This window comes from Ruegeria sp. CJ2 (assembly GCF_056536745.1).
Map to the genome: position 1 here is coordinate 1 of NZ_JBQFQF010000002.1, position 57215 is coordinate 57215.

Annotated in this window: 56 protein-coding genes and 1 pseudogene (1 of these 57 running past the window's edge); 23 read left to right on the plus strand and 34 right to left on the minus strand. The window is 57.7% G+C overall.

The window, feature by feature from the left end:
- The 3 genes and pseudogenes from ACR0MS_RS02385 to ACR0MS_RS02395 all read right to left on the minus strand — a co-directional run.
- Positions 1-123: pseudogene (locus ACR0MS_RS02385) on the minus strand ((2Fe-2S)-binding protein); the annotation flags it as partial.
- A 110-nt stretch (positions 124-233) separates the two neighbouring features.
- Complete coding sequence (locus ACR0MS_RS02390) at positions 234-1235, minus strand: molybdopterin-binding protein (protein WP_480569745.1); 1002 nt, start codon at positions 1233-1235, stop codon at positions 234-236.
- Positions 1232-2200 carry an XdhC family protein gene (locus tag ACR0MS_RS02395; protein WP_480569742.1) on the minus strand — a complete coding sequence of 323 codons (969 nt, stop codon included), beginning with the start codon at positions 2198-2200 and terminating at the stop codon, positions 1232-1234. Before ACR0MS_RS02395 ends, ACR0MS_RS02390 begins: the two co-directional genes overlap by 4 nt.
- 247 nt (positions 2201-2447) lie before the next feature.
- On the opposite strand from ACR0MS_RS02395, the gene ACR0MS_RS02400 reads away from it, so the two are divergent.
- A complete protein-coding gene (locus tag ACR0MS_RS02400) occupies positions 2448-2948 on the plus strand; it encodes a hypothetical protein (protein WP_480569739.1) in 501 nt (166 codons plus the stop codon).
- A gap of 3 nt (positions 2949-2951) precedes the next feature.
- Here the strand turns inward: ACR0MS_RS02400 and ACR0MS_RS02405 are convergent, their stop codons facing one another.
- Together ACR0MS_RS02405 and ACR0MS_RS02410 are read right to left on the minus strand one after the other, a co-directional pair.
- Positions 2952-4208 carry a vWA domain-containing protein gene (locus ACR0MS_RS02405; protein ID WP_480569736.1) on the minus strand — a complete coding sequence of 419 codons (1257 nt, stop codon included), beginning with the start codon at positions 4206-4208 and terminating at the stop codon, positions 2952-2954.
- A gap of 58 nt (positions 4209-4266) precedes the next feature.
- Positions 4267-5175: an AAA family ATPase gene (locus ACR0MS_RS02410; protein WP_480569733.1), complete on the minus strand. Its 909-nt coding sequence runs from the start codon at positions 5173-5175 to the stop codon at positions 4267-4269.
- A 152-nt stretch (positions 5176-5327) separates the two neighbouring features.
- Here ACR0MS_RS02410 and pyrC point away from each other — a divergent pair, with 152 nt between their 5' ends.
- Positions 5328-6365, plus strand: coding sequence for a dihydroorotase (gene pyrC, locus ACR0MS_RS02415; protein ID WP_480569731.1), 1038 nt, complete (start codon positions 5328-5330; stop codon positions 6363-6365).
- Here the strand turns inward: pyrC and ACR0MS_RS02420 are convergent.
- The gene (locus tag ACR0MS_RS02420; RefSeq protein ID WP_480569728.1) at positions 6362-7657 is read right to left on the minus strand and encodes an MmgE/PrpD family protein; all 1296 of its coding nucleotides are present in this window, start codon (positions 7655-7657) and stop codon (positions 6362-6364) included. The two genes, pyrC and ACR0MS_RS02420, sit on opposite strands and share 4 nt — an antisense overlap.
- A gap of 38 nt (positions 7658-7695) precedes the next feature.
- Positions 7696-8142 carry a type II toxin-antitoxin system RatA family toxin gene (locus ACR0MS_RS02425; RefSeq protein WP_480569725.1) on the minus strand — a complete coding sequence of 149 codons (447 nt, stop codon included), beginning with the start codon at positions 8140-8142 and terminating at the stop codon, positions 7696-7698.
- A gap of 73 nt (positions 8143-8215) precedes the next feature.
- Here ACR0MS_RS02425 and hpt point away from each other — a divergent pair, with 73 nt between their 5' ends.
- A complete protein-coding gene (hpt, locus tag ACR0MS_RS02430) occupies positions 8216-8758 on the plus strand; it encodes a hypoxanthine phosphoribosyltransferase (RefSeq protein WP_480569722.1) in 543 nt (180 codons plus the stop codon).
- Between the two features lie 107 nt (positions 8759-8865).
- The gene (locus tag ACR0MS_RS02435; protein WP_480569719.1) at positions 8866-9222 is read left to right on the plus strand and encodes a hypothetical protein; all 357 of its coding nucleotides are present in this window, start codon (positions 8866-8868) and stop codon (positions 9220-9222) included.
- A gap of 11 nt (positions 9223-9233) precedes the next feature.
- On the opposite strand, the gene ACR0MS_RS02440 is transcribed toward ACR0MS_RS02435, so the two are convergent.
- Together ACR0MS_RS02440 and lipA are read right to left on the minus strand one after the other, a co-directional pair.
- Positions 9234-10385, minus strand: coding sequence for an amidohydrolase (locus ACR0MS_RS02440; protein ID WP_480569717.1), 1152 nt, complete (start codon positions 10383-10385; stop codon positions 9234-9236).
- Positions 10382-11332 (minus strand): lipoyl synthase, encoded by a 951-nt coding sequence (gene lipA, locus ACR0MS_RS02445; RefSeq protein ID WP_480569714.1) that lies wholly within the window; start codon positions 11330-11332, stop codon positions 10382-10384. Before lipA ends, ACR0MS_RS02440 begins: the two co-directional genes overlap by 4 nt.
- Positions 11333-11593: 261 nt before the next feature.
- Between lipA and ACR0MS_RS02450 the strand changes: the two genes are divergently transcribed.
- The gene (locus ACR0MS_RS02450) at positions 11594-12142 is read left to right on the plus strand and encodes a redoxin family protein (RefSeq protein WP_480569711.1); all 549 of its coding nucleotides are present in this window, start codon (positions 11594-11596) and stop codon (positions 12140-12142) included.
- Between the two features lie 46 nt (positions 12143-12188).
- Here the strand turns inward: ACR0MS_RS02450 and ACR0MS_RS02455 are convergent, their stop codons facing one another.
- Positions 12189-13112, minus strand: a complete 924-nt coding sequence (locus ACR0MS_RS02455) for a hydrogen peroxide-inducible genes activator (protein WP_480569708.1) — start codon at positions 13110-13112, stop codon at positions 12189-12191.
- 52 nt (positions 13113-13164) lie between these two features.
- Positions 13165-14265: a DUF6456 domain-containing protein gene (locus ACR0MS_RS02460; RefSeq protein ID WP_480569705.1), complete on the minus strand. Its 1101-nt coding sequence runs from the start codon at positions 14263-14265 to the stop codon at positions 13165-13167.
- A 241-nt stretch (positions 14266-14506) separates the two neighbouring features.
- Here ACR0MS_RS02460 and ACR0MS_RS02465 point away from each other — a divergent pair, with 241 nt between their 5' ends.
- Positions 14507-14806 carry a DUF6477 family protein gene (locus ACR0MS_RS02465; RefSeq protein ID WP_480569702.1) on the plus strand — a complete coding sequence of 100 codons (300 nt, stop codon included), beginning with the start codon at positions 14507-14509 and terminating at the stop codon, positions 14804-14806.
- A 1-nt stretch (position 14807) separates the two neighbouring features.
- Here the strand turns inward: ACR0MS_RS02465 and ACR0MS_RS02470 are convergent, their stop codons facing one another.
- Together ACR0MS_RS02470 and ACR0MS_RS02475 are read right to left on the minus strand one after the other, a co-directional pair.
- Complete coding sequence (locus ACR0MS_RS02470; RefSeq protein WP_480569699.1) at positions 14808-16352, minus strand: trimethylamine methyltransferase family protein; 1545 nt, start codon at positions 16350-16352, stop codon at positions 14808-14810.
- Between the two features lie 124 nt (positions 16353-16476).
- On the minus strand, positions 16477-16926 hold the full coding sequence (locus tag ACR0MS_RS02475) for a GNAT family N-acetyltransferase (protein ID WP_480569696.1): 450 nt from the start codon (positions 16924-16926) through the stop codon (positions 16477-16479).
- Between the two features lie 91 nt (positions 16927-17017).
- Between ACR0MS_RS02475 and guaA the strand changes: the two genes are divergently transcribed.
- The 9 genes from guaA (at position 17018) to ACR0MS_RS02520 (ending at position 26288) form a co-directional block, all read left to right on the plus strand.
- The gene (gene guaA / locus ACR0MS_RS02480) at positions 17018-18577 is read left to right on the plus strand and encodes a glutamine-hydrolyzing GMP synthase (RefSeq protein WP_480569693.1); all 1560 of its coding nucleotides are present in this window, start codon (positions 17018-17020) and stop codon (positions 18575-18577) included.
- Positions 18578-18673: 96 nt separating this feature from the next.
- On the plus strand, positions 18674-19579 hold the full coding sequence (locus ACR0MS_RS02485; RefSeq protein WP_480569690.1) for a DMT family transporter: 906 nt from the start codon (positions 18674-18676) through the stop codon (positions 19577-19579).
- A 124-nt stretch (positions 19580-19703) separates the two neighbouring features.
- Entirely contained in the window at positions 19704-20834 is a 1131-nt protein-coding gene (locus tag ACR0MS_RS02490; RefSeq protein WP_480569687.1) for an OmpP1/FadL family transporter, read from the plus strand.
- A 98-nt stretch (positions 20835-20932) separates the two neighbouring features.
- Positions 20933-21829: a DMT family transporter gene (locus tag ACR0MS_RS02495; protein ID WP_480569684.1), complete on the plus strand. Its 897-nt coding sequence runs from the start codon at positions 20933-20935 to the stop codon at positions 21827-21829.
- 49 nt (positions 21830-21878) lie between these two features.
- On the plus strand, positions 21879-22751 hold the full coding sequence (locus ACR0MS_RS02500; protein WP_480569681.1) for an ATPase: 873 nt from the start codon (positions 21879-21881) through the stop codon (positions 22749-22751).
- 39 nt (positions 22752-22790) lie between these two features.
- Entirely contained in the window at positions 22791-23708 is a 918-nt protein-coding gene (metA, locus tag ACR0MS_RS02505; protein WP_480569678.1) for a homoserine O-acetyltransferase MetA, read from the plus strand.
- Positions 23698-24651, plus strand: coding sequence for an alpha/beta fold hydrolase (locus tag ACR0MS_RS02510; protein ID WP_480569675.1), 954 nt, complete (start codon positions 23698-23700; stop codon positions 24649-24651). The genes metA and ACR0MS_RS02510 overlap by 11 nt, the downstream gene beginning before the upstream one ends.
- Positions 24652-24700: 49 nt before the next feature.
- Positions 24701-25570: a polyphosphate kinase 2 gene (gene ppk2, locus ACR0MS_RS02515; protein WP_480569672.1), complete on the plus strand. Its 870-nt coding sequence runs from the start codon at positions 24701-24703 to the stop codon at positions 25568-25570.
- 103 nt (positions 25571-25673) lie between these two features.
- A complete protein-coding gene (locus tag ACR0MS_RS02520) occupies positions 25674-26288 on the plus strand; it encodes a TetR/AcrR family transcriptional regulator (protein WP_170384099.1) in 615 nt (204 codons plus the stop codon).
- Here ACR0MS_RS02520 and ACR0MS_RS02525 read toward each other — a convergent pair whose 3' ends face one another.
- From ACR0MS_RS02525 to ACR0MS_RS02535, 3 genes are all read right to left on the minus strand, one after another.
- Positions 26289-27347, minus strand: coding sequence for an adenylate/guanylate cyclase domain-containing protein (locus ACR0MS_RS02525; RefSeq protein WP_480569669.1), 1059 nt, complete (start codon positions 27345-27347; stop codon positions 26289-26291). It lies immediately after the preceding gene.
- A complete protein-coding gene (locus ACR0MS_RS02530; RefSeq protein WP_480569666.1) occupies positions 27344-27712 on the minus strand; it encodes a group I truncated hemoglobin in 369 nt (122 codons plus the stop codon). Before ACR0MS_RS02530 ends, ACR0MS_RS02525 begins: the two co-directional genes overlap by 4 nt.
- Positions 27713-27834: 122 nt before the next feature.
- Positions 27835-28677 (minus strand): glycosyltransferase family 25 protein, encoded by an 843-nt coding sequence (locus ACR0MS_RS02535; protein WP_480569663.1) that lies wholly within the window; start codon positions 28675-28677, stop codon positions 27835-27837.
- Between the two features lie 139 nt (positions 28678-28816).
- Here ACR0MS_RS02535 and speB point away from each other — a divergent pair, with 139 nt between their 5' ends.
- Positions 28817-29791, plus strand: a complete 975-nt coding sequence (speB, locus tag ACR0MS_RS02540) for an agmatinase (protein ID WP_480569660.1) — start codon at positions 28817-28819, stop codon at positions 29789-29791.
- Positions 29792-29812: 21 nt separating this feature from the next.
- Here speB and ACR0MS_RS02545 read toward each other — a convergent pair whose 3' ends face one another.
- The 8 genes from ACR0MS_RS02545 to ACR0MS_RS02580 form a co-directional block, all read right to left on the minus strand.
- Positions 29813-31030 carry an aminopeptidase P family protein gene (locus ACR0MS_RS02545; RefSeq protein ID WP_480569657.1) on the minus strand — a complete coding sequence of 406 codons (1218 nt, stop codon included), beginning with the start codon at positions 31028-31030 and terminating at the stop codon, positions 29813-29815.
- 162 nt (positions 31031-31192) lie between these two features.
- The gene (locus ACR0MS_RS02550) at positions 31193-32404 is read right to left on the minus strand and encodes an ABC transporter permease (protein WP_480569654.1); all 1212 of its coding nucleotides are present in this window, start codon (positions 32402-32404) and stop codon (positions 31193-31195) included.
- A gap of 5 nt (positions 32405-32409) precedes the next feature.
- Positions 32410-33681, minus strand: a complete 1272-nt coding sequence (locus tag ACR0MS_RS02555; protein WP_480569651.1) for an ABC transporter permease — start codon at positions 33679-33681, stop codon at positions 32410-32412.
- 68 nt (positions 33682-33749) lie between these two features.
- Positions 33750-34838 carry an extracellular solute-binding protein gene (locus ACR0MS_RS02560; protein ID WP_480569648.1) on the minus strand — a complete coding sequence of 363 codons (1089 nt, stop codon included), beginning with the start codon at positions 34836-34838 and terminating at the stop codon, positions 33750-33752.
- 98 nt (positions 34839-34936) lie between these two features.
- Positions 34937-36028 (minus strand): ABC transporter ATP-binding protein, encoded by a 1092-nt coding sequence (locus tag ACR0MS_RS02565; protein WP_480569645.1) that lies wholly within the window; start codon positions 36026-36028, stop codon positions 34937-34939.
- 148 nt (positions 36029-36176) lie between these two features.
- Positions 36177-36884: a maleate cis-trans isomerase family protein gene (locus ACR0MS_RS02570; RefSeq protein WP_480569642.1), complete on the minus strand. Its 708-nt coding sequence runs from the start codon at positions 36882-36884 to the stop codon at positions 36177-36179.
- Positions 36881-38026 carry a M24 family metallopeptidase gene (locus ACR0MS_RS02575; protein WP_480569639.1) on the minus strand — a complete coding sequence of 382 codons (1146 nt, stop codon included), beginning with the start codon at positions 38024-38026 and terminating at the stop codon, positions 36881-36883. The genes ACR0MS_RS02570 and ACR0MS_RS02575 overlap by 4 nt, the downstream gene beginning before the upstream one ends.
- Positions 38023-39066, minus strand: a complete 1044-nt coding sequence (locus ACR0MS_RS02580) for a pyridoxal-phosphate dependent enzyme (RefSeq protein ID WP_480569636.1) — start codon at positions 39064-39066, stop codon at positions 38023-38025. Before ACR0MS_RS02580 ends, ACR0MS_RS02575 begins: the two co-directional genes overlap by 4 nt.
- An 86-nt stretch (positions 39067-39152) precedes the next feature.
- Between ACR0MS_RS02580 and doeA the strand changes: the two genes are divergently transcribed.
- Together doeA and argE are read left to right on the plus strand one after the other, a co-directional pair.
- Positions 39153-40337: an ectoine hydrolase DoeA gene (gene doeA, locus ACR0MS_RS02585; RefSeq protein WP_480569633.1), complete on the plus strand. Its 1185-nt coding sequence runs from the start codon at positions 39153-39155 to the stop codon at positions 40335-40337.
- On the plus strand, positions 40334-41491 hold the full coding sequence (argE, locus tag ACR0MS_RS02590) for an acetylornithine deacetylase (RefSeq protein ID WP_480569630.1): 1158 nt from the start codon (positions 40334-40336) through the stop codon (positions 41489-41491). Before doeA ends, argE begins: the two co-directional genes overlap by 4 nt.
- Here the strand turns inward: argE and ACR0MS_RS02595 are convergent.
- The 6 genes from ACR0MS_RS02595 to ACR0MS_RS02620 are packed head-to-tail and all read right to left on the minus strand — an operon-like array spanning position 41488 to position 47175.
- Positions 41488-42360 carry an urea carboxylase-associated family protein gene (locus ACR0MS_RS02595; RefSeq protein WP_480569627.1) on the minus strand — a complete coding sequence of 291 codons (873 nt, stop codon included), beginning with the start codon at positions 42358-42360 and terminating at the stop codon, positions 41488-41490. The genes argE and ACR0MS_RS02595 overlap by 4 nt on opposite strands.
- 26 nt (positions 42361-42386) lie before the next feature.
- Positions 42387-43865: an aldehyde dehydrogenase gene (locus ACR0MS_RS02600; RefSeq protein ID WP_480569624.1), complete on the minus strand. Its 1479-nt coding sequence runs from the start codon at positions 43863-43865 to the stop codon at positions 42387-42389.
- Between the two features lie 8 nt (positions 43866-43873).
- Positions 43874-44908 carry an LLM class flavin-dependent oxidoreductase gene (locus tag ACR0MS_RS02605; protein ID WP_480569621.1) on the minus strand — a complete coding sequence of 345 codons (1035 nt, stop codon included), beginning with the start codon at positions 44906-44908 and terminating at the stop codon, positions 43874-43876.
- Positions 44908-45828 carry a flavin reductase family protein gene (locus ACR0MS_RS02610; protein ID WP_480569618.1) on the minus strand — a complete coding sequence of 307 codons (921 nt, stop codon included), beginning with the start codon at positions 45826-45828 and terminating at the stop codon, positions 44908-44910. The genes ACR0MS_RS02605 and ACR0MS_RS02610 overlap by 1 nt, the downstream gene beginning before the upstream one ends.
- On the minus strand, positions 45825-46604 hold the full coding sequence (locus ACR0MS_RS02615; protein ID WP_480569615.1) for an alpha/beta fold hydrolase: 780 nt from the start codon (positions 46602-46604) through the stop codon (positions 45825-45827). Before ACR0MS_RS02615 ends, ACR0MS_RS02610 begins: the two co-directional genes overlap by 4 nt.
- A complete protein-coding gene (locus tag ACR0MS_RS02620) occupies positions 46576-47175 on the minus strand; it encodes an amino acid synthesis family protein (RefSeq protein WP_480569613.1) in 600 nt (199 codons plus the stop codon). The genes ACR0MS_RS02615 and ACR0MS_RS02620 overlap by 29 nt, the downstream gene beginning before the upstream one ends.
- A gap of 108 nt (positions 47176-47283) precedes the next feature.
- On the opposite strand from ACR0MS_RS02620, the gene ACR0MS_RS02625 reads away from it, so the two are divergent.
- The 5 genes from ACR0MS_RS02625 (at position 47284) to ACR0MS_RS02645 (ending at position 53264) form a co-directional block, all read left to right on the plus strand.
- Positions 47284-48141: a LysR family transcriptional regulator gene (locus tag ACR0MS_RS02625; RefSeq protein WP_480569610.1), complete on the plus strand. Its 858-nt coding sequence runs from the start codon at positions 47284-47286 to the stop codon at positions 48139-48141.
- Between the two features lie 77 nt (positions 48142-48218).
- A complete protein-coding gene (locus tag ACR0MS_RS02630; RefSeq protein ID WP_480569607.1) occupies positions 48219-49469 on the plus strand; it encodes a sarcosine oxidase subunit beta family protein in 1251 nt (416 codons plus the stop codon).
- A gap of 15 nt (positions 49470-49484) precedes the next feature.
- The gene (locus tag ACR0MS_RS02635; RefSeq protein WP_480569604.1) at positions 49485-49772 is read left to right on the plus strand and encodes a sarcosine oxidase subunit delta; all 288 of its coding nucleotides are present in this window, start codon (positions 49485-49487) and stop codon (positions 49770-49772) included.
- Positions 49769-52711: a sarcosine oxidase subunit alpha family protein gene (locus tag ACR0MS_RS02640; RefSeq protein WP_480569601.1), complete on the plus strand. Its 2943-nt coding sequence runs from the start codon at positions 49769-49771 to the stop codon at positions 52709-52711. Before ACR0MS_RS02635 ends, ACR0MS_RS02640 begins: the two co-directional genes overlap by 4 nt.
- Complete coding sequence (locus ACR0MS_RS02645) at positions 52704-53264, plus strand: sarcosine oxidase subunit gamma (protein ID WP_480569598.1); 561 nt, start codon at positions 52704-52706, stop codon at positions 53262-53264. The genes ACR0MS_RS02640 and ACR0MS_RS02645 overlap by 8 nt, the downstream gene beginning before the upstream one ends.
- Before the next feature lie 5 nt (positions 53265-53269).
- Here the strand turns inward: ACR0MS_RS02645 and ACR0MS_RS02650 are convergent, their stop codons facing one another.
- The 4 genes from ACR0MS_RS02650 to ACR0MS_RS02665 all read right to left on the minus strand — a co-directional run.
- Positions 53270-54274 (minus strand): GlxA family transcriptional regulator, encoded by a 1005-nt coding sequence (locus ACR0MS_RS02650; RefSeq protein WP_480569595.1) that lies wholly within the window; start codon positions 54272-54274, stop codon positions 53270-53272.
- A gap of 83 nt (positions 54275-54357) precedes the next feature.
- Entirely contained in the window at positions 54358-54960 is a 603-nt protein-coding gene (locus tag ACR0MS_RS02655) for a YrbL family protein (RefSeq protein WP_480569592.1), read from the minus strand.
- A 178-nt stretch (positions 54961-55138) separates the two neighbouring features.
- Positions 55139-56548 (minus strand): hypothetical protein, encoded by a 1410-nt coding sequence (locus tag ACR0MS_RS02660; protein WP_480569589.1) that lies wholly within the window; start codon positions 56546-56548, stop codon positions 55139-55141.
- A protein-coding gene (locus tag ACR0MS_RS02665) for a methyltransferase domain-containing protein (protein WP_480569587.1) crosses the window boundary here: on the minus strand, positions 56548-57215 show its 3' portion. The gene runs 79 nt beyond the window's last position; only the last 668 of its 747 coding nucleotides appear in the window; its start codon lies beyond the right edge, outside the window; the stop codon is at positions 56548-56550. The genes ACR0MS_RS02660 and ACR0MS_RS02665 overlap by 1 nt, the downstream gene beginning before the upstream one ends.

Consider the following 57215-nt stretch of genomic DNA (forward strand, 5'->3'; position numbering starts at 1 on the left):
GTCACACCCAACATGCGTCCCCGTCAAAGACAAATGCTCCCGCAAAAATCCAGACAATAACGTCCGACCCTCAACCTCACCGCTCACAGATAAACCGTTCACAGTCATCGAGACCTGTGCCATGAAATCCTCCCATTTCGTGTTTTCTATTGGGTCGAGTTAAACACGGGGATTTTCATTTGAGAACAAAAAACTGCGATCGTTCGGATGTCTGGCGAATTGCCTGGAATCAATTATGATTTTCGCGAGGATCTTGGTTGTGGCCGCGTCGGAATTTCCTTGAGCAAACCGCCGACGCCCATCCCGGCAATATCGACACCCGTTGTCTCGACCCCGCATGCCACGCGGGACAGAACCCAATCAGCCCCGTTCAAAGCCGGAGAACGCGCGCATCCCGGTAATCCAATCACGGGCCGGGATTGCAGCGACCCCAAAAACAGCAGATTGCCGGGATCAACAGGCATGCCAAACCGATCAACCTGCCCCCCGGCTGCGCGGACCGCTTGGGGCGCCACATCATAAGCGTCAGAGGTGGCAGAGCCGGTCAGGATCATAACCAGATCGCCGGACATTGCCGCAATTGCATCGGCCAAGGGCTCGGACCTGTGCGGGACAATGCGCACATCCGTCATCTCCATTCCCAGGGCTTCGACCCGGTTTCGGATCGCTGCGATGCCCTTTTCATTGGACGGTCCGCCAGGGATATCGGTCACCACAAGCCCAGCAGTTTTCAGCGACGGCTGAACCAATCGAATGGATGCTTTGGCAAGACGGGCGGCGTGCAGCACATCAGCCCCCGGCACGGCATAGGAAATGATCTTGATGGTCGCCACCATTCCGCCTTCGCTCATCTGCTGGTACTGCGGAACGGTCGCCACCGTGATCATCGGATTGACCCGATTAAAATCCTCAAGCGCATCGACATCCAAAACGACGACCCCCGGCCCATCCGCAAGCAGGTTCACCCGACCCGTGAAAGGCGGCGTCACGCGCAGCCCGGCGACCTCCGGGTCTGGCGCAAGCGAATCCGCCAGCATCCGCGCAGCTTCATCTTCGTGGCAGTCGCCGGGTTCAAGCCGCGCAACGGTTACCGTGCTGTGGCCCGCAGCAGACAACTGATCAAGATGTTCAGGTGCAAGAACAATGCCCTTTCGCAATTTGCTCTCACCGACCTTGACCGAATGGGCCAGAATCGCACCGTTTGCATCGGCTACGGGAATGGGTCCGAACTTCACGCTTTGCCTCTTAGAACTGCGGTCATCTGAGCCAGAATTGCCACCGCGATCTCGGACGGGTCTGCAGCGCCGATGTCCAGACCGATCGGGCCGTGGATTCGGGCGATCTGATCTTCGGTAAACCCTGCCTCGGTCAATCGGGCAACGCGTTTCGCATGTGTCCGCGTGGACCCCAAAGCACCGATGTAGAACACCCCGGCCCGAAGCGCAGATTCAAGAGCTGGATCGTCCAGCTTGGGGTCATGGGTCAGCAAAACGACGGCGGTGCGCACATCCAACCCGAGCTTGGCAACGGCTTCATCCGGCCAGTCGGTTAGAATGGTCTCTCCGGGAAACCGCGCGTCCGAGGCAAATGCATCCCGCGGGTCGATGATCGCGGGGTCGTACCCGGCAATCCGCGCCATCGGGACCAATGCTTGCGCGATATGAACAGCGCCAACGATGATTAACCGTAGCGGAGGGTTATGGACCGCCACAAATGTCTTTCCATCCTCCTCGAAACCCGACCGGTCCATGCGCACACGCTGCGGATAGGCATTTCGCTTCAATGCCCTGTGGCCGGTTTCGACATTGACCTCGTATACGACAGGCTCGCGCCCTGCCCGTGCGTCGACCAGTTCCCGCAGCATGGGTTCGGGCAGAACGCTTCCGATAGGTTCAACCAGAACCCGGATCGTCCCACCGCAGGCAAGACCGACGGCAAAAGCGTCCTCGTCACTCACCCCGAATTCCAGAAGTCGCGCTTCTTTCTCGTCGATCGCTTCCAGCGCTTCGACGATGACGGCACCTTCGACACAACCGCCTGAGACGGACCCTTCGATCCGGCCATCTCCGCCAATAACCAGTTGCGCACCGACACGACGCGGGGCACTGCCCCAGGTTTCGACGACAGTGGCAAGAGCGGCAGACTTACCCTCGTCATACCAACGCAATGCCGTTTCCGGGCTGTTGTCGAATCTGTCCATGGCACCCTCCCGGCGTCGTCTGATCCAACATAGGGAGGTTTGCCGCAATGAAAAGTAAGCCAAAAGGCCAATATGTTCGTGATGATTTCTAACCTTGCGCTTCACGGAGCGTATTCGGCGCAAAAAGGCTCAGTTAGACGCTAATTTCGCGAACCGTTGATTGTCCTGTGCTCTGGTCGTAGCTTGAGCCCACCGCTGGCGGATTCCAGCGTGCACCGGATCTCATTTTTACAACGGAGACAGAGAGTTGAGACGCATTATTACACTGGGAATAGCCATTGGCCTGTTCACTTCGACCGTCGCATCTGCAGACACATTCCTGCGCTATGGTGAGGTTGAGGGCTGGAAAGTGTTCATCGACCAAGACAAGAAATCCTGTCTGATCGAAGCGGTGGATGACTCGGAAAATGTGGTTCAAATGGGCCTGACCGAAGATCGTGGTGTTGGATATGTTGGCGTGTTCACCAAGGCCAAGACCGATATCAAACGCGGTGACACCGAGGCCGTGGCCATTCTGTTGGGAGAAAACCTGTATATTGGCGAAGCGACCGGCATGAAGGGTAACATCACCAAAGGGTACTCGGGCGGCTATGTCCTGTCGGACGATCCGCAGTTTGCCGAGGACATCGCCAAGCAGAAGGTCATGGTCGTATTCCCCGAAAAGGAATTCGCCTTCACCGTCGACCTGACGGGCACTTACAAGGCCATGGAAATGGCCCGCACGTGCACCGAAGAACAGCTAAGCTGACCTTCATTCCGAAAGCGCGGACATGAGCCGCGCTTTCTCACCCACATCGTCGGTTTTCGAGATTACTGCGGCAAGGTCCTCAAGCGAGGCTATGGAATGCCCTGCGCGAAAGCTGTCCACATGCGGCAGCATTGCTGCAACACCTTGCGCCTTAGGCGCAAACCCGTCCCAGCGCAGCAATGGGTTCAACCAGATCAGGCGACGTGCCGACAGGTGCAACCGCTCCATTTCCTTTGCCAGCGCTTCGGGTCCACCACGGTCCAGCCCGTCGGAAATCAACAACACGACTGCACCCTGCCCCATGACACGCCGAGACCAGTCGCGATTGAAGGCGTGCAGGCAGTCGCCGATGCGCGTCCCCCCTTCCCAATCCTGCGCTTCGGCCCCTGCAGCGGCAAGAGCGGCATCCACATCGCGTTGCTGTAAATGCCGGGTAATGTTGGTCAGACGGGTGCCAAAGGTGAACGCGTGCACCCTGGCCCAGCCCGCCCCTTTTGCATTCGAGACCGTATGAAGGAAGTGCAGGATGATCCGGCTATACTGGCTCATTGATCCTGATATATCGCAAAGAACGACCAGATTGGGCCAGCGTGGTTTTGGCTTGAGGTGCGCGATATCCCGAAGCTCTCCGCCTTGTCGCATTGCCGCGCGTAAGGTTCTCGCCCGGTCAATGCGGTTTCCCAAATGGCTGGCTTGTCCTCGTCGCGACTCGATGGGTTTAACAGGCAGGGTCAATCGCGCCAACATACGTTTGGCCAGTGCGATCTCGGATGTGCTCATCTGTTCGAAATCAAGGCTGCGCAGCCGTTCTTCGGATGAGGCTGTTTGCGAGGCGTCGATTTCAAGTTCGGTTTCTTCTTCGGACTCGGTCTTTTCCGGTAGGTCGCGCTCGACACCATCCAAAAGGGCCTCGGCTGCACGTTTTTCACCGGCATCGGCCTGTCGTTCTTCTTGAACGCCACGCACAGCGGGCAACATCATGGCCATCATGTGCTCCATGTAACGCGGATCGCGCCAGTACATGCGAAAGACTTGCGCAAAGACGGTGCGGTGCTCGGGTCGGTTCACGAAACAGGCGTGTAAAGTCCAATAGAAGTCCTGTTTCTCGGAAAATCCCGCCGCCTGAACCGCGCGGATAGCGTCCACCACGCGGCCCGTTCCGATGGGCAGCCCGGCCTTGCGAAGAGCCCGAGCAAAATGCGTGATGTTCTGCGCCAGCTTTGGGTTTTCGGGGATATCCAGCGGGAGTTGTTCGGCCATCAAACGTCATGGGGGCTCTGCCCCCATACCCCCGAAGTATTTTTGAACAGAAGAAGCATCAGGCCGGTTCAAGAGTGGCTTTGGCTTCGTCCAGAATGCGTTTTGCCTCGGACCCTTGCAGTTTCTGGATGTCGTCCTGGTATTTCAGGATTGCGCCCAGCGTGTCCCCGATCACCTCAGGGCTGAGGTTGATGACGTCCAGCGCCAGCAGGCATTTGGCCCAGTCGATCGTTTCGGCCACGCCGGGTTTTTTGAATAAGTCCTCTGTGCGCAGGTGCTGGACAAAGGCCACCACCTCGCGGCTGAGGGCTTCGGCGGCTTCCGGGGCGCGGGCGTGGAGGATTTCGATCTCACGCTCGAAATCGGGGTAGTCGACCCAATGATACAGGCAGCGGCGTTTCAGGGCGTCGTGCACCTCGCGCGTGCGGTTGGAGGTGACGATGACGATAGGTGGCTCGGGCGCTTTGACGGTGCCCAGTTCGGGGATCGTGACTTGAAAGTCGCTGAGGGCTTCGAGCAGGAAGGCCTCAAACGGTTCATCCGTGCGGTCAAGTTCGTCGATTAGCAGGACCGGTGCGCCGTTTGCGTCGGGACGCATGACTTGCAGCAAGGGGCGTTCGATCAGGTAGTCGTCCGAGAAGAGTTCGGTCTGAAGTGCATTCCGGTCGGCACCGCCCGACGCCTCGGCGGTGCGGATCGCCACCATCTGCGCCGGGAAGTTCCATTCGTAAACGGCGGAGGACGCATCCAGCCCTTCGTAGCATTGCAGTCGGATCAGGCGGCGGTTCAGCCCGGCGGCCAGCGCCTTGGCGATCTCGGTCTTGCCGACCCCGGCCTCGCCTTCCAGAAACAGTGGGCGGCCGAGTTTCAGCGACAGGAAGACGACCGTGGCCAAAGCACGTCCGCAGACGTAACCCTGTTCTCCCAGCATGGTTTGAACGGCGTCGATGGAATTTGGCTGCGTCATGGCATTCTCCCCTTCGGCACAACAGGTCACGACGGCGCTTGCGCGTCAAGGCCGAGGCTTCGCAATGCATTACGACGTTCGGGCATGTTGACAGGGGCTGGCGGCGCATTCGGGGCCTTTCGCGGCTGCGCGCGCTGTGCTAGCGGGGGGCCATGACCGATACCCTGACGATCCGCCGCCCCGACGACTGGCACCTGCATCTGCGCGATGGCGCAATGTTGCAGGCCGTCCTGCCCGAAACCGCGCGCCATTTTGCCCGCGCGATCATCATGCCGAACCTCGTGCCGCCCGTGGTGCGCGGTGATCAGGCCGCCGCCTATCGCGACCGTATTCTGGCCGCTCTGCCCGATGGGATGAGTTTCGAGCCGCTGATGACCCTCTATCTGACCGAGGACACGGATGCCGAGGACGTTGCCGCAGCCCATGCAAGCGGGCTGATCAAGGCGTGCAAGCTGTATCCAGCAGGGGCCACGACCAATTCGGCCTCGGGCGTTCGGGATTTCGACAAAGTGCGCCCGGTTTTGGAGAAGATGGCCGAAATCGGCCTGCCCATGTGTGTGCATGGCGAGGTCACGGATGCGGAGATCGACATCTTTGACCGTGAGGCCGTGTTCATCGACCGTGTTCTGGACCCGATCCGCAAGTCAACGCCCGGCCTGCGCGTGGTGATGGAGCATATCACCACCGCAAACGGTGTGGACTATGTCAAAGCCAATGACAGTGATCTGGGCGCGACGATCACGGCGCATCACCTGATCATCAACCGCAACCACATTCTGGTCGGCGGGATAAAGCCGCATTACTACTGTCTGCCTGTCGCCAAGCGCGAGGAACACCGGCTGGCGCTGCTGGCGGCTGCGACCTCGGGCGATGCGCGGTTCTTCCTTGGTACTGACAGTGCGCCGCATACGGATGCAAACAAGGAAATGGCCTGCGGCTGCGCCGGGTGTTTCACGGCGACGAACACCATGTCGCTGGTAGCCGAGATGTTCGACCGCGAGGGCGCGCTGGACAAGCTGGAAAGGTTCACCTCGCTCAATGGCCCAGGTTTTTATGGCCTGCCGGTGAATGAGGACACGATTACGCTGACCAAGGGCGAACCGGTCGTGTATCCCGAAAAGATCGACTCCGGTGACGGGCCTGTCACAGTGTTCGACCCCGGATTTCCGCTGCACTGGCGCGTGGTCTAACCCACCAGCAGCTCTGCCAGATCGCGGGCGCGGCCTCCGGTGCGTAGCATCGACCAGATCGCGTCTGCCTTATCACTGCCGATCAGCTTGGCGGCCTTGCCGCGCACTCGGTCTTCGCGCTCGGACAAGGGCATCGGGGTCAGCAGATCATAACTCGCCTCTTTGCGCGCACCGTCGCGGCGCAGCAGGGTCAGGTGGGCTTGGGTCTCGGACAGCGTCTCATCTGCCTCGACCGTCACGCGATCGCGCAGCGAGATCAGGCGCGGATCGGCGCATGTTTTTTCGGAATAGCTGGCAGGCAGCGCAGTGTCATAGCCCAACGCCTGCATCGCAATCACTGTCCTATAGGAAAACTTGGCACCCAGCCCTGTCGTCGGCGACATCTGATTGCACACACTCATCCAGCGGGGATGAGTCTTGATCTTGATCTCGGCCACTTCCGGTTCCGCTATGTCCAGTTCCAGGGCGGCCTCAAGCGCCGCATGCAGGCCGTGACAACAGGCATGGAATTTGTGGCTGACCGCCTCGAAAAGCCAATCCTCCCCTAACCCGTTCAAGGCAGTTTTGGTCTCGGACTGACCTTTATGCGTTGCGCCAAAGCCAAACGGCCCCTCCAGCGCATCGGAGCTGGGTTCAAACCCCTTGGCGACCAACAGCGCAGCTTCAACGCCTGCCGACGCAGCAAGGCCGGCATTATAGGGTTTTCCCATCGTTCCGAACTGGGCTTTCAATCCTGCCGCCCGGGTGGATGTCAGGCCCAGAACCTTACGCATCTGTTCGACGTTGAAGCCAAGCACGCGACCCGCCGCAACTGCCGCCCCGAACGCGCCAGATGTTGCGGTTTGGTGGAACCCGGCCTGATAATGGTCCCGTCCCAGCCAGAGCCCCATCCGAATGGACAGTTCCATCCCGACCAAAGCGGCTTCGAGAAAGTCTACAAGTATCCGGTCATCCCATTCACATAATGCCAATGCCGAAGGTAGCACCGCGACCGACGGGTGCCCGATGTGGGCGAAATGCGTGTCGTCGTAATCCAGAGCATGGGAAACGGTCCCATTGACCAGTGCCGCCCCGCGCAGGGGTGCTTGACCGCCACCAAAAAGATGCGCCTGTCCTGTGCCGCCCTCGTCCAGAACCAGATCGCGCACTGTCATGGACACGGGTTCGCGGGCACCCGCACGACCAACGGCCATCCAATCAAGCACAGAAAGGGACGTTACGATACGCGTCTGGGACGATGTCGAAATAGGGCCGGATGCAAATTCGGCCAAGGCTGAGGTGAAATCGGTCATGCAGCGCACTTTAGCGTGCGTCCATTCCGGGTAAAGGGTTAGGCGTATAAATCCGCGGCCCGAGCCTCGAACGCCTGAACAATCCGGTGCATGGCTTCGTTGAAAACGACCCCGATGATACCCTGCAGGATCGCGTTCTTGAATTCGAAATCGACATGAAACGAGACATTGCAACCGCCCTCGGGCGCGTCTTCGAAATGCCAGTCGGACTTCATGTATTTGAATGGTCCGTCCAGGTATTCGGTGTCGATTCTCCGCTGTTCAGCGTGCAATGTCACACGGCTGCCGAACCGTTCGCGGAACACTTTGAACGAGATCACCAGATCCGCCTCCAGCACCTGCGCCTCGCCCGCGGCATATGTGCGGCGGATACGGGCGGCGGCGCACCACGGCAGGAATTGAGGATACTTGGCCACATCCGCGACAAGGTCATACATCTGCTGCGCCGTATATGGCAGGTGACGTGTCTCGGAATGTGTCGGCATGGCGTTCCGGTATTTGCAGGTGACAATGGCGCGTCATGTCGTATGTTGCGCGCCAAAGATCAAGGGGGCAGTGATGACCGACCGCGCATATGTGATAGATGAGATGATCTCGGCCAAGGCAATCGCCGCCCGGATCGAAGAACTTTGCCGCGAAATCACGCAGGAATTCGGGAATACCGACAAGCTGATCGTTGTCGGCCTGCTGCGCGGCAGTTTCGTTTTTATCGCTGATCTTGTGCGCGAGCTTGATCTGCCGATCGAGGTGGATTTCCTCGAGGCGTCATCTTACGGCGATTCGATGGAAAGCAGTCGTGAAGTGCGTATTCTCAAAGACTTGCGCGGCGCAATTGAAGGGCGCGACGTGCTGGTTGTTGAAGACATCGTCGATACGGGCCACACGTTGAACCATGTGACCAAGCTGTTGAACAGTCGGAAACCCAGCCGCCTCAAGTCCATTGCCCTTCTGGACAAACCCAGTCGGCGCGAGGTTGACTTTCGCTCGGATTGGATCGGGTTCGAAATACCGGATGAATTTGTTGTCGGCTACGGCATCGACTATGCCCAACGCAATCGCAACCTGCCCTTCATCGGCAAGGTGCGCTTTGTTGAGGAATAGATAACTCGCCGCGTATCGGCACAGCCCCCTAAATTCAAACTTTCGAATACAAATAGACAAAAGCTGTAAAATGCCCTTACTCTTTCCATCAACGAGGGAGGGAATTGATGAAGCGATTTGTTGCAACTGTAGGTGTGGTCATGGCGATCGTTACGCTTGCCGGTGCGTCGTCCGCAAAGGACAACAAGGGCAAAGGGCAAGGAGCTAACAAAAGTAAAGCCGAGAAAGTTATTAACTCAAACGGCAAGGCTGTTCCGCCCGGACAAATCAAAAGATACACACGCGGCCAGAAATTGCCGGATGACCTGAATTTTGACTATATCGACGACCTGGATAACTGGAAGCTGAAGCCGCTGGGCCCCGGTCAGCGCTATATTCGTGTCGATGACGAAATTCTCTCAATTTCGGATGACACGAAAACTGTAATAGAAGCCGTTGGAATTGTCGGTGATTTAGTCAACTGAACTGACTGGCGCTAGAGTTCACCCTCAAGAACGGCGTCAATGGCGCGTAGGAACACACCTGTGCCGATCGGTATCAGATCATCGGGAAAATCGTAGTCCGGGTTGTGCAATTGCGGGTGCGTTCGACCTGCGCCCAACCAGAACATCGCCGTCTTTGCACCTTTAGAAAACTGGCCGAAGTCCTCGGAGAATTTCTGCGGGCTTTGGACAAGTTTGCAAGGCACGCCATGCTTACCGCATGCAGTCTGTAGAAATTCGACCGCTTCAGGATGGTTAGCGCAGGCTTCAAACACATCGTCGTACGTGATCTCACACGACAACCCATCTGACGCCGCGGTCCTCTGCACCAACGCCTCGGCATCCGCGATCATCCGCTGCATTCTGGCATCCGTCACTGTGCGCAAAGTCACCCACACCTCAGCTTGACCCGGCGCAACGCCGAACGTCCGCTCACCCAAGCTGGCATGAGTGACCGTCGCCAACGCAAACTGCCCATCCAGATCGTCACCGTTGCTTAGGTTGGCAAGTATCGGGATCAGAGCAGACAACGCAAAAGCCGGGGATACCCCATCCTGAGGCGCGGCAGCATGCGAGGTTTTTCCGGTCAGAGTCACCTTCATTCCACGAGACGCACAATTTGCAGGCCCCTCACTCAGTTCGACTGCACCAAGATCCAATCCCGGTAGGTTGTGAAGCGAAAACACATAATCCGGGGCGATTTCTGAAAATTCTGGTGACCCTCGGAACGCAGCGGCCCCCTTACCGGTTTCTTCCGCAGGCTGAAAAATCAAAACGACGCGCCCTTTGGAGGGCCTACTACTCTTCAGCGCTTCGGCGACACCCAGCACCATGACCATATGGCCATCATGCCCACATAGATGGCCATGACCTGGGGTCTTCGACGCGTATTCCACGTCGTTTATTTCTTGAATTGGCAATCCGTCCAACTCGCAGCGGATGGCGACCGTCGGGCCGGGCTTGCTGCCTTCAAAGACCGCAGCAACCCCGTAGCCGCCCAGCCCTTGCAGGATACGGTCCGCGCCGAGGTCAGACAACAAACCGACCACGCGCGCCGAAGTTTCTCGTTCCTGCCCGGATAGTTCGGGGTAACGGTGAAAGTCGCGACGCAGGTGCGTGAGCCGTTCGCGTGCGTCCGGGGTCACCCTTGCTCCAGCATTTTTTGACGCGCATCTCGCAGGCGCGCAAAGTCGTCTCCGGCATGGTAGGATGAACGGGTCAGCGGCGTTGCCGACACCATCAGGAACCCTTTGCCATAAGCCGCCTTCTCATAGGATGCGAACTCTTCTGGTGTTACGAACCTGTCGACGCCGTGATGTTTCGGCGTGGGTTGCAGATATTGGCCGATGGTCAAAAAGTCGATATCCGCCGCGCGCATATCGTCCATAACCTGCCGAACCTCTTGTTCCTTTTCACCCAGCCCAACCATGATGCCGGACTTGGTAAAGATAGACGGATCGAGTTCCTTCACACGCTGCAACAAGCGCAAAGAGTGGAAATAGCGCGCGCCGGGCCGAACCTCGGGATAGAGCCCCGGTACGGTTTCAAGGTTGTGGTTGAACACGTCCGGCTTGGCCTCGACCACGACTTCCAAGACATCGGGCGCGCATTTCAGAAAGTCGGGCGTCAGAATCTCGATGGTCGTTTTGGGGGACCGGTGGCGAATGGCGCGAATGGTCTGCGCAAAGTGATCGGCGCCGCCATCCGCAAGATCATCCCGGTCGACCGAGGTGATAACGACGTGGTTCAGCCCAAGCTTCTCGACCGCATGGGCAACACGTCCGGGTTCGAAAACGTCCAGATCGTCAGGGCGCCCGGTCGCGATATTGCAGAAAGTGCAGCCCCGCGTGCAGATCTCACCCATGATCATCATGGTGGCGTGACCTTGGCTCCAGCATTCGCCTACATTCGGACAACCGGCTTCTTCGCAGACGGTGACAAGATTATTGTCCCGCATGATCCGGCGCGTATCCGCGTAGCCCTTGCCGCCCGGTGCTTTCACGCGAATCCAACTGGGCTTCTTGGGTTGCGTGTTATCCGGGCGATGTGCCTTTTCAGGGTGACGTTGTTCGGGGATCTTCAGATCACGCACGGCTGGCTTTCCTGACTTTGGGTCAATTTGCTGTGCTCTAACATAGTACGTCCACCTGTACCATGCCACCGGCACATACCTGCCATGCAGCACCCTATCTGCACTGCAGAAAATGCGGATCTCTTGCCTGATTTAGCGTGAATTATAGGCGTTCTTTCAATGACCTCGGGTAATTCGCTGTTGCAGCAATTCTGACATTGAAGCCAATTTAGAACTATTTTAAAGACGTGCCAAATCATCATGAATCACAGGAGCTTGTTGATGAAAACCGGCACGAAACTACCTGCTGTCACATTCCACACCCGCGTACGCGATGAAGCCGTTGAAGGACCAAATCCGTTCCGTTGGGAAGACAAAACCACAGCGGATTACTTCGCGGGCAAGCGGGTCATCCTGTTTTCTCTGCCGGGTGCGTTTACCCCGACATGCTCAACCTATCAGCTTCCGGGGTTCGAGAACGGTTTTGCCGATTTCGTGGGAAAAGGAATCGACGACATCTATTGCATGTCTGTGAATGACAGCTTTGTCATGAACAAGTGGGCGCAGGACCAAGGCCTGAAGAACGTCAAGGTCATCCCGGACGGCTCGGGCGAATTCACCCGGAAAATGGGCATGTTGGTCGACAAAGACAACCTTGGTTTCGGAATGCGGTCATGGCGCTACGCAGCCATTGTCAATGATGGCGTGGTCGAAGCATGGTTTGAAGAGCCTGGCCTGATGGACAACTGCCCCGAAGATCCTTACGGCGTGTCGTCGCCCGACAACCTGATGAAGCATCTGGATGAGGCCAAAGAGCCCGCCCTCGCTTAATCGCCCCAGATTATTAGGTGTTAAGGCCCGCCCTTGGCGGGTCTTTTTATTTTCTCGTCCCGGCCACGATATCTTCGCCAACCTGACGTATGACATCTGCCAGACTGTCGAACCAATCTTCCGCACTGGTGGACATACGACGCACTAAACCGATTGTTCGGAATGGCTGGGGCGCACCGAAACGCTGCAACTTCAGGCCGGGAACAGCCTCGGTCTCGGCGCGGGCGGCAAGTTCGGGCATCAGCGTCAGACCAAACCCCTCGGCAACCAGCCGGGACAAGGTAGCAAGCGAAGACGCGCCCATGTTGATCAGCCCGCTGCTTCGATCCTGTCCGCACACTTCCAATGCCTGATCCGTAAGGCAGTGACCGTCATCCAACAGCATGAGTTGCGTCGCCTGAAGGTCCAATGGACGCAGCGCCTCGGGGTCGCGTGGCATGGACTGCAACCGACCGGCGCTGCCAGCCAACAGGAAGCGGTCTTCGAACAAGGGCAGCTCAAACAACTCGGGTCCCCCGGCCGGCAAAGCCAGCAAACCGGCGTCTACTTCACCCGTTCGAAGCATCGAGAGTAATCTCTCAGTCCGCGCCTCCCGTATCTGAACTTTCAAAGAAACATCCGCCGAGCGTAGCCCTGCAAGAACCCCCGGCAGCAAATAAGGGGCGATCGTTGGGATAATCCCGATCGACAATGACCTATGGCCACCAGATTGATCTTTAGCAAACTGATCCAGCCGATCCGCAGCCCCCAGAACCTGTCTTGCATAATCCAATACATCCCGCCCCAACGGGGTTAAAAGGATGTCACGAGCCTGTCTTTCAAACAGCGTTCCACCAAGCGTTTCCTCCAACGCCTTGATCTGAACCGACAGAGCGGGTTGCGAGACATGGCATACCTGCGCCGCCCTGCCAAAATTCCGCTGTTCGGCCACGGCGTTGAAGTATTGCAGTTGTCTAAGGGTGAAATTCATAACTTTCGACTATCACACCGGGCCAAACTCGCAAGCCAGAATTATCGCACGTTCACCCAATAAGCCGGTTTTGTTCGGCCCTCTCCTCGTAGTGACGCTTGAGCCGTTGCAATGCAATCCGCAGCACGATTTTTCCCGACCGAGCAGACCACCCCATGCGCTTTTCGGCCAATTCCAAACCTTCAAGATAACAACAGCAACGCAATGCCACGTCGCTTAGTCCGGGACCAAGATCAGATAGTGCACGCTCAACCCGGTCACGGGCATCTGACGATCCGCGATCATGACTCCCATAGGTTCCAAAACTGCCGCGCCCGCCTGCGGTTAGAAAGTGATCCCAGTTCTGTGCAACCTTTGGTCCAATTTGTGCCAACTCAAAATCTTCGCGCAGGCGCTCCCCGGCACTGACCAGCGTTTCGTCTAGGAACGGCTTTCCATCCCGATCCCGTCGGCGCGCAAGACCGATCAAAGGGCTTTCCGCCGCACTGTACCGGAGTCTCCGGGGGCGCTCTGTTGCCCCTGCCTGAGTCTTCCTTGCCATGGGCTGGAACGAGGCTTGCGCCTCGGACATTCCGAACTCATTACGTGCCCGCGCCCGATTTTCCGCCTCTGCCATCAACTGGCTCAGTGCCGTTCGTCCGGCCGAGGAAATACGATACCGGGAAATACGGCCCGGATTGTCGCAAGAAATCCAGTCTTTCAAAGCAAGCGCCTGAGCAACCTTACACTCAACCACAGCCGTTCGTGTACTGCCTTGATCGCCCGTATCACGAACGACTACGGCTTTGTCCATATCTTCGGCCACAGCCAGGACAGACCCGGTCTCGCAAAGCCTTCGCAGAACTCTCAGCGCCTCGCGCTCAAACTCTTCCTCGGCAGCGGCGATTTCATCATCCTGAAGCCCTGACAATGCCATGTCCCTGACTGCGTTGTCCGAGAAATGCTCTTCGGCCAACGACTGCAAGGCAGCATCCACCAATGGATCGTCCCGGCGCGACTCGATGCGCCTGATCTGTCTGAGTATCGTCGACGCATGGCACCCTGCGGATCGCGCAATATCGCGGATCGACTGTCCGGTTTCGGTATGTGCAAGATACCGCAGCGCCCCTTCTGGAACCCAAGCCGGAATGGTGAAAGCCATGTTATTTTCCATAGTTACTTGCCCTCGTCGACAATTCAAATCGGTTCTCTATCGCCCCCGGTAAATTTGTTAACCAATTCTAACTAGAGTCGCTTTCGTTACTCGTTCGTTAACCAGCGAGGACAAGAACCAGATTTGTTTTAAATTCATAAACACTCATGAAGTCAGAGTTCGGCAAGATCGCAGTTAAGGCAACACCCGCTTAGGTTGTGTGACACTCAGGGCAACTGCTACACTGCAATGGAACTTTGAAATGCAAGACCTGATGACCATGATCTCGACCCTACGCCGCCCGCTCCTGTTGGCCCGCGCTGCAAAACACGGCGCACAGGATTACGATCGGGATCGTCATCTACAGCGATTTCTAGGATATGGCTCACTGCCCGGAACTGGGGCGGCCCTCGTTCGCTTGATCGAATTGGAGAAAGAGGTCAACGCGCAAAGAATGGCAGAGGATGCCGCCTATTCCTTGGTTCGGCATCTGGATATTCTGATCGCGCTACTAGGAGAGGCGCAACTGTTCAAAGCCAGCCGCGCCCCTCAATATCAATGACTTAGCTAAAGGCGTCCGGCATGGATGCCTTTTTCTTTTCGATGTACTCGTTCAGAGCAGCATGAACGCCCGGGTCGAGTTGCGGTTGTTGGTAATTAGCCAGCAGATGCTCGACCCGCGACGTCGCCAGTTGACGCGTGTCGCGACCACCCTCGTCTTCCCAGGTTTCGAACGGCTTATAATCCAGCAGGTCGGACTTCCAAAACGCCTCTTTGAAGTTGGCCTGTGTATGCGCGCAGCCCAGATAGTGCCCACCCGGACCAACCTCGCGGATCGCATCCATCGCCTGTGCGTTGTCGTCATAGGCAACTCCTTTGGCCAGACCGTGGAGAACGCCCAACTGGTCGGCATCCATGACGAACTTTTCAAAGTCGGCAACCAAACCGCCTTCCAGCCAGCCACAGGAATGCAGCATGAAGTTCACACCGGCCATCAGACCCATGTTCAACGAGTTTGCGGTCTCATACGCGGCCTGCGCGTCAGGCAGTTTCGAGCCGCAGAACGACCCGGCCGAACGGAACGGCAAACCCAGACGACGCGCCAACTGGCCCGCGCCGTAGGTGACCATTGACGCCTCGGGTGTCCCAAAGGTCGGCGCGCCCGAGTTCATGTCGATGGACGAAACGAATGCACCAAAGATCGCAGGCGCACCCGGACGGATGATCTGGCTATAAGCAACACCAGCCATCACTTCGGCCAGAACCTGCGTCAGCGTGCCCGCAACCGAGACCGGAGCCATCGCGCCACCCACGATGAAGGGCGAGATGATGCAGGCCTGGTTATTCGCCGCGTAGACTTCCAACGAGCCCATCATCACGTCGTCGAAGGTCATCGGCGAGTTGATGTTGGTCAGCGAGGTCATGACCGTGTTTTCCTGAACGAACTCTTTGCCGAACAGGATCTCGCACATCTCGATCGAATCCTGCGCGCGGCTGGGATCGGTAACCGAGCCCATGAACGGCTTGTCCGACAGGGTCATATGCGCCATCAGCATGTCCAGGTGACGCTTGTTCACCGGAATGTCCGTGGGTTCGCAGACCGTCCCGCCCGAGTGGTGCAGCCACTTGGACATATAGGCCAGTTTCACGAACTTGTTGAAATCGTCCATGGTCGCATAGCGACGGCCACCCTGCGCATCACGCACGAAAGGCGGGCCATAGACCGGAGCCAGAACCAGGTTGCGGCCACCGATGACCACCGATTTCTCGGGGTTGCGGGCGTGCTGAGTGAATTCGCTGGGGGCAGTCTTGATCAACTCGCGCGCCAGACCACGAGGGATGCGGACACGTTCGCCATCCACATCGGCACCGGCTTCTTTCCAACGCTCCAAAGCAGCGGGGTTGTCGACAAAGTTGACACCGACCTCGGCCAGAATGGTTTCGGCGTTGGTTTCGATGATCTGCAACGCTTCTTCATTCAGAACTTCGAAGTTCGGAATGTTGCGTTCGATGTACTTTGCAGTTTCGATACGTACCGCGGTGCGCTCGGCGCGGCGGGCGGCGCCACCGCCACCTCTCGCCCTGCGCCGGGTGTTTGCCTCAGCCATGTGAAGATCCCGTGTGTTGGTTGGTTTGATAATTCTGTTACAGGAGCCGACAGGGGCAAAGCATATAGATTACGGCGCTATAGGTGAAAAAGCGACATTTCCGTTGGGCGTATCAGTTGGCTGATCAGGGTGAATTTGATATGGATTTCCCCATCATCACTCTGTTTTCGTTTTGTTTTTCCACATCCCAGCCCAGATGTTGGTACATGGACACCGTTGCATGCATCAAACGGTGAGTCCTTAGCCTGAGGCGCGGTATTTCCCTGACACGCGCAACGCTTTCGGCCTTCTCCAGCAATCGTCCAGCGATCCCTCGGCCTTGAGCGCTAGGTGCTACAGCAAGATTGAATATCATCAGTACATCGTCCACTTGCCCAAAGACGATATATCCCACGATTTCAACATTCATTTCGGCCACAACCGCGTCATGGGACCGGATGTCATCGGCCACACCCCCTGTTACATCCGGCAGATCCGGAATATCGCGCAACGCGGGCGCATATGCGGCGGCGAGACAATTCGTGACTTTGTCGACATCAGCGAGAGTGGCTTTTCGCAGTGTGATCTCTGACATGTAAGATCCTTTTCGCGGTATCCTGAGGCACAATTGCACAAATGATGTCATTGCGCTTGCACATGCAAGGCTTGCGACCTAATAGCCAACCATGACCCAGGACACCCATGACCGCCTTCTGATCATCGACTTCGGCAGCCAGGTAACGCAGCTTATCGCGCGACGCCTGCGTGAGCTGAACGTCTATTGCGAAATCCACCCCTATCAGAAAGTCACGATGGACTTTGTGCGCAAGATGGCGCCAAAAGCCGTGATTTTCTCGGGTGGGCCGGACAGCGTGACCCGCGAGGGATCACCCCGCGCGCCGCAAGAGATTTTCGACTATGGCGTCCCGATCCTTGGCATTTGTTATGGCCAGCAGGTGATGATGCACCAACTGGGCGGCAAGGTCGAAAGCGGCCATGGTACGGCCGAGTTCGGACGTGCTTTCGTCACGCCCGAGAGTCGCCTCGATATCCTTGACGGCTGGTTCGCCGAAGGGGACGAGCAAGTCTGGATGAGCCACGGCGACCATGTCAGCGAAATCGCACCGGGATTCGAGGTGTTCGGCACCTCACCCAACGCGCCGTTTGCGATTACCGCCGATGCCAGCCGTCACTTCTATGCCGTTCAGTTCCACCCCGAGGTGCACCACACCCCGAAAGGCGCGAAACTGTACGAGAATTTCGTCAAACTGGCCGGGTTCAAAGGCGATTGGACCATGGGCGCCTATCGTGACGAGATGATCCGCAAAATCCGCGAGCAAGTGGGCGACAAAAAGGTCATCTGCGGTCTGTCCGGCGGCGTTGACAGCTCGGTTGCGGCGATCCTGATCCATGAGGCGATTGGCGATCAGCTGACTTGTGTGTTCGTCGACCACGGTCTGCTGCGCAAGAACGAGGCGCAGGAAGTCGTCGGCATGTTCCGCGACAATTACAACATCCAACTGATCCACGCGGATGAGAGTGAGTTGTTCTTGGGTGAACTCGAAGGCCAGTCCGACCCTGAAACCAAGCGCAAGATCATCGGCAAGCTGTTCATCGACGTGTTCCAGAAACACGCCGACACCATCGACGGGGCCGAGTTCCTGGCGCAGGGCACTTTGTACCCCGATGTCATTGAATCGGTGTCTTTTTCCGGCGGCCCATCGGTCACGATCAAGTCGCACCATAATGTCGGTGGCCTGCCCGAGAAAATGGGCCTGAAACTGGTCGAACCCCTGCGTGAGCTGTTCAAGGACGAGGTCCGCGCTTTGGGCCGCGAACTGGGCCTGCCCGCCAGCTTCATCGGTCGTCACCCCTTCCCCGGCCCCGGTCTGGCGATCCGCTGCCCCGGCGAAATCACCCGCGAAAAACTGGAGATTCTGCGCGAAGCGGATGCCGTCTATATCGACCAGATTCGCAAGCACGGCCTCTATGATGAGATCTGGCAAGCATTTGTGGCCATCCTGCCCGTGCGCACCGTTGGCGTGATGGGTGACGGGCGTACGTATGATTATGCCTGTGCGTTGCGGGCCGTGACGTCGGTGGACGGCATGACCGCCGACTACTATCCGTTCAGTCACGAGTTTCTAGGTGAAACCGCGACGCGGATTATCAATGAGGTCAAGGGGATCAACCGGTGCACATATGACATCACCTCAAAACCCCCCGGAACGATCGAGTGGGAATGAAACACAAAGCCGGGCTCTGTCCCGGCTTTTTTGTTTAACTCCGCCCAGAAACCCATAGGTTTCATGTCAGAAACCACGATTCCTTCAGGCTGGTGAATGGACAGTAGTAAACCTCAGATCGGTAAGGCGGCACTCTGGATGACGGGGGCTATTGCCTCGTTCTCGTCAATGGCTATTGCCGGCCGTGAGCTGAGCGTGACCCATGACACTTTCGAAATCATGTTTTACCGAAGCCTGGTCGGAATCGTTGTCGTTTCCCTGATTCTCACCTTGTCAGGCAAGTGGCACCACGTCACAACCCAGCGCTTCGGCCTACACTGTGTGCGAAACGTCATGCATTTCGCGGGGCAAAACCTGTGGTTCTATGCCGTCACAGTTATCCCTTTGGCGCAGGTTTTCGCGCTTGAGTTCACACAACCGATTTGGGTCATTCTGCTTTCTCCACTGCTTCTAGGCGAAAGGCTGACAACCGTAAGGATTATGTCTGCCCTTATCGGGTTTGCTGGGATCCTGATCGTCACCCGCCCCGGAGCTGTCCCGCTGAGCCCCGGTCTGATTACCGCGGCTCTTTCCGCGGTGTTCTTTGCCCTGACCACAATATCGACGAAGAAGCTGACCCAATTTGCCAGTATTGGATGCATCATGTTCTGGCTGACCGTCATTCAGGCCGTACTGGGGTTCGCAGCATCGGCGATAGACGGGCAGATCGCATTGCCGTCGGCGCAGACGGCTCCGTTTCTGCTTTTGATCGGACTGGCAGGGTTGCTTGCCCACTATTGTATCACCAACGCTTTGGCGATCGCTCCGGCGACTGTCGTGGTGCCTTTTGACTTTGCGCGGCTGCCTACAATCGCAATCGTCGGCATGATTCTCTATCAAGAGCCGCTGGACCAATGGACCCTATTGGGCGCTGTGGTGATCTTCTCTGGTATCTTTTTGAATGTTCACGCCGAGAACCGTAACAGATTGGCAACAGTTCCGGGCCACCCTCCAATCAAGTAACGCTCCGTCACCTGTTGACGATAAGGTGAACCATCAGAGAATAACGAGCATCATGTAGGTGGTCAGCCGTATCCACTCAAGCACTAGCGCTGACCGATCAGGAGACCTTTGAGGGAGGAACTAGATGAAAAAAGCGCTTCTACAGGCGTGCGCTGTGTGCGTTGGTGCTACTGGAGCTTATGCAGGCGGTTTGGACCGCAGTGGTCAGGGCGTCAATATTCTATTCGAAGAAGGCAATGTCGTTCAGTTGCGGCTTGGCTACGCTGACCCGGACGTGAGCGGTACGCAAAACGGCGTCCCGTCGGGCAACGTGACCAACAGCTTCTTTTCGCCCGGCCTCGCGTATAAGCATTCATTCAATGACCGTCTGGATTTTGCGGTTATTTATGATGAGCCGTTTGGTGCGGATGTCAGCTATCCTAGCGCCTATCCGTTGTCGCAAAACCCGCTTGCTATTGTTGGCGGACGCAACAACGACGTCTTGCGCGCCGAGGCTGACGTGGACGCGATTACTGCAGTGATGCGCTATAAGTTCGATGGAGGCTTCAGCGCCATTGGTGGTATCCGTGGCCAGCGCGCAGATGCAAGCGTAGCGGTCCCTGCCGCGGCTGGTTATTCGTTCGATCCCGGCGCCGAAGTCGACTTTGGCTATCTTGTCGGTGTTGCGTGGGAACGCCCTGAAATCGCCGCGCGTGTTTCGCTGGTCTACAACTCGAAGATCACGCATAACTTCAGCGGCAACGAGACTTTCAACCTGGCACCTCCGCCGGTTCCAGTGCCTTTGGTTTCGGTTCCGTCCGAAACCGAAGTGGAAACGCCGCAGTCGATCAACCTGGATTTCCAGACGGGTGTCGCACCTAAAACTCTGGTCTTCGGTTCGATCCGTTGGGTTGACTGGCCACAAACTGTTCTGGCTCCGCCGAACTACGTCGCGATCACCGGTGTGAACCTGGTGGATTACGAAGACGACACCTTCACCTACACGCTGGGTGTGGGCTACCAGTTCTCCGAAGCGTTCTCGGGTGCCGTTTCCGTTGGTTACGAAACTTCGACGGGCGCCGAGGTTTCGAACCTGGGTCCGACAGACGGGTTCTGGAGCCTCGGTCTGGGTGGCACCTATTCATTCGAGCAGGCGCAGATTTCGGGCGGTATCCGCTACACCGACATTGGTGACGCGACGACCACTACAAACGGTCAGTTCTCGGGCAACTCGGCCTGGAGTGTTGGTCTGCAGCTGACTTACGCTCTGAACTAATCAAGCGTCAGACGATCCAAACAGGGGCCTCGCCATTCGGCGGGGCCTTTTCGCATGTTTAGGGTCGCGTTTTTTCCGGCTGAATGCAAAACAGCGGTATGGCGCCTCAAAAACACATATCTGCACAGGCTTGGGCCGAGCTCTTGTTGCTTGGGCTGATCTGGGGTGCTTCCTTTGTGTCCATCCGGATTGCGCTGGATACCATTCCCGTCATGACTTCGGTCCTCCATCGCGTTTTTTGGGCGATGGTGGCCCTTTGGATCGTCGTGTGGATCAAAGGCATAAAGGTCCCAACCGACCCACGTGTCTGGGGGGCGTTTCTGGTCATGGGGCTTCTGAACAACGCGATACCGTTTTCCTTGATGGCGTGGGGGCAGTTGCACATCGAAACGGGCCTAACCTCGATCCTGAATGCGGCCACCGCGATCTTTGGCGTATTGATCGCGGCCATGTTCTTCAAAGATGAAAAATTGACCCGGGCGCGTGCCCTGGGCGTTGGGTTGGGCTTTACCGGCGTGGCGATTGCCATCGGGCTCAGCAATTTCACCAGTTTCAATCTGCAAAGTACCGCTCAATTGGCCATCATCGCTGGCGCAGTCTCGTATGCTTTGGCGGGTGCATGGGCCCGGGCGAAGCTCTCCGCCCTCCCACCAATTGTTGCGGCTGCGGGCATGCTTACAAGCTCAACCCTCGTTATCCTGCCGATCACTCTTGCAACTGAAGGTGTTCCGTCGCTTGCTTTACCGACCTCAACCTGGCTGGCCATCGCATATTACGCGCTGATCGCCACGGCAGGAGCGTATCTGTTGTACTATCGCGTTCTGGCCATGGCCGGCGCTGGTAACTTGATGCTGGTAACCCTCATAATCCCGCCCGTGGCGATTGTTTTAGGCGCGGTCCTGCGGGACGAAGCCTTGCAGCCCCAAGCCTATGCGGGGTTCGCCGTGCTCGCGTTGGGGCTGCTGATGCTGAACCGCGCATCCACACCTGATTGACGCCGCCCCCTGCCCCATTTAGCAAGGTCGCAAAAAGGGATAGCGGACCATGATCTACGGCTCGGCAAAAGAGTGGCGCGAGGCCGCGCGAAAGAAAGTGCTGTTTTTCGGCATGTCCGGTCTTGGCAAGACCTACGTGTCCAATGTTCTGCGCGACTCGGGCGACTGGTTCCACTACTCGATCGACTACCGGATCGGGACGCGATACATGGGAGAGTACATCGCCGACAATGCCAAGGCCGAGGCCATGAAAGTGCCATTTCTGCGTGACCTTTTGTTGTCGGATTCCATCTATATCGGTTCCAACATTACGTTTGAAAACCTGACTCCGGTTGCGGCCTATCTGGGCAAGCCCGGTGATCCGGCGCTGGGCGGGCTGGAACTGTCCGAATATCGCCGCAGGCAGGAACAGTTTCGCATGGCCGAGATTCACGCCCTTCTGGATACGGAATACTTCATCGACCGCGCCGAACGCCTGTATCAGTACCCTCACTTCATTTGCGACACAGGTGGTTCGATCTGTGAATGGGTTGATCCAGACGATCCGCGTGATCAGGTTCTATCCGAGTTGTCGCGCCAGACACTCATGATCTGGCTGCAGGGTGATGAGGAACATACAGCCGAACTGATCCGCCGCTTTGACAAAGCCCCCAAACCGATGTCTTACCAGCCCGAGTTCCTGACCCGGGTCTGGGAAGATTATCTAAAAGAACACGGGTGTCAGCCCGCGCAAGTTGACCCGGATGCTTTCGTCCGATGGACTTATGCACGCGCCCTGGCACATCGGCAGCCGCGCTATCAGGCGATGGCCGACAACTGGGGGGTATCCATCGCGGCGAAAGACATGCACGCCGTCAGAGATGCGTCAGATTTCGACGAGTTGATCGAACGCACCCTTGAGACCCGCCCGAACCGCGCTTAATTACCGCTCTTACACTTTAATTCCAAAGGCTAGCACCTGATGCCAATCAAGATCCCCTCCGACCTGCCCGCATTTGACGTTCTCACCAACGAGGGCGTCATGGTCATGGCCGAGGATCAGGCAATGCGTCAGGACATTCGCCCTTTGCGCATCGGGTTGCTGAACCTGATGCCCAAGAAAATCCAGACAGAAAACCAATTTGCCCGCCTGATCGGGGCGACCCCGTTGCAGATTGACCTGTCGTTGATCCGCATGACCGAGCATCGGACCAAGAACACCGCAGCCGAGCATATGGCCGAGTTCTATCGCCCGTTTCAGGAGGTCAAGGATCAGAAATTTGACGGCCTGATCATCACCGGCGCGCCAATCGAACATCTGGAGTTCGAGGATGTGACCTATTGGGACGAAATCAGCGAGGTGTTCGACTGGACACAAACCAACGTACACTCCACCTTTGGTGTGTGCTGGGGCGGGATGGCGATGATCAACCACTTCCACGGTGTCAAGAAACACATGCTGGACGCAAAGGCGTTTGGATGTTTCCGGCACCGCAACCTGGACTCGGCCTCGCCGTTTCTTCGAGGTTTTTCAGACGATTGCGTGATCCCTGTCAGCCGCTGGACTGAAATGAAACAGGATGAGATCGACAAAGCCGAAGGGTTGAAGACCTTGTTGGGCAGCGAAGAAGTTGGACCCTGCCTTGTCGAGGACCCCTCGCACCGTGCGATCTATATCTTCAATCACTTCGAATATGACAGTGACACACTAAAGCAGGAATATGATCGCGACGTGGCGAATGGCACTCCGATCAACGTACCAATGAATTACTATCCGGATGACGACCCCAGCCGTTCTCCGCAGAACCGGTGGCGCAGCCATGGGCACCTGCTCTATGGCAACTGGATCAATGAAATCTATCAGACGACGCCATTCGATATGAACGCAATTGGCCGTTAAAACTGTCATAACCCTTGGCCTGTTCCTGTCTGGCCTTACACTGCTGACAGCGTGGCGCGCGTCGCAAAACGAAGCGCGCGCCGAAGCGTCTTTTCCGCCCGAAGGACAGATTGTCGATGTGGACGGCGTCCCAATCCATGCGGTCGTGATGGGGGAAGGCCCGGACGTGGTTCTGATCCACGGGTCCAGCGGGAACACCCGCGACATGACATTTGCTCTGGCGCCGATATTGGCCGAAAACTTCCGTGTTATTGTTTTCGACCGCCCCGGTCTTGGCTATAGCGCAAGCTTTAACCCCGACGGGGAAACGATTGAAGAGCAAGCGGAAATCCTTCAGAAAGCCGCCGCACTACTTGGTGCGGACAAACCGATTGTTGCCGGCCAGAGTTATGGCGGTTCCGTCTCGCTTGCCTGGGCTGTTACACGTCCGGACAATATCGCGGGTTTGGTTTTGATCGCTCCGGCTGCGATCCCTTGGGAAACGCCGCTGGATGGCTTCAACAGGCTCGCGTCAACATCGGCAGGCAACACGCTGGCATTGCCTTTGATCAGCGCATTTGTGCCGGACTGGTATGTTGAAAAGACTTTGGATCAGGTCTTTGCCCCTCAGTCCGCGCCGGATGGCTATGCCAACCATTTCGGACCCGGCCTGACCATCCGCCGCGCGTCGATGCATGCAAATGCCAAGCAGCGCGCAAACCTTCTTGAAGAAATCCGCGCCCTGCAACCACGGTACAAGGACATTACCGTTCCGACCGAGATTGTGCATGGAACGGCGGACGATACAGTCGGGCTGGGGTGGCATTCCGAGCGCCTGATTGAACAAATCCCAAGCGCCGAATTAATTGAACTGCCGGGTATCGGGCATATGCCGCAAGTGGTCGCCGCGCCCGAAGTGGCCGAGGCCATTGACAGGGCGGCTCAACGGGCGGGTTTGCGTTAAAGCCTCGGCTAATCCATAGTAGGAATTGGATTTTATCGAGAGGTAATTCATGGCCCGGTCCGAAAAAGGTTCCATCGAAAAGTACTTCCGCAAAGACGCCCCAAAGGACGTTCGATCCGCTATCGAGAAGGCGGACAAGGATGACATCCTGAATTCCAGCTTTCCCTACGACGAACGAATGAAGCGTAAGGAATACGAAAAGCAGATGGAGGCGCTGCAGATCGAATTGGTCAAGATGCAGTCCTGGGTGAAAGACACCGAACGCCGGGTCGCAATCATCTTTGAAGGGCGCGACGCGGCAGGCAAAGGCGGCACAATCAAACGCTTTCGGGAAAACCTTAACCCTCGGGGTGCCCGCAACGTCGCCCTTGGCAAACCGTCCGATCAAGAACGCAGCCAATGGTATTTCCAACGATATATTCCACACTTGCCCGCAGCCGGGGAAATCGTGTTCTTCGACCGAAGCTGGTATAATCGCGGTGTCGTTGAAAACGTATTCGGGTTTTGCACACCGGAAGAACGCGAAAGGTTTTTTCGGCAGGTCCTGCCACTGGAAACCGGTTTGGTGAATGACGGGATTCACCTTTTCAAGTTCTGGCTAAATGTTGGCCGGGCCGAGCAGCTCAACCGCTTCTTGTCCCGCGAGACTGATCCGTTGAAACAGTGGAAACTCAGCCCGATAGATATTCAGGGGCTTGGTAAGTGGGATGAATACAGTCAGTCGATCTCGGAAACCCTGACGCGCAGCCATTCTGAATACTGTCCGTGGACCATCGTGAGATCGGATGACAAAAAGCGCGCGCGCCTTGCCGCCATACGAACCGTTCTACATGCCTTGGATTACGAGGAAAAAGACACGAAAGCCATAGGTGAGATTGACGCGAAAATCTGCGGCGGCCCCGAAATTTGGGACGCGTGATGAATTTCGCGTGTCTCCAACGCCATAGATATTGGACGAAGGCGTCAACTCGGGTTATGTCAAACTTCGCCAACTCACGACAGCAAAGGCACCTGACCTAGGGATGACGAAACGCGGGTATCACCACGGCAACCTCAAGCAAGCCCTGATCGAGGCGGCCTTATCCCTGATCGAGGAAAAAGGTCCAACAGGCTTTACCTTGTCCGAAGCGGCCAAAACCGCCGGAGTGACACCGGCGGCGGTGTATCGGCACTTTCAGGGCCGTGAAGACCTGATCGCCGAAGCCGCAAGACAGGGGTTCGAAATGTTCGCGGACCTCATGCAGTATGCCTACGACAAGGGGCAGCCATCGGCACTTGCTGCGTTCGAGGCAACGGGTCGCGCGTATCTTGCCTTCGCGCGCAAGCATCCGGGTCACTACATTGCGATGTTCGAAAGTGGCGTTTCCATCAACCGCACGCCCGAGCTTTCATTGGCTGCCAACCGCGCAAAAAGCGTATTGGAAAAGGCCGCGGCGGACCTGTCGCAGCACATACCACCGGAAAAACGCCCTCCGGCATCCATGTTCAGCGCCCATATCTGGGCCATGAGCCACGGTGTCGTGGAACTTTACGCAAGAAACACCGGTGCCACATCGCCATTCCCGCCCGAAGATTTGCTGGAGTCGGGTATTGGCATTTATCTCAGGGGTTTGGGTCTGGTGCCGCAGGACGACTGATCAGAACACCGACCTTGGCTGCGGCAAGCTGAGGCCAGAGGTGACATTGATCAGATCCATCTCACCCATCCCCTTGATGTCCACACGCCCTAGGTCCGAGACCTGAAACTCGTCAATCAAAGCGTATTTCATGTCTTCAGGCGCAACAATATTCATCGGGTTTGCAAAGACTTGCAGCCGCGAGGCGATGTTCACCGCCGGTCCGAACACGTCATAGACGTATTTTTGAATCCCGACGACAGAACCCACCGCAGGCCCCATGCCAAGCCCGATACGAGCCTGCCATTTATGCGGGTGGCTTTCGTTGCGCCGTTCCAGGTAACGCAGAAACCTGACCGCGCAATGCGCAACCGCGGTCGCGTGATCCGGGGTCGCATCCGGCATCCCAGACACGGCAAGGTAAGCGTCACCGATAGTTTTGATCCGCTCGCATCCGAACTGTTCGACAATCCGGTCAAAGGCCGTGAAAATGTCGTTCAACTCGCTCAAGGTCACAGTCGGATCTGTTTTGGCTGCAAAATCCGTAAACCCGACAAAATCCAGCATGACCACTGAAACCTGATCATAAAGCTGCGGCGTGACGACGCCGAATGTCTTGAACTCCTCATAGACCGCGCGCGGCATCAGGTTGAGCAACAGCCGCTCGACGCGCTCCTTTTCACGCTCCAACTCTCGCGTGTTGCGCTCGACCATAGTCGAGTAGCTGTCGATCATGCTCTCCAATTCGCGGATGCGCGTAATGTTTTGGTATTCCACAACCAGCAACTGCTCTTCCGAGCCATTTGCCAGCGACACGGCCATCGCAAAGACCAACGTCCTGCGCTTTGGTTTGATCTGCATTTCGACCGAGTAGCGCAGACCCGATTGTTTGACATCATCCAACTCGCGCGGGTCTAGATCGGGGAACATATCCAGCAAGGTCTGACCTTCGGACGGCGCCCCGAACCATTCGGAAAAGGGACCATTATAGAATACAAACCCAAGGTCCGAGGCCCGAACAACGGCAATGCCTACGCCTATTGCACGCAGCAATTGCTCATTTATCGCCAGAATGCTCATGCTGCGTTGCGCGTCACGATGATTGCGCGCTTGGATTCAATGGCATTCAGCGCGATTTTGATATGAGCGTCCTCCATACCGTGCATCTCCAATGCCTGGCCAAACAATTCCGCCATTTCGTCAAAATCTGCATGGGAAATATTCAGGTGCCGGTGAACAGCCTCGATCCGATCGTCACTGAAAGACGCCGGGCCGCCCACAAGAGAAGAAACAAACTTGGTTTGATGATCAATCAGCCGGGGCATGTCGATATCTTCGAAATGGTCCCCGATCTGGTCGGAATCCAAGGCCATTTCATAGAACGTCATCACGATCCGGCTGATCGTTTTGAAGCCGCCATATCGTTCGTAAATCGTCTGACTCATACCAAAAACCCAAGTGTCATTTGGAACCAACACTGCAAGGTTATATCAAATTGGTAGTTTTGTTAACGCTTATAGGGCAAGAAGCCACTTAGGGTGCAAACGGCGCGGCAATCGTTGCGCGCTTACACCTTCAGATCATCTGTGCACGGGATAAACCCGACGTAGCCGCCTTGCGCCAGCAACCGTTTTTCCCCGCCCATACGCCAGAACATCTTTCTTTTTGCGGCGCGCAGTTCACGCCGAGCGCGAAACCAGCTTGGCCCCTTGTCCAACCCGGTATTCGTTTTGGTGTCGAGCGACCGCTCACTGACTTTCACCTCTTCATCTGTCTGATCCTGTTGTTTCGACCAGATCATCTGAACGCCAACTGCTGGAAAACACTGATACATACGCCAATCTGCGCGTGGATAGGAAATGAAGTCATCCAGATGGTCTGAGTACCGCTCGGACCAGGAAAGAAGCTTCCGGCACGCGGTTTGCGTTACAATATATGCGGCCGAGCTTGGAGCCATCTCAAGCATGGGTCTGACTGGAACGTCCGAAATACGGTCCATGGCCCCAAACCTCATTGATCTGGGAGAATAGTCGAGTTTGACCATATCGTACTCAGCAGGGTTACTCAGAAGGGCCAAGATGGTCTTGCCTGCCTCTGAAGACAATTCCACATCATCTTCAAATATAGCGACCGACTGAAGACCCTGATCCAAGGCTGCCTGCCAAACCGCACGGTGGCTTTCAAAGCACGCAACTTCACTTTGCTTCAGCCCCCACCGGCTGCCTGTTCCCGGCGCATAGCCGTTGTTGTCCAACGCGCCCGGCACCTGACCATCGACCGCGCTAAATCGCTCAGCGCCGGTCACGCCTGCATGGGCGAACTGCCCTTCCATAAAGTCACGCCGTGCGGGGACACGGTCCAGGTTGATATAGAAAATACCTGTTTCCGGGGGCAGTTCGTGATCTCTCACGGCATTTCCTTTCCTGTCGCCCCGTCAGATAGACACCGGCGACGGGGACATTCAACCGTCAACTTCACATGGATGATCTATCCAGCCTTCAAGAACGCGGCTAAGCTTCGACCGTAAAACAGGAAACGGGTCTTCAGCTATGTCATCACATGGGTATTCCAGCGGTCGCCTCAATCTGCCTTTCGTGGGCATATCAACCTTTGGCAAATCCCCGTATGTCGAGGATTGGGACCAGATCGACGCGGATGTGGCTATCATGGGAGCACCGTTTGATTTCGGCACCCAATGGCGATCGGGCGCGCGGTTCGGGCCGCGGGCGGTGCGCGAGGCGTCGACCCTGTTCAGTTTCGGCCACGCCGGTGCCTATGATCACGAAGACGACGCGACCTATCTGGATAGCTCGGTCCGGATGGTCGATATCGGGGACGCGGACATCATCCACACTAAGACCGAAGCCAGCCACGCGAATATTCAATACGGGGTCCAGAAGATTCTGGACGCAGGTGCCCTGCCCGTCACCATCGGCGGAGATCACTCGATTAACATCCCCTGCATCAACGCCTTTGCCAAGGACTGCGAGGCGAACGGCCCGATCCACGTTGTTCAGATCGACGCCCATTTGGATTTCGTGGATGAACGCCATGGGGTCACTGCCGGTCACGGCAACCCGATGCGACGCGCGATTGAGAAAGACTATGTCTCGGGCATGACCCAACTGGGCATCCGCAACGTGTCCTCGACCGCGAAAGAGGGCTATGAGGACGCCCGCGCCCGAGGGTCCGATATCCTGTCGGTGCGACAGGTGCGCAAACTGGGAACCGAGGGCGTTTTGGCGCGCATCCCAGAGGGCGCGCGGTATTATGTGACGATTGATATCGACGCTTTTTGCCCATCGATTGCGTCAGGCACCGGCACGCCCAGCCACGGGGGGTTTCTGTATTATAACGTGCTGGAAATCCTGCAAGGTCTGGCGCAACGCGGGGATGTGGTCGGCATTGATCTGGTCGAGGTCGCGCCGAACTATGATCCCACCGAAAGCACCCAAATTCTGGCCGCGCAGGTGCTGCTGAATTTCATCGGCTTCATTTTCCACGAACGTAGCAAGAGGGGCTAAGCGCCCCTCTTACCATTTGGATCAGGTGATCGTGTTGTGTTCCGGCCCATAGGGGAACCCGGTGATATTCTCGGCCCCATCATCGCCGACAACCAGAATGTCATGCTCACGATAACCGCCTGCACCGGGCTGGCCTTCGGGAATCCATAGCATCGGCTCGATCGAAACGACCATGCCCGGTTCAAGCACCGTGTCGATATCTTCGCGCAGTTCCAGCCCTGCTTCGCGGCCATAGTAGTGACTGAGGACGCCGAAAGAGTGGCCGTACCCAAACGAGCGATATTGCAGCAGCCCTTCATCTGCGAAGAACCGGTTGATCTCGGCCGTGATGCCCGAGCAGGTCGCGCCGGGTTTGATCAGGCTCAGCCCCAGTTCATGTGCGGCGACGTTGGCCTTCCAGATGCGCAGGCTGTCCGCGTCGGGTTCGCCCAAAAACAGGGTGCGTTCCAGCGCGGTGTAATAGCCCGAGATCATCGGGAAGGTGTTCAGCGACAGGATATCGCCCTTTTGCAGCGCCCGCCTGGTCACGGGGTTATGCGCACCATCAGTGTTGAGGCCCGACTGGAACCAGACCCATGTGTCGCGGTATTCGGCATCCGGGTAAGCGCGGGCAATCTCAGCCTCCATCGCGTCACGACCTGCCATTGCGATCTCAATCTCGGTCGCACCTTCGCGGATCGCGGCGTGGATGGCGGCACCGCCTACGTCTGCTGTGCGCGCACCGCCCTTGATCAGCTCGATCTCTTCTGCCGATTTCACCATCCGGGCGGCCATTGTATCCGCGGCCACATCCACCAGCTCGGGCTGACCCAGCATCGCCAGCGCCGTATCGCGCGCCGCCAGCGTCATGTGATCGCCCTCTATCCCGATCCGCTTGGCACCTCCGATCAGGCTGGCCACTGCGCGCCAGTAATTGTCGCGCTTCCAGTCGGTATAGATCACGTTTTCCTCGACCGAGCGCCGCCATGGTTGCCCTGCGTCGATATTCGCGGACACCGTCGTGCAAGCATCCTGCGTCACCACGCAGCCGTAAGGACGGCCAAAGGAACAATACAGAAAGCCCGAGAAATAGGCGATATTGTGCATTGAGGTCAGCAGCACCGCCGGAATATCCCGCGCGGCCATCATCGCGCGCAACCCCGTCAAGCGGCGTTCGTATTCGGCCTTGCTGAACGGCAATGGTGCCTTTTCACCATTGTGGCTGGTGAAAAACTCGGGGCGGTTTGTCAGGTCTGTCATCATGCTCTCTCCTGCACTGCCGGACGAAGGGTGCCCGGCCACTAATCCCGGCGTTCAGGACAAGCGGCCTCGGGAACCGAGAGCCATGCGCCCGTTTGACTGTCACGACGCCATCGTGACCGGGCTGCATATTGCAATGGCTAAATCACGCCGCGGCGCGCGTCAAGCGGGGGAAAGACCCCGCAGACGCTCGGACCGGCGGCGCAGCAATTCAACCGTGGTCAACAGCGCGATTGAGATCACGACAAGGATCGTCGCCACCGCCAGAATGGTCGGGCTGATCTGTTCGCGCAGACCTGTGAACATCTGCCATGGCAGCGTTTTCTGGCTGGCCGAGCCGACGAATAGCACCACGACGACCTCGTCAAACGAGGTGATAAAGGCGAACAACCCACCCGAGATCACGCCCGGCAGGATCAGCGGCATCTGGATCTTGAAGAAGGTCCGCACCGGCCCTGCCCCCATATTCGCCGCCGCGCGGGTCAACGATTGGTCAAAGCCGACCAGAGTCGCCGTCACGGTGATGATCACAAACGGAATACCCAGAACCGCGTGGGCAAGAATGACCTTCACATAGCCCACAAAGTTCTTGTCCATGCCCAGTGTACCTTCCATGAACCGGCCAATATCGCTGTAGAAAAAGAACATACCAGTTGCCGAGATGATCAGAGGAACGATCATCGGCGAGATTAGGATGCCCATGATCGCCCGCCGCCCGGGAACATGGCTCTGACTGAGGCCAATGGCCGCCAAAGTACCAAGCGAAACCGAGATAAACGTCGCAATCGGCGCGATGATCAGCGAGTTTTTGAAGCTGCGCTGCCATTCGTTGTTGGTGAAGAAATCGCGGTAATGCTTCAGCGAATACCCTTCGGGGTCCAGCCGCAACATCTCGGGCGTAAAGGTGAAAAAGTCCTGCGCGTTGAACGACAGCGGCAGAACCACAAGGATCGGCGTGATCAGGAATACGAAGATCGCACCGCAGATCACCCGGAACGCGTAGTGCCAGAACACCTGCTGACCGGTCATATACGGCAGCAGTTTCTGCCGATAGCGGCCTTCATAAAGCCAGAAGATGAAGAAGGCGAAGAACCATCCGGCCAGCAGCCCGACTATCAGCCCGGTCAATCCTGCGAACAGCAGGCCAAGCCCCCCCAACCCAAGGATCGTGATCCAGCGGGCGGCGCGCTCGTTGTCCAGAACATTCATATAGGCCCAGGCCAGCCCTGCCATCAGCACGGCGCCGATCAGGATACCCAGCAGGACGCTGCCCTGCCCGGCCCCGACGAACATGCCAAGGAACCCTCCGGCAATGGCTACTGCAGGCAGAACGACCGACATGGGTTTGCGGGATATTGGTGTAAGTGCTGCCATCGTCTTTATCCCAGCTTCACGTTGTCGATGCCCACGATCTTGTCATAGCACCAGTAGAGTAACAGAACGACCGCCAGCAGGATCGTGCCAAGCGCAGCCGCCAGCCCCCAGTTCAGTGAGGACGAGATGTGATACGCGATCCGGTTCGAGATAAAGACACCCTTGGTGCCGCCCACGATCTCGGGCGTGATGTAGTAGCCGATGGCGAGGATAAACACGAGGATCGACCCCGCGCCAATGCCCGGAATGGATTGCGGGAAGTAGATGCGCCAGAAGGTCGTCCAGTTCGTTGCACCCATAGATTTGGCCGCGCGCGTGTAGGAGTCTGGAATGGTCTGCATCACCGAATACATCGGCAGGATCATGAACGGCAGCAGGATATGCGTCATCGCAATGATCGTACCAAATTGGTTGTTGATGATCACAAGCCGCGCATCATCGGCCACCAGCCCCAGCCAGACCAGCGTTTCATTGATCACGCCCTGCTGCTGCAACATCACCTTCCACGCCGAGGTTCGCACCAGCAGTGACGTCCAGAAAGGCAACAACACAAGGATCATCAACAGGTTCGATACCCGCATCGGCAGCGTCGCAAGCAGGTAGGACACCGGGTAAGCCAGCAGGATACAAGACGCCGTAATGATCAGCGACATCATCAGCGTGCGCCCGAACAGTTTGATCAGGATTTGCTTGTCTTCAGGCTGCGCCTGCGCGCCCTCGGGGGTGCGGCGCATATCCACGGCGTTCAGGAAATAGCCATTGGTGATGGGCACCGAATGGGTCTTGATTGTGCGCCAGGTCTCGACATCACCCCAGCCGTCGTGAATATCAATCAACTTGTCTTTGAACGGGCCGTCTGTTTCCGGGTCCAGCTTTTTGATCTGACGACCAGACCGGCGGAACATCGACGACATGCCGGTTTGTTCATAGTTCAAACGCGACCCCAGTCGGGTGTGCGTTTTTTCGTCGATCGCGGTGATCATGTCCTTGGTGAAGGCGGCGTAAAGCGCCTCATCCGGAAGCTCACCACTTTCAGCATCCCAATTCCGCAATTCGACCACGGTCAACGGCAGCGTGTCGGCCACGATGCTGTTTTCGACCGAGCGGAACAACATCGACACAATCGGGATCACAAAGGAAAGCAGGACAAACAGCAGCAAAGGCGCAATCAGGGCCAGCGCCCTCAGCTTGCGGCGGCGCAAAGACCGCGCCAGAGATTTCTTCAGCGGGGTGCCATCGGCGGCCAGCATCGGACCGGATTGAGTTGCGTCAGTCATCTGCGTCCCTTGGTCTTTCTTGGTGGATCGGGGCCAATGGCGGCCCCGACCAGTGACTTAAAGAAGGCTTATTGCGCCAACCACGCCTGGAACTTGGCGTCGATGTCGTCGCGGTAGTCAGCCCAGAACTCGTAGTTGTAGAGGAACGTGTTCTTTGCGTTTTCCGGGTCGGTCGGCATGTGCGGTGCCATGTCGATACCCAGATCGGCGTGCTGACCCACCAGCGGCGCAGAAGACGCACGCGCCGGACCGTACGAAATGTACTTGGCCTGATCCGCCAGACGCTGCGTGTCGGTTGCGAACATGATGTAGTCCAGCGCGCGCTGCTGACGCTCTTCGCTCAGACCTGCCGGAATGATCCAGCCGTCCAGATCGAACACCTGCGCGTCCCACAGCATGGCGACGGGCTGTTTCTGCTCTTCGATCACGCTGAACAGACGACCGTTATAGGTCGAGCCCATGATAACTTCGCCATCGGCCAGCAACTGCGGCGTGTCGGCACCGGCAGACCACCAGACGACGTTGTCCTTGATGGTGTCCAGCTTTGCCAGCGCCTGATCCTGACCTTCCGGAGTTGCCAGAACATCATAGACGTCGTCTTTGGCAACGCCATCACACAGAAGCGCCCATTCCATGTTGTTGATCGGGCGCTTCTCAAGCGAGCGCTTGCCCGGATAGGTTTCCAGATCGAATACCGCGCAGATTTCGGTCGGAGGGTTGTCGCCTACCAGATCGGTGCGATAGCCGAATGTGGTCGAATACACGATCTGAGGGATGAAGCAGTCGCTGACCAGAAGGTCGCCGAAATCTTCGGACGCCGGTGTCCCGTCCGGTGCAGCGGCAAGCTGGCTGTCAAAGTCGATTTCCAGCGCCAGACCTTCATCGCACAGACGGATCGCGTCCGCAGCAACAACGTCCACCACGTCCCAAGTGATGTTGCCCGCTTCGTTCATCGCGCGCAGTTTGGCCACGGCCTCGTTCGAACTATCATCATTCAGAATGGTGACGCCTGTCTTTTCCGAATAGGGCTCGTGATACGCTTTGAGCTGCGACTTGGAATACGCGCCGCCCCAGGAGACGATGGTCATCTCTTCGGCCATCGCGCCACCGGCAACGGCAGCAACCGCGCTTGCCATCAGAGTGGTTTTAACTTTCATGTTTAACTCCCTGTTATACCCGTTAAATTTAGGTTTCGAGACCGGATCACGGGGCAATCCGGTCAACTCTTGCCCCGCAAAAGCGGGGTATTCATGCCTCAGGCGTCAAGCGCCCGGCAATCATGCGCCAGCCAGCCGATCTCGACCTCTTGGCCGGGGGATAGCCTGATGGCGTCCGGTGCGTTCCGGGTTTTGATGATGAAGTCATCATTGCCCGCCACAGACAGACGGAACCGGAATACATCGCCCATATAGATGAACTCTTTCACCGTTGCCTTCAGAGTATGGGCATCGGCGTGCAGACGGTCTTTATTGAATTCCACCCGTTCGGGCCGGATCGAGACTTTGGTCCGCTCACCCGCTTTGCCGACATTTACCGGCTTGGCGTCAATCTCGGACCCATCATCCAGCGTCACAACGCACGAATCGCCGTCGATGGATTTAATAACACCTTCCAACGTATTGTTTTCGCCAATGAATTGCGCCACAAAGCTGTTCTCGGGCTCTTCATAGAGCAGGTCTGGCGGGGCCAACTGCTGAATGCGGCCATCGTCAAACACGGCAACACGATCCGACATGGTCAACGCCTCGGTCTGGTCGTGCGTCACGTAAACCGTCGTAATCCCCAGCTCATGCGCCAGACGTGTGATTTCAAACTGCATATGTTCGCGCAGTTGCTTATCCAAGGCCCCCAGCGGTTCGTCCATCAAAACCAGCTCTGGCTCGAACACCAGCGCGCGGGCCAAGGCGATCCGCTGTTGCTGACCGCCCGACAATTGCGCCGGGCGACGGCTGCCAAAGGCCCCCATCTGAACCATATCCAAAGCGCGTTTGACCTTTTCTTCGCGCTCATCCTTGCCAATTTTCCGTACCTCCAGCGGGAACGAAAGGTTCTCGGCAACGGTCATGTGCGGGAACAACGCATAGTTCTGAAAAACCATGCCAATACCACGCTTGTGCGGCGGGATGTTATTGATCGGTCGCCCATCCAACATGATCTCGCCATGCGTTGCGGTTTCAAAACCGGCGAGCATCATCAAACACGTCGTTTTGCCGGAACCCGACGGGCCCAGCATCGTGAGGAACTCTCCCTTTGGCATTGAAAGATTTAAATCTTTTACGACGAGTATCTCGCCATCATAAGATTTCTGGACACGCTGAAATTCGACGAACGCTGCGTCATTAGTCATTACCAACTTGGCTCCCCTGTGCCGTCCTTGGTTGCCCGGTTCATCCGGATCTCAAAGACCTGTCCGGCCCATTTAAGGACATGCAGGACGCGTCGCGCAACCAAAATATGTCAGGAGAGTGACAAAGAAATCAGCACGCGCCTGATATTCAGGCGGAATTCAGGTACCTCATGTGCCAGGCAAGACTCTGATTGCTTGAAAGAACCGGTTTTCCTAGCTGCTTTTCAATTTTCGGAATGGCATCAAAAGTTCTTAGATTCGTGCAGCTTATGAAAACAGCCTCAACCGCCGAATCAGAACCCAGCCGGATGGCGGCATCTGTAACAGATTGTTGGGATATCCGCACAACTTTGGATTCTTCGGCCTCTCCAAATGAGCCAAAAACATCCATAGAAATCCCATTTTGAGAGAAAGCATATCGAAGAGGTTCGTTCACTTCTTCGATATATGGGGACAAAAGCGCAAATTTCGAAACCCCCAATTCCACGGCGCAGGCCGAAGCTGCGCGCAAAGGATTCGTGACGGTGGCCACATCACATGTGCGCTGAACCATCCGTTCGACCTGATCTGAGCCAATCACGGAACTGGCAGAGGTACAGCCATAACCGACAACTTTGTACGGACGAATTTTGGGCAACAGATCCGCTGCTGCTGGCAGGGATTTCTCCATTTCCGACAGGGCATCGGTCGTAACCTCTTCTCCGCTTGGTATCCTTGATACGTAAAGCGGAACACTGCGATCCGCGAAATAGGCGCTGAACTCGGGCTCGATTGTTTCGTCTGTTTGCAAGACGATCAATCCAAGCGGGCTGGCAGACGGGTCATCTGCATCAAGAGTGTAAGGTAAGTAACTCATATCTCCACCAACTCTGCCCCGGCGCGAGGACTGATAAATCGCGGTGCACCTTCGGTGACCACTATGTTTTCCTCGTGAACCAGTATCTTGTCACCAACAGCGATACCGGGTTCAAGCGTCAGCACCATACCCGCTTCTAGTACTGTTTCATCACCGGGAATGAGGGACGGCCATTCCGTCAGCGACATTCCAAGCCCATGCCCCAGTCGGCCTGCCCCGGTGTCACCGCTTTGGCGCGACAGAACAGAGTTCATCGCGTGATACAGGTCGCACGCCCGCGCACCGGGGCGCGCGACCTCGAACGCAGCATCGGACGCTTCGATCAAGGTGGTATAGGCGGATTTGACCTCTGCCGTTGCCGGACCAATCGACCAGTTCCGATCATAGTCGCAAAAGTAGCCGTCCCAAACCAACCCTGTGTCCAGCATCAGAACATCTCCGGGTGCCATGGCGGTGTCCCGGGCTGGTGAGATCACATCTGCATACCCGCCTTGTTCTGCACCTCCGGCGAGGTAAGGCACCCAATCCGCCCCTTCTTCCAGACACAACATCTGGAAGTGGCGAAAAACTGAAGCAACCGTGACACCGGCGCCCGCGATCTCTGGGACACGCGCGAAGGCGCGGCCCGCGATGGCACAAGCCGCTTCGATCTTTGCGATCTCGGCTTCGGATTTCACCATTCGGAGCCTGCGCAAAATACCCGCGTCGCCCTTAAATACGCGATCTTCCGCCGAATGTTTCAAGCGATACAAATCGGCCAGGGGCATCCGAACATGCGTTTCATGTCCGTCAGGTATTCCGATATGGTCACCGGGCTGAGTTACCTCTCGCAAGGTATCCGCCAAGAGGTTGATACCGTCATCCACAAGGTCCGGCGCGCTCCACATGCGGATATCGTCAATCCACGTTTGCCCCATCAGCGCCGCACCAATCGAAGGAATGACGGCAATGGGTTTGCCAGATGCAGGCACGATCAGGAACCAAGAGCGCGTCGGACTTTCCCAGAACCGGGTCAAGTAACCTGTGAAATAACGTACTTCGGGCTCGGTCGTAAGCAGCAGCGCCGAAAGCCCCTGCTCGCTCATCAAACGCTGCGCGCGTTCCGTGCGTGCCGTGAATTCAGAAACTTCAAACCCCCTCATTCGGCAATCTCGGACAAAAAGCACAAAACGCGCGCCTCGGTGCCTATACCCAATTTATTGCGCAGGTCGGAGCTCATGACGGCTGCAATCCCTGCCCCGCCGGACGCTGTTGTCGCGATTCTCGCGGTGGCCATCGCCGGCAGATAACGCAGAACTTCTTCATCCGAGAGCGTCAGAAACATGTCCGCGTCACGTGCCAGACCATTCAGCGCGATCAGCGACGGCTCTTTGCAGTCAAGGCGACCCATCACACTGTCTGGCCCATCGGCAAAGACACATGCGCCCGCCTCGATGCTAGCTTGCAGCGCGGGTGCGGCTTCGGGCTCGACCACGATAATTTGAGGCGCATCCTTCCAGACGTGGCGGGCGTAGGCGGCGACAGCCCCTGCCAAACCGCCAACACCGGCCTGCAACAGGATATGCGTGGGCACCTGCGGGCATTGACGCGCGGCCTCGGACGCCATTTGCAGGTAGCCTTCCATCAGGATATGCGGCAGTTCGTAATAACCCGGCCAGGAACTGTCAGACAGCAACGTCCAGCCATTGTCCCGCGCGGCCTGCGCCGCAGCCTCCATACTGGCAGCATAATCAGCCCCTTGTCGCACGACCCGCGCGTTCTGAGACCGCAAGCGATCCGCAAAGCTCTCGGGCACAGTTTCAGCGATATAAACGACTGCATCGGCGCCAAAAATCCGCGCACCAGCCGCTACACTCATGCCGTGATTGCCCGCACTGGCGGTTACATACGTCCGGCCAACCAAGGTTGTGCCGTCGGGTGTGCCTGACATATCGGCCGCGTGGCGCGCGATCACATAAGCGGCGCCCAGTGCCTTGAACGACCCCAGGTTCATCCGCTCACGCTCATCCTTCACCCAGAGATTTGCGACATCGGCAAGGCCGTCAACTTCCCTCAGTGGTGTTTCAGCGGCAGCAGGGCACTGGCCCAACAAGGACGCAACGCGCGCGGCATCGGTTGAGGGAAACGGCGCCTCTGGGATCAGCTTCTGACCACCGCGATAAGGGTTGGATGAAATCTTCAATGGCCCGCCTTTCCTGTGTTGCCCATTGACGTGACCGAATTCGTCAAGTTCTGTCAACAAGACTTCACACGAGACAGGAGCAGCCCATGGCCCACGCTGATCCGGCATTCACTCGGGCAGAGTATGATCGCCGCCTGACCAAGACGCGCGCGGCAATGGCAAAGGCTGGCCTGGACGCGCTGTTTGTCGAAGACCCCTCGAACATGGCGTGGCTGACAGGGTATGAGGGCTGGTCGTTCTACGTGCACCAAGGCGTCGTGGTTTTACACGATGCCGATCCGATCTGGTGGGGTCGTGGTCAGGATGCCAACGGCGCACGCCGCACGGTCTGGATGACCAACGACCGTATTCGCGGCTATGCGGACGAATACGTCCAGTCGACCGTACGACACCCGATGCAGGACCTTGCTGCACTTATGGCGGATTGCGGTCTCACAAGTGCGCGTATCGGTGTCGAGTTGGACAACTATTATTATTCCGCCAAGGCCCACCTAACCCTTCAGGCAGAGCTTCCCGACGCAGACCTGATTGACGCAAACGCGCTGGTCAACTGGCAACGCGCCGTTAAATCCGACGAAGAGATTGCCTTGATGCGCAAGGCCGCGCGTATCTCAGAGCACATCATCGACGGCGTTCTGGAACGCGTCGAACCGGGGCTTAGGAAAAACGAATTGGTGGCCCAGATCTACAGCGACGCCATTCATGGTGCCGACGGGAATTGGGGTGACTATGCGGCCATCGTGCCCTTGCTTCCGTCGGGGCCAGACGCGGCGGCACCGCATCTCACGTGGGATGGCGCGCCGTTCAAGTCGGGTGAATGCACGTTCTTTGAACTCTCCGGCTGCTATCGCCGTTATCACACACCTTTCTGTCGGTCGGTGTTTCTTGGTCAGCCACCTGATCACCTGCTGCGGGCCGAGGCAGCGTTGGTTGAGGGGCTCGAAGCAGGCTTGAACGCAGCCCGCGCAGGCAATCAGGCCCGCGATATTGCGCTTGCGTTGGCCGCGCCGCTGGAACGGGCCGGGATCGAGCGCGGCGCGCGGTGTGGCTATCCTGTCGGCCTCAGCTATCCGCCCGATTGGGGCGAGCGCACCATTTCCCTGCGACCCGAAGATGAAACCGTTCTTGAACCCGGCATGACCTTCCATTTCATGCCCGGCCTTTGGATGGATGACTGGGGGCTTGAGATCACCGAGTCCATCCTGATCACTGAATCCGGGCCAGCAGAGTGTTTCTGCGACCGCCCCCGCAAACTGTTTGTAAAGCCATGACCTTGCAAAGAACCAAAGAAATCCTGTCCGACCTGATCGCGTATGAAACGGTTTCCGCAGACAGCAATCTTGAGATCATCCGCTATTTGACCGACTTTCTTACGGCACTGGGCGCGCGGTGTATTCAGACACAGGCCGCAACCGGTGCAAAGGCCAATATCTTTGCCACGCTTGGGCCTGAGATGGATGGCGGCATAGTTTTATCCGGACACACAGATGTTGTTCCGGTGGCCGATCAGGACTGGACCAGCGATCCCTTCCAGATGGTCGAGCGTGACGGAAAACTGTACGGGCGCGGCACCTGCGACATGAAGGGGTTCATCGCCGCAGCCTTGGCTTTTGCGGAAACTCTTGATGCGAAACAGTTGACCCAACCGCTGCATTTCTCGTTCACCTATGACGAGGAAACCGGGTGTCTTGGCGCACGCAATCTGGTGGATGACCTGTCCGAGCGTGGCATCGTCCCGGATATCGCCATCATTGGTGAGCCGACAGAGATGCGCGTGATCGAGGGCCACAAGGGGTGCTATGAATACACCACGTCCTTTGTCGGGCTGGAAGGGCACAGTTCGGCCCCGGACGACGGGGTAAACGCGGCTGAGTATGCGGCCCGCTACATCGGGAAGCTGCTGGAATTGCGGCAAATCCTGAAGTCCCGCGCGCCAAACGGCAGCCCGTTTGAACCGCCTTGGACAACAGTGAATATTGGGCGGATTTCCGGTGGGGTCGCGCATAACGTGATCGCCAGCAAAGCCGAGGTTGCCTGGGAAATGCGGCCCGTTCAATCCAGCGATGCGGATCTGGTCAAGCGCACTCTGTCCGACTACGTGGAACACGCGTTGTTGCCTGAAATGCAGGCCGTGCATAGCGCTGCCACCATAACCCAACAGGCCGTTGCCGAAGTTGCCGGTCTTGAACCGATGGACAAAAACGCAGCCCGCGACCTTGTGGCCGAACTGACCGGTGCCAACGGCACGGGCGTCGTCTCATTCGCGACAGAAGCAGGGCTTTTTCAACAACTTGGGGTTCAGGCGATTGTCTGCGGGCCGGGATCAATCACCCAGGCCCATAAAGCAGACGAATTTGTCGAGATTGAACAGCTTGAGCTTTGCTGCCGGATGCTCGACCGCTTGGGACGTCGAATGACCGCCTAGCCTGCGCCGTGAGAACGATCATAGGCTGATCGTGCGGGCTGGACATGCGCATCGCGCGCGTCCTGTCCCGGATCGTACACCTCGATCAGCAACGGATAGCAGGCCGCGGCGTCCGACGAATGCCCGGACGAACAATCCCCTCCCGGACAGGCCGAAAGCCCGACGATCAGATCAATCTCGGCGTAGAATTCCAGATAGTCGCCAGGGCGCACTGGGCTGGCTTTCATGAAATACTGCCCGGTGTCGCGTGTGAAACCCGTACACATGAACACATTCAGAACGTCGTGCACATGCATTTCCGCCTCATGAAGCGGCAGGTCGCAATGGCTGGCCAGAGCCCGCGTCAGGTTCGAGTGGCAGCAATAATGATAATCGTCGCCCGACAGAAGACGGCCGGTATAGGGGTCGCAACGCGTGCCTATCACGTCATGAACGGACCCGCCGAACCCGTCGAACCCGTACCAGTCCAAAGTGTCGTTTACGATGGTGGCCATCGGGCGCATGCTGGGAAAGCTGGACCACATGCGATCTCCGGTCGACAGATGCGTTCCATGCAGGGCGCGGGTTTTACCGGAATAGAACCTCTCGGACAGGTCGTGTTTGTTCCACATATTCAGGTCGCCGACCTGTGGGCCGTCAACCGAAACAACCCGCACGAAGGCACCGGCGGGAACATCAATGCAGGTCGCATCCCGTGGGGCGGCGGTCACCTCAGCCGTCTTGGACGCCTGTTGTCTGAGCGCACTCAACGCAATCAAATCAGGTTGTGGCAATGTATCAGGCGGATAACAGATGACCGGAGGGATGCTTTTGCGCTGACTCGCGTCTGATGGCGCCCTGAAATGCGGGTTCTTCAACTTCACGGGCATACTCCCTTCCCTGTTTCTGCCCAGATTTAGCGCATTACAAACGGGTTCGCCATCGGCTCTTGCGCGGTGCTGATCCAGGTTGTTTTGGTTCGCGTGTAATCCAAAACCGCCTCGACCCCGGCCTCACGCCCATAGCCGGATTGATTGAACCCGCCAAATGGCGCGATGGGAGAGATTACGCGATACGTATTGACCCAGCAGATGCCAGCCCTGATCCGCTTGGAAAGCCGGTGCGCCCGCGCAAGGTTCTGAGTAAACACTCCCGACCCAAGCCCATAGGGTGTGGCATTGGCCAGAGATATGGCCTCCTCCTCGGTATCAAACGGCAATAGGGACATCACAGGGCCAAACATTTCGACCTTCAGGGTCTCCGTTTCGGCCGAGTTGCACTGAACCAGCGTCGGATTCATATAGTTCCCCGGCCTGTCTGCGGTTTCCCCACCGAACCGGATCACTGCGCCCTGCCCACGTGCCTTGGCCAGCGTCTCTTGGATCTTGCGAACCTGAGCGCCTGTGCAGAGGGGGCCAACATGCGTGTCAACGTGCAACGGGTCGCCCACCCGAATGGCGTGGGATTTTTCTTCGATCCGTTCGATCAGTTCCTCAAGAACAGGCCGGTGCACCAGCCCGCGCGTTCCCGCAACGCAGCTTTGGCCGGACGCGCCGAAGTTACCCGCGATCAAGCCGTTCGCCGCCCCATCCAAATCCGCATCCTCAAACACCAGAATCGGGGATTTCCCACCCAGTTCCAGAGATGTAACCGCGAAATTCTCGGCCGAGTTTCGCACAACGTGGCGCGCGGTTTCCGGCCCACCTGTAAAAGCGATGCGATCCACGTCGGGATGGCGCGTCAGGGGTATGGCGCAATTCTCGGCATCCCCGGTAATGACCGACACAACACCCGGCGGGAAACCAGCCTCGTCGATCAAACGAGCGAATTCCAACATCGGGGCCGGAGCGATTTCCGAGGCTTTCAGAACCACGGCGCAACCAGCGGCCAGAGCGGGGCCAAGTTTTGTTGCAGTCAGGAACATCTGCGCGTTCCACGGCACGATCGCCGCAACCACGCCAATCGGTTCACGAGTCGTGAACACATGCATGTCCGGCTTGTCGATCGGCAAAACCGTTCCTTCGACCTTATCCGCCAACCCAGCGAAATACCGGTAGTAATCCGCGACATACCCCGTTTGCGCCGCTGTTTCCGCCAGCAACTTGCCGCTGTCCGTTGTCTCAAGCTCGGCTAGACGCGATGCGTTTTCTGCGACCAGGTCAGCCAGTCGATACAGTAGTTTCCCCCGAGCGGAGGCCGACAGATCGCGCCACATCGGATCGTCCAACGCGCGTTTTGCAGCTGCGACAGCGCGATCGACATCCTCGGGCGCGGCGCAGGCAAAGGTCGCCCAACCCTGACCGTTAGCTGGGTTTTCAGACGTCATGACCTGTGACGACGCGCCGTCTGTCCGGTTGCCATCAATGAAAAGCTGAAAGTGCGGCAAGTTACCCATCGTGATCCTCACTGAAATACAAGCATGACTTCATCAATGAACCGAGCCAGCGATGCGCGTTTGCGATCGTTGGTCATTCCGCTGTCGATCCAGAACGAAAACTCATCATAACCCAAATCCTCGTACCGTTTGATCCGGTCGATGACCTGCTGCGGGGTGCCGACGGTCAAATCGGCCGCCAACTTCTCGGTCGTATACATCGGGTTTGCGTCCATTTCGTCAGATGAGATCGGCTGTATCAAACCCTGAGAGATAGGGCGCTTGTTCAGGAACCACGCCCCAAAATAGTTGTAATACCGACGCAAATCCTGAACGCCCCGGGCAACATCATCTTCATCCGCACCGACATAGGTGTGATGCAGCAACATGATTTTGGGACGTGGTCCAGAATAGCTGCTGCAGGCGTCGTTGAACCGCCCCATCAGCGTCTCGATCTCTTCCATGCCCTGCCACAAGGGGGTGACCTGAATGTTAAACCCATTGTGGACGCCAAATTCGTGGCTGTTGGGGTCGCGTGCCGCGATCCAGATCGGGGGCCCGTCTTCCTGCACTGGCTTTGGCGCGGAGGTGGTTGCGGGAAAGGAGTAGAACTCTCCGTCATGTGCGCAATCCCCCCGCCAGATTTCTTTCAACAACGGCGTCGACTCGCGCATCCTTTGACCCGCTTCCCACGCGTCCATTCCCGGCATGAGGCGTTCATATTCAAAGGAATACGCCCCCCGCGCAATGCCCAGCTCTATTCGCCCCTTGGTGATCTGATCCGCGGCCGCAGCCTCACCCGCCAGTTTGATTGGGTGCCAGAACGGGGCGACAACTGTCCCTGTCCCTAGACGCACATTGCGGGTGTGATGCGCCAGATCGACCAGAGACAGGAACGGGTTCGGCGCGATGGTAAATTCCATCCCGTGATGCTCGCCCGTCCAGACCGCGCGCATCCCGCCCTCATCCGCCATTTTAACAAGCCCGACGAATTCATCGTAAAGAACGTCATGAGGCTGATCCGGCGTCAGGCGTTCCATATGGGCAAACAGGGAAAACTCCATCAACGGGCTCCTTCATGCAAACTGTGGATGTCACCCTGCTTCGCGTCACCGAGATAGAGAGAGAAGTTCCCCTCCTGCGCCTCGACCGCGAAGCGGGTCATCATGTCGTGGATGGCTTGGGTGCTGTAGGCGAGCGTTGGCAGGGCGTCGACGGGCACCCATTTGGCGCATTCTACCGCAGGGGTTCCGTGGCAGGAGGCCAGGAAAAACGTATAGTGCAGACCGTTTCCCGCGTCGCTGAAGGAGGAATACACCTGATCGACGCGCGCAGGCACACCACGGTCTGACAGCCCTTGCGACAGCCTGTTGCGCTGACCTCCGGGTTCGACGCCTGCGATCTGAAGCGGCCGGTACCGACCGTTGTGGGCCTCAAGCAAAACGTGGCCATTTGACCGCACCAACGCGCCGCAAATCGTCGGCTCTGTCGCGTCAATCTCGCGTTCCAGACCTAGGCTGAAATACGAACCACCGACATAACCCAGACCATTGCCCTTGGCGTGCGAAAACGCCTGAACCCGGCCAATCAGAACCGTATGATCCCCGGCAGGAACAGCGGTATGTGTTTCACAACAAAACTGGGCCAGTGCCCCTTGGATCAATGGCAGGCCGCCCACCCCTCTGGAGTGGTCGACCTTGGCAAAGCGGTCGCCTTTATAGCTGGCGAAAGTGTTGGATACTTCTTGTTGTCCTTCAGACAGGATGTTGACAGCAAAATGCGAGCATTTGGCAAAGACATCATGGCTGGACAAAAACTTGCCCGGACAGACCAACAACAACGGTGGGTCCAGCGATACGGACGAAAACGAGTTTGCCGTGAACCCCACGGGTACCCCCTTGGGATCAAGCGTGGTCACAACGGTTACGCCGGTCATGAAACTGCCGAAAGCGTCGCGCAGCGCCCTTGGGTCGATAGATGTCATGGCAGGCACTCCTGTGCGAACCCCAACAGATAAGATTTGACCTCGACCGGGTGTGTCATTGGCATCATATGGGCCGCGCCGGACACGATCTCGGCACGTCCCTGCGCCACCAGAGCTGCCATTTTGCGGGACATTGCCGGAGTCGAATTCGGCTCGTCCGCGCCAGTCATGAACAACGCGGGACACGTGATTTTCGAGAGGTCTTCATCCGACAACCCATCGCTTTCGGCAAAGACGCTGTAGGCGGCTTTGTAGGCCGCTGGGTTCACTTCGGTCAGCCATCGCGCGCAGGCTTCGCGTTCTTTGGTTTCTTGATCTCCGAACCAGCGGTTTAACGTGCGTGACGGGTCATTCAATCCATTAGTACGCAAAGACGTGGCGCGTGCCATAACCGCCTGACGTGCCTCGGGGTCGCGCCGATAGACCGCGTTGAGTGCCGCGACACCCTTTACATGCTCATGACCAGATGCAGCCAGGGATAAGGCCACCAACGCACCCATCGAATGTCCGACCAGAACGGCTGGCTCGGACAACAGGGGTTCAACGAGCTTAACGTAGCTAAGTAAGCCATCAGGATTACGGAAGGGCGAGCGACCATGGCCAGACATGTCCGGGCATAAAACCCGGAACCCCGCCGCAACGAACGCATCAATCTGCGCATTCCACGCCTCAGCCCGCAGGCCCACCCCGTGCAATAGGATAACCAGCGGCCCCTCGCCTGCATCTATGGCGGCGAGGTTTCCAAACTCAGACCGAGGCCGGGTTGTCCACGTCATGGCCCAGATCCTTCAAATCCTGATAGCGGTCTCCGATACGATGATGTGGCCGCCCCGAGGTCGCCCCGCCCAGCACAACGACGACTTCATCGGCGCGCGGCGCGTCGGGGATGGCGAATTGCAGCGTCAGGTAGTGCGACCGACGACCCGCATCGTTCTTATCCATCATCGGCACCATGATCGGCGTGTTCGCGGGGCCGCGTGTATTGGTGAAGGACAGATAGGATTTCGCACCAACCGCCTGCCGGAAAATATTCCCGAAATGCAGGGTGTGGATCAGACCCGAGGCGTGCTCGACCTCTCCGTCCAGCCCGACGACGGCCGCTTTGCCATAGGCGTCGATTGCGTCACCGCCACCGGCCAGCGCGACCATTCGGTTGGTCAACAGCTCACCCAAGATCGGACCATAGGCAAGAATTTCAGCGCGCAGATCGTCGACATACCGCCCCGCCCAAGGGTTCGACACAACCGCAGCAACGGCAAACATGCGCCAGGGAGTGTCGGCCTTACGAAACCCTTCGACCAGAACTTCCTCATCATAGGTTACGATTTTTCGGATGTTTGGCTTCACGGTGACCCCCCTTTTTCAGTCAGAGAAAATATCACCGCCGGAATCATCTTTTGACAAACGAAAGAAGTTTGGCCTTAGGTATTACTATCACTAATAGGTTAGTTACCGATGGCAAAAACACTGCCCCCGCTTACATGGTTCAGGTCCTTTGAAGCTGCCGCGCGCAGGCTAAGTTCCACCGCAGCCGCCGACGAAATTGGCCTGACGCAATCCGCCGTCAGCCAGCAAATCCGTGCGCTGGAAACGCGGCTGGGCGTGGTTCTGTTTCACCGTCACGCGCGCGGGCTGTCCCTGACGGATGAAGGCCGCAAGTTGCTGCCGCAGGTCGAAGCCGCGCTTGAGATGCTAGAGGTCGCCGCCTCACCCTACCTGACCGAGCAAAAAGCGCGGCACATTACCGTGGCGGCCTCGATCAGTATCATCGAATGGGTCATTGCACCCGCCCTGCCCGAGTTCCAGTCGCAATATCCCGAAACATCGGTGCGATTTGTTAGCACGATCTGGCCCGACGAATACGCAGCCTCTCGCGCGGATGTCGAAATCAGGTTCGGGTCCGAAAAGCAGGTCGGCAAGAACGCGGTTCCGTTGCAGCCCAACCGTCTTGTTCCAGTCAAAGCGCCTGGTTTGGTTGGTGATCTGCAAACTTTGCCCCTAATTGAGTCGGTGGGAACCTCCGACAGTTGGGCTTCGTGGTCCGAGGCAACTGGTCAACAGGTCGGACACCCGACGTATTATGTGGATTCCTATGGCTTGGCGTTGCAACTCGCGGCTACTGGAAACGGTGTGGCCTTGGTGAATTCGATTGTCGCAGCCCACGCTCTGAAAACCGGGACAATTCAACCCGCCTTTGACCAGTCCGCTTCGGCTACTGAGGGGTATTTCCTGTCAGTCCAACGCGACTCTGCGGAAGTGACCGAATTTGCGGACTGGTTCTCAGGCTTGGTGGGTTCTCAGGGCGGGGTCTGATTCAGACATATCGATGTCGCATCTGAGGATATCCAACCGCACCAAAATAGTGAATTCTGGCAAAAAAGGTCCGATTCATGCGATATTCCGGCTTTCGAGTCATCAAAGAGGCGCTTACCGGTCATAAAGGCTGGAAACCGGTCTGGCGCGAGCCTGAGCCCAAGCCGCATTATGACGTCATCATCATTGGTGGCGGTGGTCATGGACTGGCCACGGCGCATTACCTGTCCAAGGTCTACGGTCAGCGCAATGTGGCCGTGGTCGAAAAAGGCTGGATCGGGGGCGGCAATGTGGGGCGGAACACGACGATTGTCCGCTCGAACTATATGCTGGACGGGAATGAGCCCTTCTACGAATTCTCGCTAAAACTGTGGGAGGGGCTGGAGCAGGACGTCAACTATAACGCCATGATGAGCCAGCGCGGGATCATCAACCTGTTTCACACGGACGGCCAGCGCGATGCTTATACGCGGCGCGGCAATGCGATGATCCTGAACGGCGCGGATGCGGAACTTCTGGGCGCCGATCAGGTCCGGGCCGAGCATCCCTATCTGAACTTCGACGACGCCCGCTTTCCGATCAAAGGCGGTCTGGTCCAGCGCCGTGCAGGGACAGCCCGCCATGACGCGGTGGCCTGGGGCTATGCACGGTCGGCGGATTTGCACGGGGTGGACATTATCCAGAATTGCGAGGTCACGGGCCTGCGGATTGAAAACGGTACTTGTCTGGGGATCGAGACCACCAAGGGTTTTATCGGAGCCAGCAAAGTGGGCTGTGCGGTCGCAGGAAACTCGGGGCGCGTGATTGGCATGGCCGGGATGCGTTTGCCGATTGAAAGCCACGTGTTGCAGGCGTTCGTGTCCGAAGGGTTGAAGCCCGTGCTGCCCAGCGTCATCACCTTTGGTGCGGGTCATTTCTATGTCAGCCAATCCGACAAGGGCGGTCTGGTTTTTGGCGGCGATATAGACGGCTATAACACCTACGCCCAACGCGGCAACCTGCCCGTGGTCGAGGATGTGTGCGAGGGCGGCATGGCCCTGATGCCCATGATCGGCCGCGCGCGTCTGTTGCGGATGTGGGGCGGTGTGATGGACATGTCGATGGATGGCTCACCCATCATAGACCGCACCCCGGTTCAGGGGCTCTATTTCAATGGCGGTTGGTGCTACGGCGGGTTCAAGGCCACGCCTGCCTCGGGCTATTGCTTTGCGCATCTTTTGGCAAAAGATGAACCGCACCCCGTTGCCACCGCCTATCGTCTGGACCGGTTCCGCACTGGCCGGATGATCGACGAAAAAGGCGCGGGCAACCAGCCCAACCTGCACTAGAGGGGACCTAGGGACATGATCATCAACCACCCTCTGCTTGGGCCTCGCGATGCCTCAGAGTTCACTTATCTGGGCGATGCTTCTTTGATCGACCGCCCCGACGGGATGGCCGAGAATGCCGCCGACGCGTTCTATGACTATGCCTATCTTCGCGACAATCCCGCCGGTGAACACCACGAGCTTTGGTATCACGAGGCCGGGGATCGCTCGTGGCTGGTCGTGACCCGCAATACTCTGACCCATGAGATTTCCAAGGTGGAACTGGCCCGCGATGTGGCCCGCACGCGGGGGCGTTCGAAATGACACAAGTGAACCGGCTGACCGGCGGGCAGATCGACCGCGATACGACCCTGAACTTCTATTTCGACGGTCGTCGCCATACCGCGCATCCCGGAGATACTCTGGCCTCGGCACTGCTGGCCAACAATGTGCGGCTGATCGGGCGGTCGTTCAAATACCATCGTCCGCGGGGCCTGCTGACGGCGGGATCCGAGGAACCCAACGGCATGGTGGAACTGCGCGCAGGTGCCCACAAAGAACCCAACACCCGCGCCACGACGATCGAGATGTTCGACGGGTTGATCGCAAACTCGCAAAACCGTTGGCCAAGTCTGCGGTTCGATGCGCTGGCGGTAAATGACCTGTTTTCCAACTTCCTGTCGGCGGGGTTCTACTACAAAACCTTCATGTGGCCCGCCGCGTTTTGGGAGAAGCTTTACGAGCCGATCATACGCCGCGCCGCTGGCCTTGGATCGCTGTCGATGCAGGCCGATCCGGATGAATATGACAAAGGGTTTCGTCATTGCGATCTGCTGATCATCGGTGCCGGGCCTGCGGGTCTGATGGCAGCGTTGACCGCCGGGCGTGAGGGGGCAGATGTCATACTGGCGGATGAGGATTTCACGCTGGGCGGACGCCTGAACAGCGAGACCTTCTCGGTCGGCGACCACAGCGCGCCCGACTGGGCGGCACAGGCCGTGGCCGAACTGTCGGCCATGCCGAACGTCCGGCTCATGCCGCGCACCACAGTGATCGGCGCGTTTGACCACGGCATCTATGGGGCCGTCGAGCGGACCGGAGATCACTTGCCTTCGCTGCCCACCGGCAAACCGCGCCAGATCCTGTGGCGGATCTATAGCCAAAAGGCGCTGCTCTGCGCCGGGGCGACCGAGCGGCCCATTGCGTTTGAAAATAACGACCGCCCCGGCATCATGACCGCCAGCGCGTTGCGGACCTATGCCAATCGCTTTGCGGTGACGGCCGCGCCTCGGGTTGCGATCTTTACCAACAATGATGACGGCCACCGCACGGCCAATGACCTACACGCCAAGGGCGTCAAGATCGCCGCCGTGGTGGATGTGCGCGACGATGCACCGCTCAGCTATGATTTTGAGGTGCTGAAGGGGGCGCAGGTCATCAACACCAAGGGTCGTCTGGGGTTGAGCTTTGTCGAGGTCGCCCTGCCCGATGGCTCGACCCGCACGCTGGAGTGCGGCGCGCTGGGCGTGTCGGGCGGCTGGAACCCGAATGTCCACCTGACCTGCCACCAACGCGGGCGACCTGTTTGGAATGACGCCCTTGCTGCTTTCGTTCCGGGCGAAACCCTGCCCGTCGGCATGTCCGTCGCGGGCGCGGCCAACGGCATCCTCTCGACCCATGGTGCACTACGCTCGGGTGCCCAAGCCGCCGCCACCGCGCTGGACCTGAGCACCCTGCCCGACCTGCCCACCGCCGAGGACGCGCCCGTTGCCCAAAAGCCGTTCTGGTATGTGCAGGGCTGCAAGCGCGCGTGGGTCGATCAGCAGAATGACGTGACCGTCAAGGATGTGAAGCTCAGCTATCAGGAAGGCTTCCGCTCGGTCGAGCATCTGAAACGCTATACCACGCTGGGCATGGCGACCGATCAGGGCAAGACCTCGAACATCACGGGCCTTGCGATCATGGCCGAGGTCGCGGGCAAGTCGATCCCCGAAACCGGCACCACCATCTTCCGCCCGCCCTACACACCCGTGCCCATCGGCGCGTTCGCAGGTCGAATGACGGGCAAAGAATTCCACCCGACCCGCCTGACCCCGTCACACCATTGGGCCAAAGAACGCGGCGCGGTGTTTGTCGAGGCCGGGAACTGGCTGCGCGCGCAGTGGTTCCCCCAACCCGGTGAGACGCATTGGCGCGAGTCCGTCGATCGTGAGGTACGTCAAACCCGAGCCTCGGTCGGGGTGTGCGATTGCACCACTCTGGGCAAGATCGACGTGCAGGGCACGGATGCGGCCGAATTCCTCAACCGCGTATACGCCAACGGTTTCGCCATGCTACCGGTGGGCAAAACACGCTATGGGCTGATGCTGCGCGAGGATGGGATGGTCATGGATGACGGCACCGCCGCGCGTCTGGCCGAGGATCATTTCGTCGTCACCACCACCACCGCGAATGCTGTAAGTGTCTATCGCCACATGGAATTCGTGCGCCAGTGCCTGTTCCCGGACATGGATGTGCAGTTGATCTCAACCACAGACGGCTGGGCGCAATACGCGGTGGCGGGACCAAATTCGCGCAAGCTTCTGCAAAAGATCGTGGACCCCGAATTCGATATCTCGAACGAGGCGTTCCCCTTCATGGCTTGCGGCAACATCACCGTCTGCGGTGGGCTACGGGCGCGGCTGTTCCGTATCTCGTTCTCGGGCGAATTGGCGTTCGAGATCGCCGTCCCGTCGCGCTATGGCGACGCACTAATGCGGCGGTTGATGACCGAAGGCAAAGAATTCGACGTCACCCCTTATGGCACCGAGGCGCTGAGCGTGATGCGGATCGAAAAGGGCCACCCGGTCGGCAATGAGCTGAACGGCACAACCACGGCGCTGAACCTTGGCATGGGCAAAATGGTGTCGAAGAAGAAAGACAGCATCGGGTCGTTCTTGTCTGAGCGCGAGGCTTTGACCGCGCCGGATGTGTTGAAGCTGGTCGGGTTAATGCCCGTTGCCCCCGAAGACAAAGTCACCGCCGGAGGGCACCTGATGAATGCCGAGGGCCCTGTCGACGCAGCGCATGATCAGGGGTACGTGACTTCGGTTGCCTATTCCCCCAGCCTGAGCAGTAATATCGGTCTGGGCCTGCTGAAACGCGGCGATGAACGGCTGGGCGAGAAAATGCGTCTCGTTTCCCCGCTGACCGATCTGACGGTTGAGGTTGAGATCGTTTCCGCCCATTTCGTTGATCCCGAAGGAGAACGTCTGCGTGCATAATCTTGTCGCGATAACTGCCCTTGGCGGGTCTGAGCCGCGTGTGGACACGGTTGGTCCGGTCACCTGCACCGAAATCCCTGGCGTAGCCTTGGCCTCGGTCGCTGCGCGTCTGGGGGAGGAAACAAAGGCGCAAAAGGCTTTGGCCAAGTTGATCGGGGCAGCAGCGCCCGAGGTTCAGCGATTTACCGGGGATCAGGTGATCGCCTTTTGGTCGGGGCCAGATCAGTGGATGGTCGAAGCGCCCTTTGACAGCCATGAAAACCTTGCGGACCAGGTGAATACAACCGTTGGTCCTGCAGCCTCGGTCACGGAACAAACGGACGCCTGGGCGCGGTTCGATTTGCGAGGCGATGGGATCAACGCGGTTCTGGAGCTGCTGTGCCAATTGGACCTGCGCCAGTTTCAGGCCGGCCACGCAGCGCGCAGCTCAATTCACCATATCGGGTGTTTCACCCTGTGCCGGGGCACCGACCACATCAGCCTTTATGGTCCCAGATCCTCGGCCGGGTCTTTGCATCATGCGGTCGTTACAGCGATGAAATCAGCCCACTGAACCCATCAGACAGAGGGCAACGGCGCGTTGTCCTCGACCCTGAAACGGTTGATCCTGCGCCGATCCTCGCTGGGGCTGAGACCGAAGGCAGATCGGTAATGAGTGACCAAGGGTGCGACGGAGCCATAGCCTATGGCGGCCGCAATTTCCGAGATCGGGTCCTTAGTATAAACAACCATCTGTCGCGCGGCCTTCATGCGCATGGCGCGGTAGTAATGGCTGGGGCTCTGCCCCGTCGCCTGTTTAAAAGCGCGTTCGATCTGGCGAGGCGTGACGCCGGTTTCATCAGCGACCTGAGATATCGAAATGGGCTGGCGCATATGACGCGCAAACAAATCGACACAGCGCGCGACCAGCGGGGGTAACTGATCCCCCGTAACCGGCACCGTAGCGTCGGGCACTTGTTGGCGTACACCTGCACCGCGCATCATCGGGTGCTGAAACCAGCAGGCTACCTCGTGTGCGACTTCGGACCCCAACCGATTCTCGATCAGATGCAACGCCAGATCAAACCCCGCTGCGGCACCCGCCGCAGTATACCGGGTTGCGGTTCGAACGATCACTTCGCTTCGGGCTTCCACCTGCGGAAACTCAGCCTCGAACGCGGCCTCATAGCACCAATGCACCGAAACAGGTTGACCGACCATTGTGCCCGAACGCACCAAGGGAAACACGCCGCCGCTGATACCCCCAAGGATTGTGCCGTGGCGACCAAGACTGCGCAAAGCGCCATTTCCAACACGCGGGTCTTCAAAGTCAGAGGTTGGGCTGCTCAGAAGAAACAGGATGTCTACCCCGTTACATTCGGTCACAGCGCATTGGGCTTCGAACCCCACGCCGGCGCTTGATTGCACCTTCTGGCCACGCTCTGACAACAACGACCAACAAAACGCTTCTTGCCCGGCAATCTCATTTGCTGCGCGCAAAGGCTCAATCACCGACGTCAGGCAAGCCATGGGGAAGCCATCAAACAGCAAAAAGCCGATTTCGATTCTGTCTTTGCGGACCATGGAGCTTACCTAGCAGGCGATCAGCCCGAGAGTTGCGGCCGTCGCGCCCTTTCGAAATTCAGGATACGCCCAAGACAGGTTGGTTAAAACCCGAACCCACGGCCCAAACGATCGCGGCGTCGTTGTATCGACAAACGAAACGCCCAATCACTGACCAAGGCAAGCGGGATCAATACCCTTTCACCCAGCCCGTCGATGATGGTGAGTTTTCCTCCCCGTTCCTGCGCGCGCACGATATTCTCATAGCTCATGTCACCGACGATGATGCGCCCTTTTTCGAGATCATCCAGCAAATCCATGAACTCTTGCCGCAGACGCTCCAACCCTTCGGGATCGTTCCTCAGGGCCAACCGTTCTGTATGCAGGGTCGGTGCAAGTTCACCGTCCGGGCCAGTCAGTTTTTCAACCACAATAGCGGGCCCCATCGAGGTCGGGACATAGCCCATGAATTGCGCCAGACGTTCAATCTCGGGGCATCCGCGATGCAGCGCGGCCAGATATTCGTTTGCCTCGCGGTTCCACTGCCGCAGGTTCCCGTAACGCCTTTCAGCGTATCGGGGGATAAGGTGGTTGCGGACCGGCTCATCTACCCTGACCTTCAACAATGCCCCTTCGTTATCGGGGTGCTGAAAAATCAGGTAGTTGCGGCTTTTGCGCAAGGGATTCAGTTCACTCAGATCAATCATTTTGCCTGCTACCTAGGGCCAGAAGCCGGATTCCCCGCCCCTGGTTTAAATGCCAAACTGAAACCCGTTCATAAATCCTTCTTCTAAGTGTTACAAATTGCTTTTTTGCCCAAAAGATGCGGGCGCGCTGGCTGCCCAACGGCAACAACGCAGCACCCTAAGCGGAAATGCACCCGGACTAGGGTCCGACGGGCGGGTAAGGCAACAGAATGAAGGAATGCTTGTCTACAGTCTCGACAATAGGAACATGCGTCCAACCCCGTGGATCAAACGGTGGTTCGACGTCAGCACATTCCTCTGGCGTCTCGTCACAAAGAACGACGTCTAGCCCCGTCAGGTAAACCAAACGCAACCTCAAACCTCGGGGATACTGGATGCCGGCGGGCCCTGCTCCAGTCAGACCAAGATAATTTCCGTAGATATATACGGCTTCCGTGGTTTTAGGTATCGAGGCGGCCAATTCCCGAGTGGCTTCCTGCCATGGCGGAACCCTGACATATGTCGCACGCCCAAACAGAATGACCTTGATCAGCAGAACGTACATAATGGTGATCCGGGCGATACTTGCCACCCTTCCCGGCGTCAACGACAGATGCAATGTTGCGGCGGTGAAGGTAAAGCCGAACAAGACCCAAATCCAGCCAAATGCCCGGGCTGGGACCAATACCCCCGACATCAGTGATTTTCCAAGCAAAGGTCCAAGACCCGCCAACATCGCAACCAACACCGTTATGGCAACGAACCGCTGAGCGCGGAACAAAATGCCCCAACCGATAGCAAAGAAAGCCAATAGCACAACGCCGCTGCCAGCCGCTCCGCCGCCGAACTGTCGGATCGTCATTTGAAGATAGACGCGTAGCCTTCCGAGATTCTTCATTAGATCCTCGATTGACTGCACCTCGGTCGGGGCGCGCCAGTCGGCAATCGGTATGCCGAAGATACCGTGATAGATGTAATTCAGGCTGTAGACGGACAGCATCCCTACACCGAGGCTGAAAAAGAACACGAACAGAGTAATCGCCATGCTCTTGTATGTTTTCGGTGCCTTGTAGGACATCAGCGCCAAGGTCATCAAAAGAAAGGGATATGTTGTATAGGCCATAAAGGACAACGGCACTGCAACGATAAGCAGTGCGACCGAAACCCGATGCGGCAGGAATACGACGCCCAACGCATATAGGGTAATAACCCAAACGCCCGGCAGTAGCGTGTTAAACCAAAAGGCGATCATGAAGGCCGGGATGGAAAGCGCGACAAACAGCGCAAAATAACCCTTGTACCAACCCGGCGCCTCGCGCCCCAGCATGGTGACAGATGTACACGCGGAAAATGCGGCCCAGGCCATCAGGTACAACGCAAAGCTAACAGGCGATGACCACAGAACCGGCCTGAACTGCCACCAATAATTCAGCCACCGCCCTTCATCCAATGCCTTTTGATAAGCCATGAACTTCTTTCCCAACAGCGCGGGAAAGTCGTCGTGACGCACAAGCGGATCAACAACCAGCGGCCCGTAGATCACCAGTAATGCCGCAAAAGCCAGCAACCATAGGCGGAACACGTCCTGCCACAGAGGTCTTGCGTTCATCACTGGCTCCGGTGTGAGCGCGCAATGACCGATGCGCGGACCTGTGCAATTTTGGTGACCGTCGTTTGTGGCAACCTTCGAACGATCATTTTTCGCAAGTTCCAGCCGAACGTGCCGACCTCTTTCAATGCGCCCGGTTCGACTTTGGTCTCAAGAACCTCTGTCGGAAGCGTCGCGGCACCAACCTCGTTTGCATAGAGCACGCTGTTATAGCGATACCAAGGCTCGACCGAGGCATCGTTAAACAGGATGGGACGCAGACAGTCATAGGCCGTATAGCCCTTGTCGGCGAAGAGGCCCTGCCAAAACGACAAAGGCTGTTCGTTTATGTGGAACTCACCACCCTGCCCCGGCACGGCGGCGGAAAACAGCACCAGATCGCTATGCGTGGTCAGGCTTTGAACTAGACTGGCCGACGCTTCGTGGGGAAGATGTTCGCCCACTTCCAGCGATTGGGCCAACCCGAACTTTCGGCCCAGATCGACAGGCTGACTCAGGTCTTTTCCAAAAAAGCAGTCCTGTGGAATGGCCAATGTCTCGCGATCGACATAATCGCCATCCACGCCTGCCACATCCTGACACCCGGCTACCGCCCACTCTGACAACCAGACACCGCGCCCGCAGCCGAAATCCACAACGCTGTCAGGCTTGACCCGCGATTGAAGGG

Coding starts and splice junctions, on each gene's coding strand:
- ACR0MS_RS02395 (WP_480569742.1), bottom strand. CDS start 2,200: ATGGACAGATTCGACAACAGCCCGGAAACGGCATTGCGTTGGTATGAC.
- ACR0MS_RS02405 (WP_480569736.1), bottom strand. CDS start 4,208: ATGGCCGAACAACTCCCGCTGGATATCCCCGAAAACCCAAAGCTGGCG.
- ACR0MS_RS02410 (WP_480569733.1), bottom strand. CDS start 5,175: ATGACGCAGCCAAATTCCATCGACGCCGTTCAAACCATGCTGGGAGAA.
- pyrC (WP_480569731.1), top strand. CDS start 5,328: ATGACCGATACCCTGACGATCCGCCGCCCCGACGACTGGCACCTGCAT.
- ACR0MS_RS02420 (WP_480569728.1), bottom strand. CDS start 7,657: ATGACCGATTTCACCTCAGCCTTGGCCGAATTTGCATCCGGCCCTATT.
- ACR0MS_RS02425 (WP_480569725.1), bottom strand. CDS start 8,142: ATGCCGACACATTCCGAGACACGTCACCTGCCATATACGGCGCAGCAG.
- hpt (WP_480569722.1), top strand. CDS start 8,216: ATGACCGACCGCGCATATGTGATAGATGAGATGATCTCGGCCAAGGCA.
- ACR0MS_RS02435 (WP_480569719.1), top strand. CDS start 8,866: ATGAAGCGATTTGTTGCAACTGTAGGTGTGGTCATGGCGATCGTTACG.
- ACR0MS_RS02450 (WP_480569711.1), top strand. CDS start 11,594: ATGAAAACCGGCACGAAACTACCTGCTGTCACATTCCACACCCGCGTA.
- ACR0MS_RS02455 (WP_480569708.1), bottom strand. CDS start 13,112: ATGAATTTCACCCTTAGACAACTGCAATACTTCAACGCCGTGGCCGAA.
- ACR0MS_RS02460 (WP_480569705.1), bottom strand. CDS start 14,265: ATGGAAAATAACATGGCTTTCACCATTCCGGCTTGGGTTCCAGAAGGG.
- ACR0MS_RS02465 (WP_480569702.1), top strand. CDS start 14,507: ATGCAAGACCTGATGACCATGATCTCGACCCTACGCCGCCCGCTCCTG.
- ACR0MS_RS02470 (WP_480569699.1), bottom strand. CDS start 16,352: ATGGCTGAGGCAAACACCCGGCGCAGGGCGAGAGGTGGCGGTGGCGCC.
- ACR0MS_RS02475 (WP_480569696.1), bottom strand. CDS start 16,926: ATGTCAGAGATCACACTGCGAAAAGCCACTCTCGCTGATGTCGACAAA.
- guaA (WP_480569693.1), top strand. CDS start 17,018: ATGACCCAGGACACCCATGACCGCCTTCTGATCATCGACTTCGGCAGC.
- ACR0MS_RS02485 (WP_480569690.1), top strand. CDS start 18,674: ATGGACAGTAGTAAACCTCAGATCGGTAAGGCGGCACTCTGGATGACG.
- ACR0MS_RS02490 (WP_480569687.1), top strand. CDS start 19,704: ATGAAAAAAGCGCTTCTACAGGCGTGCGCTGTGTGCGTTGGTGCTACT.
- ACR0MS_RS02495 (WP_480569684.1), top strand. CDS start 20,933: ATGGCGCCTCAAAAACACATATCTGCACAGGCTTGGGCCGAGCTCTTG.
- ACR0MS_RS02500 (WP_480569681.1), top strand. CDS start 21,879: ATGATCTACGGCTCGGCAAAAGAGTGGCGCGAGGCCGCGCGAAAGAAA.
- metA (WP_480569678.1), top strand. CDS start 22,791: ATGCCAATCAAGATCCCCTCCGACCTGCCCGCATTTGACGTTCTCACC.
- ppk2 (WP_480569672.1), top strand. CDS start 24,701: ATGGCCCGGTCCGAAAAAGGTTCCATCGAAAAGTACTTCCGCAAAGAC.
- ACR0MS_RS02520 (WP_170384099.1), top strand. CDS start 25,674: ATGACGAAACGCGGGTATCACCACGGCAACCTCAAGCAAGCCCTGATC.
- ACR0MS_RS02525 (WP_480569669.1), bottom strand. CDS start 27,347: ATGAGCATTCTGGCGATAAATGAGCAATTGCTGCGTGCAATAGGCGTA.
- ACR0MS_RS02530 (WP_480569666.1), bottom strand. CDS start 27,712: ATGAGTCAGACGATTTACGAACGATATGGCGGCTTCAAAACGATCAGC.
- speB (WP_480569660.1), top strand. CDS start 28,817: ATGTCATCACATGGGTATTCCAGCGGTCGCCTCAATCTGCCTTTCGTG.
- ACR0MS_RS02545 (WP_480569657.1), bottom strand. CDS start 31,030: ATGACAGACCTGACAAACCGCCCCGAGTTTTTCACCAGCCACAATGGT.
- ACR0MS_RS02550 (WP_480569654.1), bottom strand. CDS start 32,404: ATGGCAGCACTTACACCAATATCCCGCAAACCCATGTCGGTCGTTCTG.
- ACR0MS_RS02555 (WP_480569651.1), bottom strand. CDS start 33,681: ATGACTGACGCAACTCAATCCGGTCCGATGCTGGCCGCCGATGGCACC.
- ACR0MS_RS02560 (WP_480569648.1), bottom strand. CDS start 34,838: ATGAAAGTTAAAACCACTCTGATGGCAAGCGCGGTTGCTGCCGTTGCC.
- ACR0MS_RS02565 (WP_480569645.1), bottom strand. CDS start 36,028: ATGACTAATGACGCAGCGTTCGTCGAATTTCAGCGTGTCCAGAAATCT.
- ACR0MS_RS02570 (WP_480569642.1), bottom strand. CDS start 36,884: ATGAGTTACTTACCTTACACTCTTGATGCAGATGACCCGTCTGCCAGC.
- ACR0MS_RS02575 (WP_480569639.1), bottom strand. CDS start 38,026: ATGAGGGGGTTTGAAGTTTCTGAATTCACGGCACGCACGGAACGCGCG.
- doeA (WP_480569633.1), top strand. CDS start 39,153: ATGGCCCACGCTGATCCGGCATTCACTCGGGCAGAGTATGATCGCCGC.
- argE (WP_480569630.1), top strand. CDS start 40,334: ATGACCTTGCAAAGAACCAAAGAAATCCTGTCCGACCTGATCGCGTAT.
- ACR0MS_RS02595 (WP_480569627.1), bottom strand. CDS start 42,360: ATGCCCGTGAAGTTGAAGAACCCGCATTTCAGGGCGCCATCAGACGCG.
- ACR0MS_RS02600 (WP_480569624.1), bottom strand. CDS start 43,865: ATGGGTAACTTGCCGCACTTTCAGCTTTTCATTGATGGCAACCGGACA.
- ACR0MS_RS02605 (WP_480569621.1), bottom strand. CDS start 44,908: ATGGAGTTTTCCCTGTTTGCCCATATGGAACGCCTGACGCCGGATCAG.
- ACR0MS_RS02610 (WP_480569618.1), bottom strand. CDS start 45,828: ATGACATCTATCGACCCAAGGGCGCTGCGCGACGCTTTCGGCAGTTTC.
- ACR0MS_RS02615 (WP_480569615.1), bottom strand. CDS start 46,604: ATGACGTGGACAACCCGGCCTCGGTCTGAGTTTGGAAACCTCGCCGCC.
- ACR0MS_RS02625 (WP_480569610.1), top strand. CDS start 47,284: ATGGCAAAAACACTGCCCCCGCTTACATGGTTCAGGTCCTTTGAAGCT.
- ACR0MS_RS02630 (WP_480569607.1), top strand. CDS start 48,219: ATGCGATATTCCGGCTTTCGAGTCATCAAAGAGGCGCTTACCGGTCAT.
- ACR0MS_RS02635 (WP_480569604.1), top strand. CDS start 49,485: ATGATCATCAACCACCCTCTGCTTGGGCCTCGCGATGCCTCAGAGTTC.
- ACR0MS_RS02640 (WP_480569601.1), top strand. CDS start 49,769: ATGACACAAGTGAACCGGCTGACCGGCGGGCAGATCGACCGCGATACG.
- ACR0MS_RS02650 (WP_480569595.1), bottom strand. CDS start 54,274: ATGGTCCGCAAAGACAGAATCGAAATCGGCTTTTTGCTGTTTGATGGC.
- ACR0MS_RS02655 (WP_480569592.1), bottom strand. CDS start 54,960: ATGATTGATCTGAGTGAACTGAATCCCTTGCGCAAAAGCCGCAACTAC.
- ACR0MS_RS02660 (WP_480569589.1), bottom strand. CDS start 56,548: ATGAACGCAAGACCTCTGTGGCAGGACGTGTTCCGCCTATGGTTGCTG.